The 55,538-nt window shown below is 60.6% G+C and carries 57 protein-coding genes (2 of these 57 cut by a window edge); 27 read left to right on the top strand and 30 right to left on the bottom strand.

Translation table 11 applies throughout. The features are described from left to right. Positions 1-213, bottom strand: the 5' end (the start) of a protein-coding gene (locus tag AC1DM5_RS03710) for a glycosyltransferase (protein ID WP_113181746.1). It extends 699 nt beyond the left edge of the window; only the first 213 of its 912 coding nucleotides appear in the window; it begins with the start codon at positions 211-213; its stop codon lies off the left edge, out of view. Between the two features lie 283 nt (positions 214-496). Between AC1DM5_RS03710 and AC1DM5_RS03715 the strand changes: the two genes are divergently transcribed. Then, positions 497-793 (top strand): hypothetical protein, encoded by a 297-nt coding sequence (locus AC1DM5_RS03715; RefSeq protein ID WP_477821109.1) that lies wholly within the window; start codon positions 497-499, stop codon positions 791-793. A gap of 29 nt (positions 794-822) precedes the next feature. Here AC1DM5_RS03715 and AC1DM5_RS03720 read toward each other — a convergent pair whose 3' ends face one another. The 4 genes from AC1DM5_RS03720 to AC1DM5_RS03735 form a co-directional block, all read right to left on the bottom strand. Beyond that, positions 823-2,274, bottom strand: a complete 1,452-nt coding sequence (locus AC1DM5_RS03720; RefSeq protein ID WP_477821108.1) for a hypothetical protein — start codon at positions 2,272-2,274, stop codon at positions 823-825. Positions 2,275-2,407: 133 nt separating this feature from the next. Continuing rightward, a complete protein-coding gene (locus tag AC1DM5_RS03725) occupies positions 2,408-3,775 on the bottom strand; it encodes a polysaccharide biosynthesis/export family protein (RefSeq protein ID WP_113322670.1) in 1,368 nt (455 codons plus the stop codon). Positions 3,776-3,783: 8 nt separating this feature from the next. Then, positions 3,784-4,734, bottom strand: a complete 951-nt coding sequence (locus tag AC1DM5_RS03730; RefSeq protein ID WP_477821106.1) for a glycosyltransferase family 2 protein — start codon at positions 4,732-4,734, stop codon at positions 3,784-3,786. Next, a complete protein-coding gene (locus AC1DM5_RS03735; RefSeq protein ID WP_477821105.1) occupies positions 4,731-6,359 on the bottom strand; it encodes a sugar transporter in 1,629 nt (542 codons plus the stop codon). The genes AC1DM5_RS03730 and AC1DM5_RS03735 overlap by 4 nt, the downstream gene beginning before the upstream one ends. Between AC1DM5_RS03735 and AC1DM5_RS03740 the strand changes: the two genes are divergently transcribed. Continuing rightward, positions 6,349-6,471: a hypothetical protein gene (locus tag AC1DM5_RS03740; protein WP_310386069.1), complete on the top strand. Its 123-nt coding sequence runs from the start codon at positions 6,349-6,351 to the stop codon at positions 6,469-6,471. The genes AC1DM5_RS03735 and AC1DM5_RS03740 overlap by 11 nt on opposite strands. 99 nt (positions 6,472-6,570) lie before the next feature. On the opposite strand, the gene AC1DM5_RS03745 is transcribed toward AC1DM5_RS03740, so the two are convergent. Next, positions 6,571-7,284 (bottom strand): sugar transferase, encoded by a 714-nt coding sequence (locus tag AC1DM5_RS03745; protein ID WP_477821104.1) that lies wholly within the window; start codon positions 7,282-7,284, stop codon positions 6,571-6,573. A gap of 472 nt (positions 7,285-7,756) precedes the next feature. On the opposite strand from AC1DM5_RS03745, the gene AC1DM5_RS03750 reads away from it, so the two are divergent. From AC1DM5_RS03750 to AC1DM5_RS03770, 5 genes are all read left to right on the top strand, one after another. Next, on the top strand, positions 7,757-8,494 hold the full coding sequence (locus AC1DM5_RS03750) for a Crp/Fnr family transcriptional regulator (protein WP_477821103.1): 738 nt from the start codon (positions 7,757-7,759) through the stop codon (positions 8,492-8,494). A gap of 120 nt (positions 8,495-8,614) precedes the next feature. Continuing rightward, positions 8,615-10,006, top strand: coding sequence for a glycosyltransferase family 4 protein (locus AC1DM5_RS03755; RefSeq protein ID WP_477821102.1), 1,392 nt, complete (start codon positions 8,615-8,617; stop codon positions 10,004-10,006). Further along, complete coding sequence (locus AC1DM5_RS03760) at positions 10,003-11,247, top strand: glycosyltransferase family 4 protein (protein WP_477821101.1); 1,245 nt, start codon at positions 10,003-10,005, stop codon at positions 11,245-11,247. Before AC1DM5_RS03755 ends, AC1DM5_RS03760 begins: the two co-directional genes overlap by 4 nt. A gap of 77 nt (positions 11,248-11,324) precedes the next feature. Next, the gene (locus AC1DM5_RS03765) at positions 11,325-12,806 is read left to right on the top strand and encodes a lipopolysaccharide biosynthesis protein (protein ID WP_477821100.1); all 1,482 of its coding nucleotides are present in this window, start codon (positions 11,325-11,327) and stop codon (positions 12,804-12,806) included. A 50-nt stretch (positions 12,807-12,856) separates the two neighbouring features. Then, a complete protein-coding gene (locus AC1DM5_RS03770; protein ID WP_477821099.1) occupies positions 12,857-13,687 on the top strand; it encodes a glycoside hydrolase family 16 protein in 831 nt (276 codons plus the stop codon). Here AC1DM5_RS03770 and AC1DM5_RS03775 read toward each other — a convergent pair. Continuing rightward, a complete protein-coding gene (locus AC1DM5_RS03775; protein ID WP_477821098.1) occupies positions 13,684-14,565 on the bottom strand; it encodes a LysR family transcriptional regulator in 882 nt (293 codons plus the stop codon). The genes AC1DM5_RS03770 and AC1DM5_RS03775 overlap by 4 nt on opposite strands. Positions 14,566-14,658: 93 nt before the next feature. Between AC1DM5_RS03775 and AC1DM5_RS03780 the strand changes: the two genes are divergently transcribed. The 3 genes from AC1DM5_RS03780 to AC1DM5_RS03790 are packed head-to-tail and all read left to right on the top strand — an operon-like array spanning position 14,659 to position 17,082. After that, complete coding sequence (locus tag AC1DM5_RS03780) at positions 14,659-15,444, top strand: SDR family oxidoreductase (RefSeq protein WP_477821097.1); 786 nt, start codon at positions 14,659-14,661, stop codon at positions 15,442-15,444. Positions 15,445-15,454: 10 nt separating this feature from the next. Continuing rightward, positions 15,455-16,159 (top strand): ribonuclease activity regulator RraA, encoded by a 705-nt coding sequence (locus tag AC1DM5_RS03785; protein WP_477821096.1) that lies wholly within the window; start codon positions 15,455-15,457, stop codon positions 16,157-16,159. Further along, positions 16,156-17,082, top strand: coding sequence for a dihydrodipicolinate synthase family protein (locus tag AC1DM5_RS03790; RefSeq protein ID WP_477821095.1), 927 nt, complete (start codon positions 16,156-16,158; stop codon positions 17,080-17,082). The genes AC1DM5_RS03785 and AC1DM5_RS03790 overlap by 4 nt, the downstream gene beginning before the upstream one ends. Before the next feature lie 110 nt (positions 17,083-17,192). Here AC1DM5_RS03790 and AC1DM5_RS03795 read toward each other — a convergent pair whose 3' ends face one another. The 3 genes from AC1DM5_RS03795 to AC1DM5_RS03805 all read right to left on the bottom strand — a co-directional run bounded on the left by AC1DM5_RS03795 (position 17,193) and on the right by AC1DM5_RS03805 (position 20,420). Then, on the bottom strand, positions 17,193-18,164 hold the full coding sequence (locus tag AC1DM5_RS03795; RefSeq protein ID WP_477821094.1) for a D-2-hydroxyacid dehydrogenase family protein: 972 nt from the start codon (positions 18,162-18,164) through the stop codon (positions 17,193-17,195). Positions 18,165-18,271: 107 nt separating this feature from the next. Next, on the bottom strand, positions 18,272-19,468 hold the full coding sequence (locus tag AC1DM5_RS03800; protein WP_477974614.1) for a LysR family transcriptional regulator: 1,197 nt from the start codon (positions 19,466-19,468) through the stop codon (positions 18,272-18,274). Between the two features lie 31 nt (positions 19,469-19,499). Then, complete coding sequence (locus AC1DM5_RS03805; RefSeq protein WP_477974616.1) at positions 19,500-20,420, bottom strand: methylenetetrahydrofolate reductase; 921 nt, start codon at positions 20,418-20,420, stop codon at positions 19,500-19,502. Between the two features lie 429 nt (positions 20,421-20,849). On the opposite strand from AC1DM5_RS03805, the gene AC1DM5_RS03810 reads away from it, so the two are divergent. The 5 genes from AC1DM5_RS03810 (at position 20,850) to AC1DM5_RS03830 (ending at position 25,196) form a co-directional block, all read left to right on the top strand. Further along, positions 20,850-21,809, top strand: a complete 960-nt coding sequence (locus AC1DM5_RS03810) for a VOC family protein (protein ID WP_477821091.1) — start codon at positions 20,850-20,852, stop codon at positions 21,807-21,809. 3 nt (positions 21,810-21,812) lie between these two features. Next, entirely contained in the window at positions 21,813-22,541 is a 729-nt protein-coding gene (locus AC1DM5_RS03815; RefSeq protein ID WP_477821090.1) for a PIG-L deacetylase family protein, read from the top strand. Beyond that, positions 22,541-23,212 carry a 4-carboxy-4-hydroxy-2-oxoadipate aldolase/oxaloacetate decarboxylase gene (gene ligK / locus AC1DM5_RS03820; RefSeq protein WP_477821089.1) on the top strand — a complete coding sequence of 224 codons (672 nt, stop codon included), beginning with the start codon at positions 22,541-22,543 and terminating at the stop codon, positions 23,210-23,212. Before AC1DM5_RS03815 ends, ligK begins: the two co-directional genes overlap by 1 nt. Beyond that, positions 23,205-24,263: a 4-oxalomesaconate tautomerase gene (locus AC1DM5_RS03825; protein ID WP_477821088.1), complete on the top strand. Its 1,059-nt coding sequence runs from the start codon at positions 23,205-23,207 to the stop codon at positions 24,261-24,263. Before ligK ends, AC1DM5_RS03825 begins: the two co-directional genes overlap by 8 nt. A gap of 66 nt (positions 24,264-24,329) precedes the next feature. Continuing rightward, positions 24,330-25,196 (top strand): NAD(P)-dependent oxidoreductase, encoded by an 867-nt coding sequence (locus tag AC1DM5_RS03830; RefSeq protein WP_477821087.1) that lies wholly within the window; start codon positions 24,330-24,332, stop codon positions 25,194-25,196. A gap of 153 nt (positions 25,197-25,349) precedes the next feature. On the opposite strand, the gene AC1DM5_RS03835 is transcribed toward AC1DM5_RS03830, so the two are convergent. Genes AC1DM5_RS03835 through AC1DM5_RS03850 form a run of 4 tightly spaced genes read right to left on the bottom strand, consistent with a single transcriptional unit; the run spans position 25,350 to position 27,567 of the window. Beyond that, positions 25,350-25,676, bottom strand: coding sequence for a YciI family protein (locus AC1DM5_RS03835; RefSeq protein WP_477974618.1), 327 nt, complete (start codon positions 25,674-25,676; stop codon positions 25,350-25,352). Beyond that, positions 25,676-26,518: a class III extradiol dioxygenase family protein gene (locus tag AC1DM5_RS03840; RefSeq protein WP_477821085.1), complete on the bottom strand. Its 843-nt coding sequence runs from the start codon at positions 26,516-26,518 to the stop codon at positions 25,676-25,678. The genes AC1DM5_RS03835 and AC1DM5_RS03840 overlap by 1 nt, the downstream gene beginning before the upstream one ends. Then, on the bottom strand, positions 26,511-26,864 hold the full coding sequence (locus AC1DM5_RS03845; RefSeq protein ID WP_477974620.1) for an extradiol ring-cleavage dioxygenase: 354 nt from the start codon (positions 26,862-26,864) through the stop codon (positions 26,511-26,513). The genes AC1DM5_RS03840 and AC1DM5_RS03845 overlap by 8 nt, the downstream gene beginning before the upstream one ends. Continuing rightward, positions 26,857-27,567, bottom strand: coding sequence for an alpha/beta fold hydrolase (locus tag AC1DM5_RS03850; protein WP_477821083.1), 711 nt, complete (start codon positions 27,565-27,567; stop codon positions 26,857-26,859). The genes AC1DM5_RS03845 and AC1DM5_RS03850 overlap by 8 nt, the downstream gene beginning before the upstream one ends. 199 nt (positions 27,568-27,766) lie before the next feature. On the opposite strand from AC1DM5_RS03850, the gene AC1DM5_RS03855 reads away from it, so the two are divergent. The 3 genes from AC1DM5_RS03855 (at position 27,767) to murA (ending at position 31,585) form a co-directional block, all read left to right on the top strand. Beyond that, on the top strand, positions 27,767-28,501 hold the full coding sequence (locus tag AC1DM5_RS03855; RefSeq protein ID WP_113319503.1) for a GntR family transcriptional regulator: 735 nt from the start codon (positions 27,767-27,769) through the stop codon (positions 28,499-28,501). Positions 28,502-28,656: 155 nt separating this feature from the next. Further along, positions 28,657-30,069: a vanillate/3-O-methylgallate O-demethylase gene (ligM, locus tag AC1DM5_RS03860; RefSeq protein WP_477821081.1), complete on the top strand. Its 1,413-nt coding sequence runs from the start codon at positions 28,657-28,659 to the stop codon at positions 30,067-30,069. A gap of 193 nt (positions 30,070-30,262) precedes the next feature. Further along, positions 30,263-31,585 (top strand): UDP-N-acetylglucosamine 1-carboxyvinyltransferase, encoded by a 1,323-nt coding sequence (murA, locus tag AC1DM5_RS03865; RefSeq protein WP_477974622.1) that lies wholly within the window; start codon positions 30,263-30,265, stop codon positions 31,583-31,585. Positions 31,586-31,587: 2 nt separating this feature from the next. Here murA and AC1DM5_RS03870 read toward each other — a convergent pair whose 3' ends face one another. From AC1DM5_RS03870 to AC1DM5_RS03890, 5 genes are read right to left on the bottom strand one after another with little or no spacing between them, the layout of a single operon-like run. Beyond that, complete coding sequence (locus tag AC1DM5_RS03870; RefSeq protein WP_477821079.1) at positions 31,588-32,286, bottom strand: ABC transporter ATP-binding protein; 699 nt, start codon at positions 32,284-32,286, stop codon at positions 31,588-31,590. After that, positions 32,286-33,032 (bottom strand): ABC transporter ATP-binding protein, encoded by a 747-nt coding sequence (locus tag AC1DM5_RS03875; protein WP_477974624.1) that lies wholly within the window; start codon positions 33,030-33,032, stop codon positions 32,286-32,288. Before AC1DM5_RS03875 ends, AC1DM5_RS03870 begins: the two co-directional genes overlap by 1 nt. After that, complete coding sequence (locus AC1DM5_RS03880) at positions 33,029-34,063, bottom strand: branched-chain amino acid ABC transporter permease (protein ID WP_477821077.1); 1,035 nt, start codon at positions 34,061-34,063, stop codon at positions 33,029-33,031. Before AC1DM5_RS03880 ends, AC1DM5_RS03875 begins: the two co-directional genes overlap by 4 nt. Then, on the bottom strand, positions 34,060-34,920 hold the full coding sequence (locus AC1DM5_RS03885) for a branched-chain amino acid ABC transporter permease (RefSeq protein ID WP_477821076.1): 861 nt from the start codon (positions 34,918-34,920) through the stop codon (positions 34,060-34,062). Before AC1DM5_RS03885 ends, AC1DM5_RS03880 begins: the two co-directional genes overlap by 4 nt. 54 nt (positions 34,921-34,974) lie before the next feature. Continuing rightward, the gene (locus AC1DM5_RS03890) at positions 34,975-36,150 is read right to left on the bottom strand and encodes an ABC transporter substrate-binding protein (protein WP_439016381.1); all 1,176 of its coding nucleotides are present in this window, start codon (positions 36,148-36,150) and stop codon (positions 34,975-34,977) included. A gap of 333 nt (positions 36,151-36,483) precedes the next feature. Here AC1DM5_RS03890 and ppk2 point away from each other — a divergent pair, with 333 nt between their 5' ends. After that, positions 36,484-37,392, top strand: coding sequence for a polyphosphate kinase 2 (gene ppk2, locus AC1DM5_RS03895; protein ID WP_007820820.1), 909 nt, complete (start codon positions 36,484-36,486; stop codon positions 37,390-37,392). Positions 37,393-37,483: 91 nt separating this feature from the next. Here ppk2 and AC1DM5_RS03900 read toward each other — a convergent pair whose 3' ends face one another. The 4 genes from AC1DM5_RS03900 to AC1DM5_RS03915 form a co-directional block, all read right to left on the bottom strand. Next, positions 37,484-38,326 (bottom strand): ABC transporter permease, encoded by an 843-nt coding sequence (locus tag AC1DM5_RS03900; protein ID WP_018114719.1) that lies wholly within the window; start codon positions 38,324-38,326, stop codon positions 37,484-37,486. A gap of 3 nt (positions 38,327-38,329) precedes the next feature. Then, a complete protein-coding gene (locus AC1DM5_RS03905; protein ID WP_477974626.1) occupies positions 38,330-39,214 on the bottom strand; it encodes an ABC transporter permease in 885 nt (294 codons plus the stop codon). Continuing rightward, positions 39,211-40,314 (bottom strand): ABC transporter ATP-binding protein, encoded by a 1,104-nt coding sequence (locus AC1DM5_RS03910; RefSeq protein ID WP_477821073.1) that lies wholly within the window; start codon positions 40,312-40,314, stop codon positions 39,211-39,213. Before AC1DM5_RS03910 ends, AC1DM5_RS03905 begins: the two co-directional genes overlap by 4 nt. 72 nt (positions 40,315-40,386) lie before the next feature. Further along, the gene (locus AC1DM5_RS03915; RefSeq protein WP_477821072.1) at positions 40,387-41,562 is read right to left on the bottom strand and encodes an extracellular solute-binding protein; all 1,176 of its coding nucleotides are present in this window, start codon (positions 41,560-41,562) and stop codon (positions 40,387-40,389) included. Between the two features lie 237 nt (positions 41,563-41,799). On the opposite strand from AC1DM5_RS03915, the gene AC1DM5_RS03920 reads away from it, so the two are divergent. Then, positions 41,800-42,522, top strand: coding sequence for a GntR family transcriptional regulator (locus tag AC1DM5_RS03920; protein WP_477821071.1), 723 nt, complete (start codon positions 41,800-41,802; stop codon positions 42,520-42,522). Positions 42,523-42,565: 43 nt separating this feature from the next. Continuing rightward, positions 42,566-43,753, top strand: coding sequence for a mannonate dehydratase (gene uxuA / locus AC1DM5_RS03925; protein WP_477974628.1), 1,188 nt, complete (start codon positions 42,566-42,568; stop codon positions 43,751-43,753). 60 nt (positions 43,754-43,813) lie between these two features. Here the strand turns inward: uxuA and AC1DM5_RS03930 are convergent, their stop codons facing one another. The 7 genes from AC1DM5_RS03930 to AC1DM5_RS03960 all read right to left on the bottom strand — a co-directional run bounded on the left by AC1DM5_RS03930 (position 43,814) and on the right by AC1DM5_RS03960 (position 49,080). Next, positions 43,814-44,224 (bottom strand): ACT domain-containing protein, encoded by a 411-nt coding sequence (locus tag AC1DM5_RS03930; protein ID WP_477821069.1) that lies wholly within the window; start codon positions 44,222-44,224, stop codon positions 43,814-43,816. 24 nt (positions 44,225-44,248) lie between these two features. Next, positions 44,249-44,998: a GntR family transcriptional regulator gene (locus tag AC1DM5_RS03935; protein ID WP_477821068.1), complete on the bottom strand. Its 750-nt coding sequence runs from the start codon at positions 44,996-44,998 to the stop codon at positions 44,249-44,251. A 237-nt stretch (positions 44,999-45,235) separates the two neighbouring features. Beyond that, entirely contained in the window at positions 45,236-45,970 is a 735-nt protein-coding gene (locus AC1DM5_RS03940; RefSeq protein WP_477821067.1) for a helix-turn-helix transcriptional regulator, read from the bottom strand. Between the two features lie 67 nt (positions 45,971-46,037). Further along, positions 46,038-46,244, bottom strand: coding sequence for a hypothetical protein (locus tag AC1DM5_RS03945; protein ID WP_477821066.1), 207 nt, complete (start codon positions 46,242-46,244; stop codon positions 46,038-46,040). A gap of 150 nt (positions 46,245-46,394) precedes the next feature. Continuing rightward, positions 46,395-46,763 carry a response regulator transcription factor gene (locus AC1DM5_RS03950; protein ID WP_477821065.1) on the bottom strand — a complete coding sequence of 123 codons (369 nt, stop codon included), beginning with the start codon at positions 46,761-46,763 and terminating at the stop codon, positions 46,395-46,397. Positions 46,764-46,856: 93 nt separating this feature from the next. Beyond that, positions 46,857-47,504 (bottom strand): response regulator transcription factor, encoded by a 648-nt coding sequence (locus AC1DM5_RS03955; protein ID WP_477821064.1) that lies wholly within the window; start codon positions 47,502-47,504, stop codon positions 46,857-46,859. Further along, entirely contained in the window at positions 47,491-49,080 is a 1,590-nt protein-coding gene (locus tag AC1DM5_RS03960) for an ATP-binding protein (RefSeq protein ID WP_477821063.1), read from the bottom strand. Before AC1DM5_RS03960 ends, AC1DM5_RS03955 begins: the two co-directional genes overlap by 14 nt. 564 nt (positions 49,081-49,644) lie before the next feature. On the opposite strand from AC1DM5_RS03960, the gene AC1DM5_RS03965 reads away from it, so the two are divergent. From AC1DM5_RS03965 to AC1DM5_RS03990, 6 genes are all read left to right on the top strand, one after another. Beyond that, positions 49,645-50,631, top strand: coding sequence for an HlyD family secretion protein (locus AC1DM5_RS03965; RefSeq protein ID WP_113181787.1), 987 nt, complete (start codon positions 49,645-49,647; stop codon positions 50,629-50,631). A gap of 1 nt (position 50,632) precedes the next feature. Then, positions 50,633-51,844, top strand: coding sequence for an ABC transporter permease (locus AC1DM5_RS03970; protein ID WP_477974630.1), 1,212 nt, complete (start codon positions 50,633-50,635; stop codon positions 51,842-51,844). Continuing rightward, positions 51,841-53,013, top strand: a complete 1,173-nt coding sequence (locus tag AC1DM5_RS03975) for an ABC transporter permease (RefSeq protein WP_477974632.1) — start codon at positions 51,841-51,843, stop codon at positions 53,011-53,013. Before AC1DM5_RS03970 ends, AC1DM5_RS03975 begins: the two co-directional genes overlap by 4 nt. Positions 53,014-53,118: 105 nt before the next feature. Further along, a complete protein-coding gene (locus tag AC1DM5_RS03980) occupies positions 53,119-54,114 on the top strand; it encodes an aldo/keto reductase (RefSeq protein WP_477821060.1) in 996 nt (331 codons plus the stop codon). A gap of 33 nt (positions 54,115-54,147) precedes the next feature. Next, positions 54,148-54,657 carry a formaldehyde-activating enzyme gene (gene fae / locus AC1DM5_RS03985; RefSeq protein ID WP_477821059.1) on the top strand — a complete coding sequence of 170 codons (510 nt, stop codon included), beginning with the start codon at positions 54,148-54,150 and terminating at the stop codon, positions 54,655-54,657. Positions 54,658-54,659: 2 nt separating this feature from the next. Further along, positions 54,660-55,538, top strand: the 5' portion of a protein-coding gene (locus tag AC1DM5_RS03990) for an NAD-dependent succinate-semialdehyde dehydrogenase (protein ID WP_477974634.1). The gene runs 567 nt beyond the window's last position; 879 of the gene's 1,446 nt are visible here — the first part of the coding sequence; the start codon lies at positions 54,660-54,662; its stop codon lies off the right edge, out of view.

The raw sequence follows: 55,538 nt of genomic DNA on the forward strand, positions 1-55,538 counted from the left end.
GAGGGATTGGTGCAGTGCTTCTGTCGCATCCATCAGCTTGACACCGCTCAACGCCAGCAGGCTCTTCAGCTCCTCAAAATTGTCCAGATGTTCCGACATAAGAACACAGACATCCGTCTCAGGATTTGCAAATTTTCGGGCCTGCAGCGCCGAGAGAATAGTCGGAAAAGAATATTCGACATCCGTAACGTAGGCCACGCACTGATTACTCATGGTACAATCCTTCTCGTAGTTCTTTGTCGGCAGGTGTCTTTATTGAGTCTGTAAAAAATTTCTCTTTGTCGAGTTGCTGTCCTGTACTTGTTACAAGCGGGTAATTTCTCGTCCGGTCGGGAGCCAATCGTGCCTCGTCGGCGTTTTGATCACGGCGGATTGTGAGAAAATTAACCATTGCTATCGCTCCACTACCAAAAGCCGGGTGTTGTGGATTTAGCCCTGTAATGTGAAGATCGGCACGGGGCGCATGTGGGACGATAGAAAGGAATAAGGCATCGCAATGCTGAACGGCACGATCATTGTGATACTGATTTCGCTCGCAGCCGGAGCGGCCATTCGCGCCTGGGCCTTCGCTATTTTCGCGATCGTTGTAGCCCTCGGTTTCGGCATCGTGGCTCATCAAAACGCGTCGCTGCTTGAAGCCGCGCTTTACGGTCTCGCTATCCTCGTGCTGATGCAGGCCTGCTATGTAACGGGTGTCTTCCTGGCAGGGCTTTGGCGCCGCAGCCGCAAGCCGTCCAAGGAGAGTGCGATCGTCGACCCGGCGCCCGTGCCGAGCAAGCAGCAGCAGGGCTGACATCACCGACATGTTTTCTGCCCCGCACATCATCGTGATGGAAATACCGGCGTACTCATCAGAGATGCCGGCGTCCTCTGCAGACGGGCCATGCGGTTCTGCTGCCCGTAGGGGGCGGTCAGGCAACCGCTTGCAAGCCCGGCCGTGATGCTGAAAAGCAGGCCGAGGTCGGTGCTGCTTCCGGAAATCGTCGCCGAGGCAATCTGCGCGACGGAAGCGAAAACGGCAGCCATCCCAATCGCCCGGTTTTCACGGCTCGCCAGTTTGCTGCGAGCAGCAGCCGTCAGGAGGCTGTAAAGGAAGAGCACGAATAGAACCGTCCCGGTGAGCCCGACGTTCGACAGAAGTGCGGCGGCGAAGCTCGATGCGCGCACGGTGCCGAGGCCTGCCCCGAAAGTGGCCGTCTCCACGAAAGAGACTAGCGCCAATGTGTTCCAGGCGGTGCGCTCCTCGCCGGATTGCGATTCTAGCTTGTTAGCTAGGGTGACGTTCGCCAAATCGCCGACGGCGTTCCACGCGCTCGGGACCAGGGCCACAGCCATGATCACGCAGGGCACCATGAGCAGAGTGATAAGAAGGAAGGTCGCATAGGGACGTGTGGCCTGGCCGCTCAAAAGCCGCTTGAGGCTAAACAGGATCGCAACACCGATCATGAAGAGGCCGGCGACATAGGCCGTCGTCGAGGTGCAAAGGATCAGGGTCAGGCCGACCGATACCGTTGCAAAGCCGGTGAAGCGGCTCGGGAAGCGCTCAAGCCAGAGGATGAGGGTGAAGCTGAAAAACACCAGAGCCGCGGCACCATAGGCACTTGCTTCTGGGAAGGAACCGACGATGCGCTTGAAGCCGCCGATGACCTCGGCTGTGTGCATCGTATAGTTGGCGTTGCGCATGAAATCGAGCAGGTCGGGCTGACCTATCGTGAACGTCGCAATATCGAGCAGGGCGAAACCCAGGCAGACGAGCGCCGTGACGATGAGCTGGCGGGCGATGAAGCGCCCGTGCCCGAGCCGGGCAAAACCGCAGACGACAGCGAAGCAGATGAGGTCGCCGAGCAGGTAGACGGACTGCGTGAGATTGGAAGAACCCGGCGCCAGCGGCGATGCCATGATCGACATCAAGCCAGAACTGCTGCGTGCGGATGAATAAACCAGTGTCGCGCCGGCGAAAATGCGGGGCAGGAAGAAGGCCGATACGGCGGAAAACAGAACATAGGCCGCAAACCAGAAGCCGGGGCCGGGATAGGCCAGGCTTGTCAGGGCCGCCTGTTTCTGGCGCGGACGCAGCAACACACCGATCGTGACGAAGAGCAGCAGCAGATGGCTCGGCTGAATGCTGCTGCCGCCGAGTGCGGGAAGCTGGAAGGCTGCGGCTGCGCCGAGCAGCGTGGAGATGCAGAGCGCCGTGATCGCAAAGCGGGATCCATAGTAGACGAGCGCCAGGCCGAGCAGGAAGACGAGGAAGCCGATCGGTTCAATTGTCATGCCGCTACCTCCGAACAGGGTCGAAGATTCTCTGCCGTCACGCCACGCAGACCCTGCGTGCGGCGCAAAAAGACGGCAAATGCAGACATGAACTGAACTCCGACGCTAACAGGCATAATCCTACAGTGGTCTCCTAGTTCGATCCCGTCTGCGATACCCAGTTCGGACGGGGCGCATCGCTTCGGGCTACATTAGGGATGAGGGCGGCGGCGGGCTGCTGCGGCTGCGATGCAGCAGATGAGGCATCGGCAGCTGCCTCGACGCCGATCTCGATGATGTCATGCGGCAACAGGGCGGTGTTTTCATCTGCCACGATATTGGTGTAGCTGCCGTCCTCGTTGCGGCGAATGATCTTGAAGTTCTTCTTCGTCGTGCCGAGGAGCGTCGATTCTGCACCCATGCGGGCGAGTTCGGCGCTGTATCCGGCCTGATCGCCGAGGAGTTGCGCGACCTGCATGTCGATGCCCGCCTTGTTGATGGCGAGGCTGAGCGTGTTCAGCTCCTGCTGGTTTTCGGCGTTCCGCTTGTTGATAATAGTTGCCTTTTCGCGCTGGCTCTCGTTCAGCCCCTGGCGGGACTTGGTCAGCGCGATCTCAAGGTCCAGCAGTTCGCTCTGGGTTTCAGCCAGGCCGCGGTCCACCGAATATTGGCGGGTATTGCTGGTCAGGCCCTTGCTGACGAGGCTGTTGACGTTGTTCAGCTCCTGCTGTGCAAGGTCGATCTGCCGCTTCTGGGAGACGATCTTGGCCTCCAGCGACTGGATTTCCTGCGTATAGAGGCGGCTCAGATCGTCTGCCGCCTCAATCTGGCTGTTGGACTCGACAGCCCGCAGGCGCATCAGGTTCAGTTCCTCCGCCTTGAGCTTGTCGATATCCGGGACGCCTGCGATCTCGGCAGGAATGTCGAAATCCGACTGACCGGCGATCTCGGCGCGCAGGCGGGCTGCGCGCATCAAGAGATCGCGACGATTCAGGAGGGCTGAGCGATAGTCGCCGGCCGACTGGATGCGGTCTCGCTGATAGTAGCTGCTGTCGTCACGCGACCGCATGTAGCCGCCTGCAATGCTGACGGCCTTGATGACGGTCATATTGGCCTCGAAGGGATAGCGTCCCGGCCGCTCGATGCTGCCGTTGACGAAGATCGGCGCGTGCTGGTCGATTTCGACAGCAATGAAGGGCCTTCCAGGAAGGTCGGCCTTGTCGGCCAGTGCGTCTGAAATGGCATCCGACAACTGCTCGGTCGTCTGGCCGGAGGCTCTGATTTGACCGGCGATCGGGATCGAAAGATTGCCCGCATCATCGACGCTGTAGGTTCCATCGAGAGCTTCCCAGCTCGCATATTTGGAATCGGTGGAACGCCATTCCACGACCCGCAGCTTTATCTTGTCCTCGGGGACGAGCGTGTAGCTGTCGGCGTGGGCAGCACTCCACCCCATCGCGCAGGTAAAGACGGCGGCAAGGCCAACGAATGGAAGACGATCAAGGAAAGACATGGGCCACATGGCGTCTGTTACCTCCGTTTTGCCGCGATGGATGGCGAAGGCATCTCGCGATTTGAGGACTGGCTGAGTTCGAGGATGCGCATGGGAGATGCACGTCCCATCAGCAGATCGGACAAAGCCAGGAAATTGCCGTTCAGCCGACCACGACGGTCGACCGCGCGATCATTGAGCAGGGTGCCTCGGGCGTTCGCCAGGATATTGCGGCCGATCTGCGCTAGCGCGCGGGTCAAGGACATGGTGCCCTTGCGCATCAGATGCACGGGATTTGCGACTTGCGAATAGCCGAGCCTCTTACCGGGCTGGCGTCCGGACTTGACGCCGAGATGGACGCCGCAGGCGCCCGAAATACGTACCGATCGTCCGTAACGGGCGATGGACCGGCTGAAATCGACATCTTCGAGCCAGCCGTAGAGCGGCAACTCCTCGTCGAAGGCGAGCCCGTGGCTGACAATTGGCGCTAGCCGAACCGCCATGTTGCATCCATAGGCGTTATAGATTTCGGTCACCTGCTCGCCTCTTTCGCCTGCGGTCTTGATGACATGCATGGCTTCCGACTGGGTCAGCCCCTTGCCGAGAATGCCGTCGGCGAGGACGTCTCCGGTCGCGATGACCACATCCGGATTGTCGGCGAAAACGGCTGCCATGCGCGGAATAAAGCCGGGCGCGGGAATGAAGTCGTCGTCGAGGAAGATCAGCACGTCCATATCCGCGTTTGCGGCCTCAATAATCCGGTTGCGCTGGCAGGTCAGGCCGCGGGGGCCGACCACCAATTCCACGCCCTTTCGGTCGGCGAGCCCGGCAGCGTCGTCCAGGTTGGAGATGCAGATGATGATGCGCTCCGGGTGAGGCTTAAGGCTGTCGATATAGGTTACCGTCTCCAGAAGCGTCGCTGGCCGGCCCGCCGAGGCAATGCCGACGGCGATCTTCAGCTTCGGTGCTTGTGGGATCGGAGCCATCATGTCTGAACACTCGCTGGCGTGTTGTTGATGATCGCGCCGAGGATTTCCGCGCCGACATTGCGCATGCTGTCGACGACGCGAACGGTCTCGTCAATCGAAGTGCGGCCGTAAGAGGTTACGACGAGAACGCCGTCCAATTCCGGAGCGATCGCATTGGCGTCCGGTGACGAGGTGAAGGCGGAGATATCGACGAATATGGCGTCGAATTCCTTCTTCAGGTCGCTGAAGTTGAGCTGGGTGCGGCGCGAGCTCAGACGGACGGCGGGCGTCACGGCGCGGACCTTGCCAAGAGGCAGGAACTTCAGCGTCGGTGTCAGTGACAGGGTGGCGGTGCGGATTGCCTCGATATTGTCGAGCACGTCGATCAGGCCGGCTGAACTATTCGGCGCAATGGACTTGCTCAGGGAAGATTTTGTCGCCGCGGCATCGATCAGCAAGGTACGCGAACCTGATATTGCCGAGAGCACGGCAAGCTCGCAGGCGATGGTGGATGCTCCTCCGCCCGGGTTAACGGCCACGATGCCGATCACCACGCGCCGTCTGCGGCGAAAGCCGGTGACAGTCGCACCAAGTTCGGCCATTCCGGGGATCATTGGATAGGCGACGGTGCCGCTATCATTGGCAGTAGGCAACGCCGCCGCGCGGCCAGCCCTTTTTGCGCGTCCAAGAGGTGTGACGAAAGACAGGCCGGCCGCCTGCGAGAGCTGGTTGGTGCGCATGATGCGCCGGTCGCTGACATGGCGGATCATGGCCAGGCCAAGGCCGGAACCGGCGCCTACGATCAGCGCGAAGGCGAGGATCAGCGAATTGTTCGGCTGCGCCTTGGAGAGCGGTGAGGTGGCCCGCGAAACTATGGTGGCGTCGGAGACAGGATAGGAAATGCGCTGCTTTGCCTCGGTGTACTGCGTAAGGGTGTTTTCGAAGAGGGTGCGGCGCGCGTCGGTCGCGCTCTGCAACTCGGCAAGCTTGAATTGGTCGCGTGGATTCGCCTTGAAGGTCGCAAGCGCACTTGCGGCATCGGCAAGCCCGCGCTGCTGCTCATTGACGAACTGTTCCAGCCATTCGCTGTACTGCTGGGCCGCAGCGGCCTTCATCTGGACATTCTTGCGGATGTATTGCTGGGCAACTGCATCGGCGATCTCGACCGCCCCCTGCGGGTTGGATGCGGATGCGGATATTTCGAGGATTGTCGACTGGCCGATGCGGCGCATCGCGACAATATTGCGCAGCCGTGCGATCGCCCGGTCGGTCCGCTGCGCTTCTTGGCTCGCCGCTGCGGGCTGGGCATTGCCCGAGGTTGCATCCCCCTGTGCCGTCTCCGGCGGGGCGGTGCTGGCAGGGTTGCCCGTCAGCCAGTCCTTGACCTTGTCCTGCAGGGAAAGGGACTGATTGGAGAAGGCCGGATCGTTGGCGAGGTTCAGCGCGCTAGCGGCGCCACCAAGCACGTCGCTGGACTTCGCTATTTCAAGCTGTGCATCGATGAAGGCGTCTTCGGCGAACGCGCGTTGAGCGTCCGAGCCGTTCACCTGCGGGAAGACCATAAGCTGGGTACTGGCCACGTAGGTCGGCTTGGCGATGAGGAGATAGGCAGCGGCAAGTGCCAGGAAGACCAGGATGGTAGACACGATCCAAGGCCAACGCATCCTGACAAAAAAGGACATGTCCCGCAGCGTCAGCGACGAACTACCGCTGGCAGTGGCCGGCAAAGATATCGGGGAGACGCTGCTGAAGACGTGATTTGAGTTCATAGTGTCCTGATCCAAAGGGCGAGAGTGTCTTCTTTGTTGATATCCAGCAGGTGCGCATGGCCCCGGTCGGGCCATGCGCGTTCTTGGATTAGTAGCAGCCGCGCTGCGAGAACAGGGCCGGAACGGTCTTTGCGATGATGATGAAATCGCGCGCGAGCGACCAGTCACGGACATATTGGACATCAAGCGCGACGCGATATTCGTAGCTGACATCGTTGCGGCCGCTGGTCTGCCACTGTCCGGTCAGGCCTGGTCTTGCGGCCATATAGCTTGTGACATGCTCGCCGTAGCGGGCGAGTTCTTCAGCCGTCACCGGCCGCGGGCCTACAACGCTCATTTCGCCGCGCAAGATATTGATGAGCTGCGGAAGCTCATCGATGCTGGACTTCCTCAGGATCTCACCGACAGTGGTGATGCGCGGATCGTTCTTCAGCTTCCGCGTCGTTTCCCACTCGGCCCGCGCTGAGGGATTGGCGCGCAGCAACTCGGCGAGCTGTGCGGCGGCATCGGTCTTCATGGTGCGGAACTTGAGACAGCCGAAGGCGGCGCCCCCATATCCAATACGCGTATGCGAATAGAAGACCGGCCCGGGATCGCTCAACTTTACGATGAGTGCTGCGATCAGCATCAGAGGTGACAGCAGAACCAAAGCGGTGGTTGCCACCACGATATCAACCGCGCGCTTGGATGCCCTTCCGACCACATGAGGCCGTGATACTATGCGACGATCGTTATTCGGCCCGGACTGGTCAACGTTCGGCCAGGATTCACGAACTTCAATACTCTGTGTTTCCCAAGTCATCGACCGACTCCAAAAGTTTCCGGTTAGAACCTTATGAAGTTTGGTGCAGCGCAATGTGCTTGTCTGTGACCGCGGTCATAATGATTAGCAAATTCTTTATGCTAATACTGTAATGCTACGGAGTTCTCTACGAATTCGGCGGCAGGGGATTTCTACATCCTAATTTTATTCGAAAATTTAACTTACATAGCGTCTGAGGCGCACGGCTTGAATAGATGAAGCCGGGCGTTGTAGCTATTTTTTGAACAATTTTGATATGGACCGCCCCAAAAATAGGCAGTTTGGCTTAATACCTCTCCTGAATTCGACGGATACTAGAAAAAATATAATCTATATAACTGGTGGTATTGTCACTATTATTTGAGATGCTCTTGTCATCTTCGATTGTTATTTGACTCTCAAGTTAGGACAATATAAATGATGCAGTGCAGCATCAGCTACGACCAATCTGTTTTGTTGGGGAGTTATGCGCATGGACGGAGCTACACAAACGAGAGACTATAGGGTCGCTGTGGGCAATGCGGCTATTAGCGTTGTTCCGGATACATCTTTGAACAATCGCATCTCAAGTGACGACGACTTCCCGTTCTGCCGCGCGACTATACGAAATTTTCGTCGCGGCGAACTTATTGCAGGCGCTGGAGTCTTTGTAGATATGTTTGCTCGCGTGCAGCGCGGGCTAGTCAGCGCCAGTACGATGCTGCCAGACGGCAGGGAGTTCATTGTCGAGATCATTCCGAGGGGCGGTTTGATCGGTGAGCTCGAAGTATTACGTAAGCAAATACTGAATCTGGAGTATAGAGCCAGTTCGGATTGCGAGCTATACTTTTTCGAAGGCCGGCTGCTGCGGGAGAGGTACGCAACCGATCCGCAGTTCCAGGAGAAGGTTTTTTCGAGAACGCTTGCGCGTGTTTCCGAGTTGGAACGCCGCATCATTTCGAACGCCGGATCCAGCCTTCAGTCGCGGCTGGCGGCAATGCTTCTGCGGCTATCCTCGGTCTACGGAAAGGATACGCCGGCGAACCGGGACGTGCTGATAATTTCCCAGAACGATCTGGCGGCGACGCTTCCGGCTTCTCGTGAAAAAGTCAACCAGTGCTTGCGGCGCCTGCGTGAATGCAAGGTGATCGACGGAGCCCAGGGCAGGATCCGTATCCTCAACCGCAAGGCGCTGGAAGCCTATGCCGACGGTGCGGCGTTGGTAAAATAATGCACTTCGTCACGATCCGGCTGCCGTCCGCAGCCGGTCCGTGACCACTTCACCCTCATGGACGGCTTAGGGGCCTGGCCGTCAAAAAGCATCCATTGTGTCTGTCGTCGGAGAGCTTCTATGAACGACATCGGCCAACTGCGTCCTGATGAGAATGGGCCTGCCGTTTCGACGTTGCGGTGGCCGGCTTCCGGACGCTATGCAAAAATATGGAGGGACGGCATCGCGGCGCGCCCGGTGCTCGACCGTGTGGTCGTCATTGACGACTATTCGACGGCGAGGGGTGGGGCGACCGCCCTAGCGGTCCTGTCGGCGAAGCTCTTCTGCGGACTCGGCATTGCCGTGACCTATATCTGCGGCGACGATGGAGCGAACGAGGAGCTTGCGGCCCTCGGCGTTTCAATCGTCAAGCTGAATAGCCGTGACCTCCTGAGTTCCAATCGAGCCAAGGCCTTCGCGACCGGCATTCATAATCCGGCAGCCGGCAACATGATTTCCGCCTGGGTGCGGGCCAACGATACACCCAAGACAGCCTACCATGTTCATGGCTGGCATCAGATCCTGTCGCCTGCGGTCTTCGACGCGCTTACGCCCGTTGCCGATCGATGCGTCGTTCACGCACATGATTTCTTTACCGGTTGTCCCAATGGGGCCTTTTTCGACTATCAGGCGCAGGAGATCTGCCAGCGGCGTCCGCTCGGGGCAGGCTGCATTACCACCTCCTGCGACAAGCGCAGCTATGCGCAAAAGCTATGGCGTACGGCCCGCGGCGCCAATCTCTTGCGCGCGCTGAGAAGCCGCCCCGCCTTCAGCAGGATCATCCTGCTCCACGAAAAGATGGCCGAGTTCCTGGTAGGCTCCGGCTACCGGCCGGAACGGCTCGTCACCATCCGCAATCCGATCGCGCCACTGACCGCCGAGCGTGTCACGGCCGAGGACAATGATGAGTTCGTCTTCATCGGCCGGCTGGACGAAGAAAAGGGCATCGAAGACGCGCTTGCTGCGGCGCGCAGGGCTGGTGCAAGGCTTTGCGTGATCGGCGACGGGCCGCTGATGCCGAACGTCGTGGCGGCCGGCGATCATGTTAGGGCGATGGGCTGGCAGTCGCATGCGGAGATCGGCCGGATCATTCGCACCGCTAGCGCGCTTGTCATGCCGTCCCGCTATCCGGAGCCGTTCGGCCTTGTGGCGATCGAGGCGGCGCGCAGCGGCCTTCCCGTCATCATGACCAAGGGCGCTTTCCTCACCGAGGAAATGGAGAGGGCCGGAATGGCGATCTCCTGCAACACGATGGACGAGGAAGCCTTCGCCACAACGCTGACGGCTTTCCGCAACATGCCGAAGGAGGATGTTCGCCTCATGAGCGAACGTGCCTTCCGGCTATCGCCCAATCTGGCAACGACACACGAAGAATGGCGCGATGCCCTTCTCGCGCAATACCGCAGTCTGATTCCGACGAATGTAGTGCCCGAGCCGAGGGGCGGGGCGATCGTACAAGGAGCGTTCAGGTGACTGTCAAAGCAGCAAGCTCTCTCCCCGAAGCAATGGCATTCCGCGGTGACGCGCCCGTCGTGGCAAGAAGCCGGGTCGTCGAAGCCGGCAGCCGGGTCGATGCGAAGCAGCCTCGCGTTGCTATCGTCCACTACTGGCTGGTATCGATGCGCGGTGGCGAAAAGGTAGTGGAAGAACTCTGCCGTATGTTCCCTCAGGCAGACATCTTCACGCTGGTGCAYAATCCCGATCGTACCAGCGATTTCCTGAACAGCCGCAACATCCAAACGTCCTTCCTGCAGAAGATCCCGCGTTCTACGCGCCATTACACGAAGATGCTGCCGCTCATGCCCTTCGCGCTCGAGCACTTTGACCTGCAGGATTATGATCTTGTCATTTCAAGTGAATCCGGCCCCGCCAAGGGTGTCATCACCCGGGCGGATGCACTTCACATCTGCTACTGCCATTCGCCGATGCGCTACATCTGGGATCAGTTCCATGTGTACCGGCGCGGTGTTTCATGGATCGGCAAGGCAATGATGTCACTCACGGCTCCGATGCTGCGTGCCTGGGACGTGACGACCGCCTCGCGCGTCGATACCTTCGTTGCGAATTCCAGCTATGTCGCGGGCCGTATCCGCCGCTTCTATGACCGCGACGCCGTTGTTATCTATCCGCCGGTCGCGACCGACGATTTCACCATCGGGCAGGGCAAGGGCGAGTTCTATCTCTATGCGGGCCAGCTCACCGCCTATAAGCGGCCGGATATTGCCGTGAAGGCCTGCACGGAAATGGGCCGCAATCTGGTCGTGATCGGTGAGGGCGAGCAGGAAGCCTATCTGAGGTCAATCGCCGGACCGACGGTGCAGTTTCTCGGCCATCAGCCGTTCCCGGTTCTGCGCGATCATCTGTCGCGCTGCCGCGCGCTGCTGTTCCCCGGCATCGAAGACTTCGGCATTCTGCCGGTGGAGGCGATGGCGTCCGGCCGGCCGGTTCTGGCCTTTGATGCTGGCGGCGCACGCGAGACTGTCTGCGCACCGCATGTCGGCTTCCGCTTCGCCGAGCAGAGTACGGAAGCGCTGATGGAAACGATGGCAGCCTTCGAAGCGGTCGAGGACACGCTCGATCCGGTGGCGATCCATAACCACGCCCTGAAATTCTCCGCAGCGGTGTTCCGCGACCGCCTCGGCTCGCTCATCGATGAGCAACTCGCCAAGCATGGCCATCAGGCCGTAAGCCCTGTCAGGAGGAAAGTAAGCTGACACGCACAAAAACCCCGGAGCGGCGGCACCCGGCGCTCCCCAGAAGAGGTTCGTTGCTCATGGCCAAGGAATAGATCGTGTCAAGCGTATCGCATAGAACGGCGACAGCAAGCATCTGGACAATCAGCGGAAAATTCCTGGCACGACTGCTCGATTTTGTGAGCCTGCTCATTCTTGCAAGACTTTTGAGCACGGCCGATTTCGGGATCGTTGCCATTGCCACGTCGGTTCTTGTCATCGTCGAGGCGATCCTCGATCTGCCGCTCACCCAGGCGTTAGTGCGTGTTCCCTCACCATCCGAGCGGATGTTTGCAACAGCCTTTACATTGAGCCTCATCAGAGGAACGGCGATCAGCCTGTTGATGATCATCATCGCCTGGCCGATGGCTCTCATCTACAACGATCCGCGGCTTTTTCAGCTGGTCGCCGTGGTTTCGATCGCGCCTGCGATGCGTAGCGTCATCAGCCCGCGCATGGTGCTTTTCATGCAGCGCTTCGACTTCCGGCGGGAATTTGCCCTCGACCTCATCGCCAAGGGATCGACCCTGATCTTCGGCGTCGGTGTCGCGCTTGCTACCAACAGTTACTGGGGGCTGGCGATTGGCGCCGTTGCTGGTCCGACGGCGTCGACCATCGTCTCCTATATCTTCGCACCGATGCGGCCGAGGCTCAGCCTTTCGGAATGGAAGCACTTCCAGGACATGATCGGCTGGAACACGATTTCGCAGGTTCTCAACTCACTCAACTGGCAGATGGACCGGCTGCTGCTGCCGCGCTTTACGAGCCTTTCCACTTACGGCGCTTTCAGCGTCGCGGATAATCTTGCCGGTATTCCCTATCAGACATTCGTTGGTCCGCTGATGCGTCCGCTGATGGCCGCCTTTTCCAATGTCAGCGATCGGGGAAAGCAGATTACCGCCTATCTGAAGGCCACCAATGCAATCATGGTCGTGGCGGCTCCCATCCTGTTCGTCATTATTTTCCTGGCCGAACCGATCCTGCGCATCGTCGTCGGCGAGAAGTGGGCCTTTGCGGCGCCGATCTTGCAGTGGCTCTGCGCCGTCAGCCTGATCGGCCTGCCGACGACCATCATGCCGCCGCTCGTCATGGTTCTCGACAAGACCCGCTATGTGGCGCTCAGGATGTTTGCTGAATTCGCAGTGAGGGCACCGGTTACAGTGCTCGGCGTCGTGATGTTCGGGCTTGACGGTGCGCTGGCAGCGCGCGTCATCGCCGCTGTCGTTGCCTATGTCGTCTGCCTTGTCATCACGCAACGGCTGATCGGTGCCTCGATTGGCGCGCAGCTCTACGCGTTTGTCCGGCCGCTTGCGGCCTGCCTGCCGATGATCGGTTTCCTGCTCTGGGTTCAGCCTGTTCTCATTGCCATGCCGCTCGGTATCGAGCTCGTCGTTGGGGTCGGCCTATGCAGCGGTGCTGCGCTTGCGATCTTCTGGGTTTTCTCCCTGCTCCTGTGGCAGGCCGTAGGGCGGCCGGACGGGCTGGAGGCCATTATCGTCAGGAAGATCATGCCCTGGCGAAACGGAGTCGTCGTTTCATGATCGGCTCGCAAAACCCCGCAACAGGGTCAAAATCTCCGGGAGGGAGAAACATGCGTCACGCGAAATTTGCCGGAAGATTTGCGCTTCTGATCGTTATCGGCCTTTTCGGCCCGCCAGGTCCGCGGCCGAGCGAAGCGGAAGAGCCGCTCAATCTCGACGATTTCCAGCTGACCTTTGCCGAAGATTTCAACACTCTCGATGCTTCGGCCTGGGGCGAGAACGGATCGCGCTGGATCGCACATACACCGTGGAATGGCGATTTCGGCGATGCCCAGTTTACCGACCCGATGGACGGTTTCCCTTTTACGGTCAATGACGGCATCTTGCGGATCGAGGCTCGGAAGGATGCGGATGGTAAGTGGCGCTCCGGCCTGCTCGCCTCCACCAATCCGAAGGGCGAAGGCTTCTCCCAGACGTTCGGTTATTTTGAAGCGCGTATGAAGCTGCCGCCCGGCAAGGGCGTCTGGCCGGCTTTCTGGCTGATTGGCCTCGATCGGTCCAAATTCACCTCGGAAATCGACGTAATCGAATATTACGGTCGTGCGCCCGGGGAGTTCAGCATGGGCTATCATGTCTGGCGCCCGAGCAACCAGCACACGACGGACGGCCATCTGACCAATGTGCCCGAAGGGTCGCTCAGCAGCGACTATCACACTTTTGGCGTCGATATCGGCCCGCAGAAATCGACCTACTATCTGGATCGAAACCCTCTCTGGAGCTTCGATACGCCGCCGGAATTCCACATGCCCTTCTATCCGCTGGTCAATCTTGCGCTCGGCTCAGGCTGGCCGATCGATGAAACGCCGAACCCGTCCTATCTGCTGGTCGATTACATCCATGTCTATCAGCGCAAGAACCTGATTTCGGCCAAAAACAATTAGGGCCAGATGGCGGTCTGCGAGCGTTTGAGCGCGTCGAGTACGATGCCGGTCAACCGGCGCGATGGGGAGCTGCGCGGCCAGAGCATCCCGACCTCTCGCGGTGGAAAGGGCACAGGCAGTTCGAGGACAGCGAGGTTGAGGCCTTCTGGCCAGGGTCTTGCCCAGTCCGGCACCAGAGAGACGCCGAGCCCATTGGCGACCATGACCGAGATCGCTTCGAGGGAATCGAGTTCCAGACGTTCAGCCGGCTTCAAACCCTGTCTTTGAAGATACTCGTCGGCAAGGCGGCCGCCCCAGTTGTTCCGGTCGTAGCGGATGAAGGGGCGGTTCTTCAGGAGCGCGTGCGGGTTCTCGCCCCGGCAATCGGCAGGCGCTACGAGAACCAGACGTTCGGCCCGCAGCAGTTCCCATTCCAATGTTTTCGGTATCGAAAAAGGTGGCTTTACGATGATCGCCGCGTCGATATCCCGGTCTATCAGCCGCTGGTAGAGATCGGTCGACGGGCCTGGCAGCAGGAAGACCTCGACCAGCGGCATGCTGGCGAAGACTTCATGCAGGGCTGAGGGCAGCAGCCCGGTCAGCGCAGTCGTGATGGCGCCGAGACGAAGCTCGCCGGAAGGCAGATCGGCATTGGCAAGGCTGCGCAGATCGCGGACCTCTGCGAGGATCCTGCGGCTCTTTTCGATGATGGCGTGGCCGGTATCGGTCGGGCGGACACGGCGGCCAACCCGGGTCAGCAGCGGCACGCCGACATCGTCTTCCAGCGCCTGCATGCGCTGGGCGACCGCGGCCGGCGTGATGCCGAGGCGGCGGGAGGCTTCGGCCAGCGATCCGAGTTCGGCAACCAGCAGGAAGGTATCGAGAAAGCGCGTTTCCATAAGAAAAGTTTTTCTATCTTCTGAAACCAGAAAAAGCGAGATTTTTCTTCTTTTCGTGATCGCCATAATGCTGGCGAAACCGGAGTATCTGCCTTGGATATGCAATTGAATGGAAAGACCGCGCTTGTGTTCGGCGCGGGTGGTGGACTGGGCGGCGCGATTGCCCGCTCACTGGCCTCGGAAGGCGTTCGCGTCGTCGTTGCCGATATCGATGACGCCGCGGCCGGGAAGACGGCGGAAGGCATCGTTTCCGTTGGGGGGAAGGCACTGGCGATCGGCTGGGATATTGCCGATCTCTCTGTCATCGAGGCAAGACTGGCTGTGATCGCCGATACTTTTGGGGCCGTCGATATCCTCGTCAACAATACGGGCGGACCGCCACCGACACCGGCCTCCGGTCAATCGGCGGAAACCTGGTCGAAATATTTCGACATGATGGTGCGTTCGGTGATTGCCGTGACGGATGCCGTATTGCCCGGCATGAAGGCGAGCGGTTGGGGCCGTGTCATCACCTCCACGTCATCAGGCGTCGTGGCGCCGATCCCCAATCTGGGTATCTCCAACAGCCTGCGCCTGGCATTGGTCGGCTGGTCGAAGACGCTCGCCCGTGAGATCGGCCGCGATGGGATTACCGCCAATATCGTGCTGCCGGGTCGCATCGCGACCGGCCGCATTACTTTCCTCGACGAGCAGAAGGCGAAGCGCGAAAACCGGCCGGTGGAAGAGGTGACGGCGGAGAGCACAGCCGCCATTCCTGTCGGGCGTTACGGCCGGCCGGAGGAATATGGCGACACGGTTGCTTTTCTCGCCAGCCCGCGCGCATCCTATATTACCGGCTCCGTCATACGCATCGACGGCGGCCTCATCCAGAGCATATGAGGTACAATCCATGTCTCTAGATCCAGCCGTTATCGAAACTCTGAAGGGCGTCTCCACGGCGACTCTGACAACCGTGCTTCTGAAAAAGGGGCTCAGGAATGTCTGGATGCGCGGCACAAAGCCGGTAAGGCCGGGCCAAGAGCGGGTAGTCGGCCCAGCCTTCACGCTGCGTTTCGTACCGGCGCGGGAGGATCTGGCGACGCCCGAAAGCTGGGCTTCGCCGATCTCCACGCGGGCGGCGATCGAGGATATGCCCGAGGGATGCATCGCCGTGGTCGATGCGATGGGGGTGCAGGATGCCGGTATCTTCGGCGATATTCTCTGCGCCCGGATGATGAAGCGTAAGGTCGCGGCCTTGGTCAGCGATGGTGTGGTGCGCGATCTGGAAGGCGTGCTTGCGAGCGAGTTGCCCGTCTGGTGCGATGGCATGGCTGCGCCGCCCTCCGTCGCCGGGCTGACCTTCGTCGGCTGGCAACAGCCGATCGCCTGCGGTGGTGTTGCGGTTTTCCCCGGTGATATCGTCGTTGCCGACAAGGACGGCGCCGTGCTCATCCCAGCCGCCCTGCTCGATGTGGTGCTTGCCGAAGCACCAGAGCAGGAGCGCATGGAAGGCTGGATCATGACCGAAATCGACCGGGGCGTACCGCTGCCTGGTCTCTATCCCATGAACGCGGAAACCAAGGCACGCTATCAGGCGTGGAAGGATGCACAATGAGCTTCGGAATTGACGCTAAGGGTGTTTATGCGATCGCAACCACGCCATTCCTGCCTGATGGTACTCTCGATGCGCCGTCAATCGACCGGCTGACCGATTTCTATCAGGACAGCGGCGTTACAGGCATGACCATCCTCGGGATTATGGGCGAAGCGCCGAAGCTGGAGCCGGCGGAATCGCGGGCAATCATTCGCCAGGTGGTCGGCCGTTCAAGAGTGCCGGTCGTTGTCGGCGTCTCTGCACCCGGCTTTGCGGCGATGCGTTCGCTCGCCCGTGATGCGATGGACATGGGGGCTGCCGGCGTGATGATCGCGCCGACGCCGGCGCTTCGCACCGATGAGCAGATCGTCCAGTATTTTGCGCAGGCTGTTGAGGCTGTCGGCACGGACGTTCCGTGGGTGCTACAGGATTATCCGCTGACGCTGACGGTCGTCATGTCGGCCAGCGTGGTCGCCAAGATCATCTCCGATCATCCCTCCTGCGTCATGCTCAAGCACGAGGACTGGCCGGGGCTGGAGAAGATCTCAAAGCTGCGCGCCATGCAGAAGGCCGGCGAGCTTCGGCCCTTCTCGATCCTCTGCGGCAATGGCGGCATGTTTCTCGATTTCGAGCCGGAGCGTGGTGCTGACGGCGCCATGACCGGCTACGGTTTCCCGGACATGCTGGTGGAACTGGTCAATCTGTTTGCCGCGGGAAAACGCGATGAGGCGCATGATCTCTTTGATGCGCATCTGCCGCTGATCCGCTACGAGCAGCAGCTCGGCGTCGGCCTTGCCGTCCGCAAGCATGTTCTCATGCGCCGGGGCGTCATCACCTCGGATGCGCAGCGCAAGCCAGGAAGCGCGCTCAGCGCCACGGCGCGGGCTGAGGTTGACTATCTGCTGCGCCGCCTTGCGCGGCACGATCCTCGCGCACCCGTCTGACGAACAAAGGCTCCCCGCGGCAAAGCGGGGAGCCTTTGTTCAAAATGCACTGCCGTTCGCTCGATCGCGGCGCTCGCCTGCGAGGCGATGTGTAAGCAGTCATTCCCACTCTACTTCGGAGAATTCAGAACCCGGATCGGCTTTCCGTCGATCCAGGCGGCGATATCCTCCACGGCGTCGCGATAGAAGATGCGATAGGTTTCCTCCGTCACATAGCCGAGATGCGGGGTCGCCACGACATTAGTGAGTCGCCGGAACGCGTGGTTTACGGGCAGGGGCTCCTCGTCGAAGACATCAAGGCCGGCGCTGCCGAGATGGCCGCTTTCCAGTGCTGTGACCAGTGCCTCCTCGTCGACGAGTGGTCCCCGGGACGTGTTGAGAAGGACGGCGCCCGGTTTCATGCGGTCGAGTTCGCGCTTGCCGATGATGCCCTTTGTTTCAGCATTCAGGGTGAGATGCAGCGTGACGATATCGGCGGCGGACAGCAGTTCATCGAGGGAGGCGGCGTAGCCGATGCCGAGATCGGCACTTTTCTGCGGCGTGTTGGAGCGCGACCAGCCGACGACGTTCATGCCGAAGGCGCGGCCGTAAGTGGCGATCTGCTGGCCGAGCTTGCCGAGACCGACAACGCCGAGTGTCAGCCCCCTGAGGTCGCGCCCGACGGAGAGCTGCCACGGATTTTGCGCTGCGCGGAAATTGGCGACTTCCGAAGGGATATGGCGAACCAGCGCCATCAGCAGCGCCCAGGTGAGTTCAGCGGCCGAGCCGACAAAACCGCGCGTGCCTGCAACCGTGATGCCAAGGCGGGTGGCAGCGGCCATGTCGATCGAGGCATTGGCCATGCCGGTCGTGATCAGCAGTTTCAGCTTCGGCAGCCGGCCGAGGCGTTCGGCGTCGAAAGGGGTGCGTTCCCGCATGGCGATGATGATGTCGTAGTCCGCCAGCCGGCCGGCCAGCGCGTCGGTATCGGCGATATTGTCGTCGAAACGGTTGATCTCGACCTTCGCCTCGATGCCGCTCCAGTCGGCCATGGAGAGGGCGACGTGCTGGTAATCATCGAGAATGGCGCAGCGTAAAGGCATTCGAAGAACTCCATGAAATATCGGTGTTTGGCGCCCCGGTCAGAGAACCATTATCGCATATTCCGAGGATATGGTGGCCGCTCGCGCAATCGTGAGAGAGGCATAGGCTAGTCGAGTTCTGCCGAATGCTCCCTGAGCAAAGCCAGAAACTCCGCCTGAAGGGCTGTCGGCAGCCAGTGGCGGCGCAGCGTGACACCGACGGGGCGGCGCGAAGCCGGCAGCGGATAGTCCATCGCGGCGAGAAAGCCGGCTTCCAGCTCATAGCGGATCTGATGGCGGGAGAGCAGCGCGAGGTGATCGGATTTCAGGAGCACGCCTCTGATGGCATTGAGCGAGCCGGTCTCGACGCTCTGGCGGGCAGGCTTGTCCTTCGGAAAGGTTGCTGCCATGGCGTTGAAGGTTTCGCGCGAGGGCGTGTCTCGGCGGGCGACGACCCAGGGGTAGTCTGCGAGATCGTCAGGGGTGATCTGCCGACGCTGTGTCAGCGGATGGTTGGCCCGTCCGACGATGCTGAGTTCGAAATCGAAGAGCGGTTCCTGATGCAGCGTTTTCGAGACGAGGCTTCTGCGCAGCGCGCCGACGAGGATATCGATGCGGCCGCGCTCGAGATCGTCGATCAGCACCCCGTAGCTGCCCTCCACGATTTCGAAGCGTGCGAGCGGATAGCGGCTGGCGAGAAGGGCGACTACGTCGGGCACCAGGAAGGTTCGGGTCAGTGGCAGGGTGCCGATCGAGATATGGCCGGCATAGTGATTGCGGGCCTCCAGGAGCTCGTCGCGAAGGCTTTCGAATTCAGAAATCGCCAGGCTGAACCAGCGGGCGGCGGAAAGGCCTGCGGCCGTCAGGCGGACATTGCGACCGGAATTTTCGAAAAGGGAAATGCCCGTGACGGCTTCGGCCTCGCGAGCGGCGCGTTGTACGGCCGGTTCCGATTGCTCCAGCATGCGGGCAGCGGCGCTGAAGCTGTTATGTTCGGCAAATGTCGTAATGGCGCGCAGGTGCGGCCATGGGAGGCGCATCTCGATAGTGCCGATTGCCGCTTTTACAACCGGTCCACAGGCCTGATGGATAAGACCAAGAAGGCGATGGAACCGGTGTTGGGTGATCTCGCCTTCCGCCGTCAGCATCATGGCGTCGCGTTCGACCAGGGTCGCGTCCAGAAGCTCTTCCAGCCGCCGCAAGGCTTGGGATGCCGCAGGCTGGGTGATGCCGAGAATGGCTGCGGCTGATGTCAGCGAGCCGGTCTCGGCGCAGGCGACGAACAGCCTGATATGTCTGATATTTGGATGGTTGGGCGTCGGCATGGCTCTTCCTGAGGGCCCTCGAAGGGGCTTCTCAGGGTAGCGCGACCGGTGTTTCGACGGAACGGTGTTTGTTCATCCACTCTGCCGCCACCTGGATGCCGCCGAGCGGGAAGATATGCAGTTGGCTGATAAGGCTTTCAGGTTTTTCTGCTTTGTAGTCGGCAAAGGCAGCTACCAGATCGGTCGGCTCGTAGGGCAAGAGCAGCTTGCTCATGTCCATGGCGCGCTTCTGCAGCACCTTGATCGAGGGGCCAATGCCGCAAGAGATTGCGTATTTGATCAATGTCTGCAGCTTGGCAGGGCCGGCAATGCCGACATGGATGGGCATGGTGACGCCAGCTGACTGGATGCGTTCCGCCCAGTCGATGACAGGCTGAGGGTCGAAGGTGAATTGAGTGGTGAGGGCAAGCTGCGCATCAGTGCGTGAGGCGAAATCCTGCTTCCAGAGCAGTGCCCGGTCGGCCAGGGCAGTTGATCCGTCCGGATCGACGTCACGGCTGCCTTCCGGATGACCGGCAAAATGCAGATGCGTGAAGCCATGATGGTCGAAAAGCCCGGTCTCGATCAATTGTGTGGAACTGTGAAAATCGCCTACAGGCGTGGTCCTGCCGCCCCCGAGCAGGAGGGCCTGGCGGACATCGGCTTCGCCGCGATATCGTTCCAGCCAGTCCGCCAATGTGCTGATATCAGGAATACTGCGGGCCGGGAGATGCGGCATGACTGCAAACCCTTGTCCGCTTAGCCGCCTTGCCGTCGCCACCATATCCTCGATCGGGGTACCGTCGAGGTGAGCAATATAGACGCGGGTCCCGGTCGGCAGGAATGCGCGAAAGTCATCGATCTTAGCGGCCGTGCGTGGCATGACCTCGATCGACCAACCCTCGATCATGTCTGCGAATTCCGGCTCAGGAGTGCGTTCCCTGGATTTGCCGGTAAAATTCAACAACGCCATTTCATCGCTCCCTTCGACACTCCTCCACGCTTCAAAAATGTATACATAATGAAATCTATTTCAATCCAGATGAGTCAATTTCAAGTGAAATTGCGATAAATATGTAAATACCTCGATCTTGGAGTATGCATTTTGCTCGAAAAGAACAGGGGCGTGCCTATCGCCTAGGGCGGCGCATTCGCTCCAGCGGCCTGACGATCAATGGTAATATTGTCGATCAGACCATGCCCTTCGGCGGCCGTCCTTTCAGCCCGCTCCTGCCTCGATCTGTAACCTCAGCTTATGACCCGTCAGCAGAACGAAGTTGCCTGCTTCCTCCAACCTTCCTAGTATTTTCAATGGCAGGCGGACGTGGAGGCGTGCGCCTGCGAGGAGGATTATCATGAGATTTTTGAAAGCCGGTGAGGCCATCGCCTGGGAGCCTGCCGCATGACCGAGCCCTGTTTTGACGTCGCCCATCTCGGTCATGTGGAACTCTACAGCGACCGTTTCGATGAGAGCCTGGATTTCTTCACGCGGGTCTATGGGCTCACACCCAGCCTGATCGAAGATGGCGTCGCCTATCTGCGCGCCTTCGACGATTATGAATTCCATACGCTGAAGCTGGTGCGTCATCACACGACCGGCGTCGGCCATGTCGGCTACCGCACGTCGTCTCCGGAAGCCTTGGAGCGGCGTGTGAAGGTGATCGAGGAAATGGGCTGTGGCCTCGGCTGGGTGGACGGCGATGCGGGACATGGCCGCGCCTATCGCTTCACCGATCCGGACGGTCATATTTTCGAGCTCTATTACGACACGCGTGTCTATGAGGCGCCCGAAGGTGAGCGTCCGGCGCTGAAGAATATCGCCCAGCGCTATCACGGGCGCGGCGCCAGTCCGCGCCGGCTCGACCACCTGAACCTGCTCGCAAGCGATATCAGGGCAATCCGCGACTTCATGACGAAAGCGCTTGGCAGCCGGGTGACGGAGCAGATCCAGCTCGACAATGGCCGGCTTGGAGGCTGCTGGTTCACGGTCAACAACAAGACCTATGACATCGCCTATTCCGAGGATCATACCGGTGCGAAGGGCCGCTTCCATCACGTGACCTATGCCGTCGACCAGCGCGAGGACATTCTGCGCGCGGCCGATATCTTTCTGGAGAATGGCGTCCATATCGAAACCGGGCCGCACAAGCATGCGATCCAGGGCACCTTTTTCCTCTACGTCTGGGAGCCGGCGGGCAACCGTGTCGAGCTCGCCAATGCCGGTGCTCGGCTGATCCTCAGGCCCGATTGGCCGACCGTTACCTGGACGGAGACGGAGCGCAAGAAAGGCCAAGCCTGGGGCCTGAAGACGATCGAGACATTTCACACACATGGAACGCCCCCCGTGGCAAGGAAGGACTAGTTCATGGCAAAGACGGCCTTGGTCATCAGCGCCCATTCGGCGGATTTCGTCTGGCGCTGCGGCGGTGCGATCGCGCTGCATCAGGAAAAGGGCTACGAGGTGACGGTCGTGTGCCTCTCCTACGGCGAGCGTGGCGAGAGCGCCAAGCTCTGGAAGAATGCCGGGATGACCCTGGAAAAGGTGAAGGCAGGGCGGCGTATCGAAGCGGAAAATGCCGCCAAGGCGCTTGGCGTACACGACATCCAGTTCTTCGATCTCGGCGACTATCCGCTGGTCGTCGATCAGGAGGCAAAGTATCGGCTGGTTGATGTGATCCGCGCCGTGCAGCCGGAGTTCATGCTCAGCCACTCCAAATGGGATCCTTACAATACCGACCATATGTACGCGACGCAGGTGGCGCTCGAAGCGCGGATGATCGCGCAGGCCTGGGGACATAATCCCGGCGAAAAGGTCCTCGGTGCGCCGCAGCTCTATCTCTTCGAGCCGCATCAGACCGAGCAGATGGAATGGAAGCCCGACGTCTTCCTCGATATTTCACCGGTCTGGGAGAAGAAATGGGCGGCGATCCAGTGCATGGAGGGGCAGGAGCACCTCTGGCATTACTACAAGAATGTTGCCGAGAACCGCGGCAATCATTTCATGCGCAATTCCGGCGGGCAGTCGAGTGGGCGCAAGGCAACGCACGCCGAGGGCTTCCAGTCGGTGTTCCCGCGAACGGTGGATGAACTCTGATGGGCGTCGTCGTTCAGAACATCGAGAGGGCGGAACAATCCGTCATCGATCGTCTCGCTGCCTGCGGGGTGGCGACCGTGCATGAGGCGCAGGGCCGCAAGGGCCTGCTCGCAAGCTACATGCGACCGATCTATCCGGGTGCGAGGATTGCGGCGAGCGCGGTGACTATTTCCGCCCCTCCGGGTGACAACTGGATGCTCCATGTGGCAATCGAGCAGATCAGAGCGGGTGATATCCTGCTGCTTGCGCCAACCAGCCCCTGCGAGGACGGTTATTTCGGCGATCTTCTGGCGACGTCTGCCATGGCGCGTGGCTGTCGCGGGCTGGTGATCGATGCCGGCGTACGCGATGTTGCCGATCTCAAGACGATGAACTTTCCCGTTTGGTCGAAGGCCATCTCTGCACAGGGGACGGTCAAGGAGACGCTAGGTTCGGTCAATATTCCCGTCGTCTGTGCCGGTGCACTGGTTAATCCAGGTGACGTGATCGTTGCCGACGATGATGGCGTCTGTGTCGTGCGGTGGGAGGAGGCTGCTGACGTTGCCGGCAAGGCCGAGCAGCGGGTCGCGGCGGAAGAGGAGAAGCGCCGGCGGCTTGCCGCAGGTGATCTCGGGCTCGATATCTACAAGATGCGCGAACGGCTGGCGGAGAAGGGGCTGAAATATGTCTAGGGCCGCCGCGCAAGACGGCGTTCGCTGCATGTGGATGCGCGGTGGCACGTCCAAGGGCGGTTATTTCCTGGCTGAGGATCTGCCCGAGGATCGCGATGGATTTCTGCTGCGTGTCATGGGCTCGCCCGATCCGCGACAGATCGATGGCATGGGAGGCGCCGATCCACTGACGTCGAAGGTTGCCGTCGTAAAGCGGTCCGAGCGGTCCGGCGTCGATATCGACTATCTTTTCCTGCAGGTCTTTGTTGATGAGCCCATTGTCACCGATGCGCAGAACTGCGGAAACATCCTTGCCGGTGTCGGGCCCTTCGCCATCGAGCGCGGCCTGATCGAGGCCGGGGACGGGCAGACGGAAGTGCGTATCTTCATGGAAAATACCGGGCAGATCGCCACCGCGAAGATTGCCACGCCGGATCGGCGGGTGACTTATGCGGGGGAGGCCCGCATCGACGGTGTGCCTGGCGCGGCGGCGGCGGTGCCGATCACCTTTGCCGATACGGCGGGTTCGAGTTGTGGAGCACTGCTGCCGAGCGGCCATGCCGTCGATATCATCGAAGGTATCGCATGCACGCTGATCGATAATGGAATGCCCTGTGTCGTCATGCTGGCCAGCGATCTCGGTATCGAGGGGACGGAAACGCCTGACGCGCTCGAAGCCAATGAAGACCTCAAAGCGAAACTGGAGGCGATCCGGCTGAAGGCCGGGCCGATGATGAATCTCGGTGATGTCGCGAAGAAATCCGTGCCGAAGATGACGACGGTTTCGCCGGCAAGAGGTGGCGGGGCGATTTCGACGCGGACCTTCATTCCGCATCGCTGCCATGATGCGATCGGCGTGCTCGGCGCCGTCAGTGTGGCGACGGCTTGCTTGCTGCCGGAAGGGCCGGCGGCAAAACTGGCTGTCGTACCCGATGGCAACGAGAAACTGATCTCGGTCGAGCATCCGACCGGGGAGATGAGTGTGGTCGCGACCGTCAGGGACGGTGTCGTGACCGATGCGGCGGTGCTGCGGACCACCCGTAAGCTTTTCGACGGATATGTCTTTGCGTGAATGCTGCTGCACTTTGTTGCTGATCAACAAGGACGGGCCGTCATATCCGCAAAACAGGAGGCTGAGATGAGGATCGGGTTTCTAGGCTACGGCGAAGCGGCGCGAGCTTTTCACGAGGGCTTGCGCCGGCCGGGCCTGAGCTTCATCGCCTATGATATCCTGCTTGCCTCGGGCGGCGAGGCCGTGCGCGAAGCGATGCGGACCCGCGGCGCCGATATTTCCGAGACCATTGCGGGGCTCTCGGAAGCGGACTGGGTGTTCAGCGCCGTGACTGCCGACCAGAGCCTGCTTGCGGTCGAACCGTTGCTGCCGCATCTGCGTCAGGGGCAGGTGGTGATCGATATCAATTCCGTGTCTCCCGGCCGAAAGCGGGAGACCGCTCTCGCTGTAGAGGCGGCGGGCGGCGATTATCTCGACATGGCGGTCATGGCGCCGGTTCACCCGCGCAAGCACCAGACTCCCGTACTGCTCGCCGGTGCTCCGGCTGAGCGACTGTTGCCGGAGCTTCTGGGTTTCGGCTTTTCGGCAGAGATTGCGGGGCCGGCAGCCGGCGCCGCGACAGCGATCAAGATGGTACGTTCGCTATTTGTGAAAGGGCTGGAGGCGATCACCGTCGAGGCCTTGCTCGCAGCAAAGGCATCCGGCTGTTACGAGGAAATCCTCTCTTCGCTTTCAGGGTCTTTTCCTGGTCTCAACTGGCCACAATTTGCCGAATACCAGATGGAGCGCACGACGCGGCACGGGCGGCGGCGGGCGGCGGAGATGCGCGAAAGCGCTGCGACGCTCGATGCGCTTGGGCTTCGCGGCGGCTTGGCGATGGAGATTGCCGAGGTGCAGGAGCGCATGGGTGCTTGCGGCTTCGGCCAGATTGGCGGGCTGGAAGAAACTGTCGGACGTGTGCTGGAATTGCGGTTGAAGCCTCAGAAGGGATGAGCATCCGAGGTCGGGACCGTACGGCCCGGATGAGGGGGCCGTAGCTCACAAGCGACCGTCCCTCTCGGTTCGATCGTTCCCTCTCTTGCTTTGCCAGCCCCCTCATCTGCCCCTCTCCGGGGCACCCCTCCCGCTCGTGGCGGAACTAAAACTCTATGTCCTCGGTGTCATCGGATCACTGATGCGTCCGGCCTGGAACGTCGCAGGCAATGGCGTGAGTTCGATCTTTGCCACAATGCATGCCCTGTTGAAAGGGTCGCCTTCGGCAAAGGCTCTTGCCTCGGCCATACCAGCCGTTTCCAATATGCCGAAATTGCCGATCGAGGTCCCGCCGTCATCGAGCAGGGCAGAGCCGATCAGCACCGTAGCGAGGCCTTCACCGCCGGATTGCACCCAGGCGCGATGGGCCGGGCGGTGCAGGTCGCGGGCGCTATCCTGCCCGGAATGGTGCAAGCAGCGCATGAGGAAGAAGGCGGGCATCAGGCGGCGTTTTCCAGAACGACCATGCCGGCACCAGTCATGGAGGCCGGGGCATGATAGTGCTTATGGATGAGGTTTACCTGCTCGTTCATGGCGGCACGCATGACCAGCCACATGATGAGCTCGGCGCCTTCCGAACCGAACTGCTCGACATAATCCTCGCGGCTCATAGCGCGATAAGGTTCCGGATTGGCAGCAATGCCGTCCAGCCAGGCGCGATCGGCCGTCTGGTTGATGAAGCCGGCGCGGGCGCCTTGAAGCTGATGCGACAGACCGCCGGTGCCGAGGATGACGACACGTTCGTCGCCCGGCCAGCTTTCGATCGCCTCGCGCAATACCTTGCCCATTTCCCAGCAGCGCTGCGGGGTGGGGATTGGATACTGGATCGTGTTGACCCAGATCGGCAGAACCTTGACCGGCCAACGCTCCGGCCGGCCGAAGAAGAGTTCCATCGGCACCTGCAGGCCGTGATCGACCTCGATCTCGCGGCAGACCAGCGGATCGAAATGGCGCTGGACCAGTCTGTCGACGAAGTGCCAGGAAAAATCGACGGCACCTTCGAAGGCGGGAATGGACCGTGGTCCCCAGCCTTCATCGACCGGCTGATAGGTTTCCGCCACGCCGACGGCAAAGGTCGGCACGCGGTCGAGGAAGAAGCTATTGCCGTGATCGTTGAAGACGACGACGGCGATATCGGGCTTCGCCTCGCGCATCCATTGCTTGCCTGCCTCGTAGCCATCGAAGAAAGGCTTCCAGTCCGGCGTGTCGCGCAGGCCCTTGTCGAGTGCCGCACCGATCGAGGGAACGTGGCTCGTTCCGAGGCCGCCGATGATCTTAGCCATTTCTTTTCTTTCCCAGTCTTTCGTAGAGAAAATCCTCATGCGACATGCCGGCCTGTGCAGCGCCGATCTGAGTGATCGGCGTCGGGTCGACAGCGGCGATCTTCAGGATGAAGAACAGGTTGCCGCCGAGGCGCACCATCTCGTGCCAGTCACGTCTTTTGACGGCGGATTTTTTCTCATCGTCCAGGCCGAAGCGGGCGAGATAGGCATCCTCATCCGCCTTGAAGGCGTCGCGGTTAGCAGGCTGACCAAGCGCCATCGCCATCTTGTTGAGCTGGTAACCACGGATCGATCCGGCCCGATCGAAGAGCGGTGTATCGGGAATGGTCGCGGTATTTTCAGGCATAAATTCCTCCAAATCTGCGCGTCAGCCAGCTGGCGATTGCGGCCGTAACTTCGACTGGCCGCTCTAGGGGTGCGAAGTGGCCGGCATCTTCGATGATGACGAGTTCTGTATCGGATGCCGCGTCCGCGATCTCCTGATGCTGGACGATCGGGCTCCAACTATCGTCGCGCGCTGCAACAAGCAGAATGGGACAGCCGAGTTCGGCTATATAGGCGCTGGCGTTCGGTCGGTTGATCAGCGCGCGGATCTGCCGCTCATGCATATCGGGATCGGCTCGCAGCACCATGGCGCGCAGACTGGCGATGAGTTCCGCATCCGTCAGCCGAGCTGGGCTCAGCATGGGCGGCAGCCACTCGTCCGCCAGTTCTTCCATGCTGCGGTGGCCAAGGTCGATCATCTGCCGGCGTCTGATTTCCTCGCCGTCGCGTTTCGGGTGATGGCCGGTGTTGGCGAGCACCAGGCCGCTGACGCGCTCCGGTGCGATGCGTGCCATTTCCATGGCGACGCGCCCGCCCATGGAGTGGCCAACCACGATCAGATCGCCGTCGGTGGCCGCGAGAATGCTTTCCGCCATGGTTGATATCGAGGAGGTGCGAGAGACGTCGGCTGCATGCACAGCCATGTGCTGCGCGACAGCCTCGGCAAGTGGCGCCCATACAATGCTGTCGGACACGAGCCCTGGAATGAGCGCGAGCGTTGCCATCGATTTTCCTCCCACAAAGCAGACATCATAAATGTATACATTTTGTCAAGTGATCGGTTGATATGGCTATGATGATTGCCGTACTTCGCGGGCAGCGCCTCTCAGTATGCATACAAGTATGTGCTAGAGTGATAGCTTGAGGTGGGGTTTTGTATGCGTTCGCGCTGTTATATACATTTAGCCGGGATTGGAGGCGCCGATGAAGCAGAGTGAAGCCGCAACGCATGGCCGTCGCGCCGTTATCGAGTTGCGGGAAAAGATTTTGAGCGGCGAACTGCAGGGCGGCACGCGCCTCTTCGAAGTACCGTTAGCGGAGGCGCTCGATATTTCACGCACACCAGTGCGTGAGGCGATGTCGCGGTTGACGGAGGAGGGGCTGCTCGATCGTCTGCCAAATGGCGGTTTTGTGGTTCGTCGCTTCGGCTTTGCCGATGTGGTCGATTCCATCGAGGTGCGCGGCGTCATGGAAGGCATGGCGGCAAGGCTCGCTGCCGAACGAGGTGCCACACCTGATGCGCTTGAGGATATCCGGCAGACGGTGCTCAAGCTCGACGCCTGTTTCGGTGAGCAGCTCGACGATGTCGATTTCGACGCCTATTCCGACCTGAACGAAAAATTCCACCATCAGCTTGCAGCGCTTGCCGGTAGCGAGATCATTCGGCGTGAGGTGGAGCGGGCAAGTTCGCTGCCCTTTGCCTCGCCGTCGGCCTTCCTGCCCGACAAGGCTGATATCACCGCCTTCCGCCGTTCGCTGCGCTCCGCACAGGACCAGCACAAGGCGCTCGTCAGTGCGATCGAAGCGCGCGAAGGCAGCCGCGCGGAAGCGATCGCCAGGGAGCACGCACGGACGGCGCGGCGTAATCTTGAATACATTCTGGCGGAGGACCCAACCCTGATCGAGCAGATCAGGGGGCTTGCGCTGATTCACCGGTAATTTCAGATAATTCGCGCTTAACAGGGCGGCCTATGGCCGCCCTTTTTCATTTTTGGAGCATTGAACTGGGTGCTGCCGGGAGAAAATAGGCTTGCAATCTGATCGCATTGGGCATTTCATGTATACATTATCGCATGCCAATGGGAGGATATCAGGTGGCGAGATCGAACCTATCCGAAGTTTTGAAGTCGGCCGGCAATACGGTGGAGTTGCTGCGCAATTCCAAGGTCGGCATGTATGTATACCCGGTCGTGGCGGCCGAGTTTTCCAACTGGCGTTCGGAGCAGGCCGCGTGGCGCAACTCCGCCGTCCTCTTCGATCAGTCGCACCATATGGACGAGCTGACCGTCGAAGGCCCGGATGCGGAGAAGTTCCTCGCCTATCACGGCGTCAACTCCTTCTCGAATTTCGATACGAACCGCGCCAAGCATTTCGTGCCGGTCACGCCTGCCGGTCATGTCATCGGCGACCAGATCATCTTCCGTGAGCGCGAAGACAAGTTCATCCTCGTCGGCCGTTCGCCGACTTCCAACTGGCTGATGTTCTGTGCTGCCTACGGCAAATGGAATGTGCGCCTGAAATATGATCCGCGTTCGCCCTCTCGCCCTGAAGGCGAACGGGTGCTGCGCACGCACTACCGCTACCAGATCCAGGGACCGGATGCCCCGAAGATCTTCGAGAAGATGAATGGCGGGCCGATCCCTGACATCAAGTTCTTCCATGTCGACAAGATCAAGGTCGGCTCGAAGACCGTGAATGCGTTGCGCCACGGCATGTCCGGCGCGCCGGGCCTGGAAATCTGGGGACCTTACGAAGACAAGGCCTATGTCCACTCGGTCATCATGGAATCGGCAAAGGCGGCCGGCGTCGATCTTGTTCGCTGCGGCAGCCGCGCCTATTCCACCAACACGCTGGAGTCCGGCTGGATCCCGTCGCCGCTGCCRGGCATCTATACGGGTGATGGCATGCTGGCGGCCTATCGCGACTGGTTGGGCGCCGACAGCTACGAGGCGACGGGTGCGATCGGCGGCAGCTTTGTTTCCAGCAATATCGAAGACTATTACGTCACGCCGTTCGAACTCGGCTACGACTTCTACATCGGCTGGAAGAAGGACGATTTCGTCGGCAAGTCCGCACTTGAAAAAATGAAGGGCCAGACGAGCCGCAAGAAGGTAACCTTCGAGTGGAACGCCGAAGATGTCGTCAACGTCATCGCCTCGGCCTTCCGTCCGGGCGAGGATCACTTCAAGTGGATCGATTTCCCGCAGCCGAATTACGCCTCGACCAGCGCCGACAAGATCGTGCGGGACGGTAAGATGGTCGGCATGTCGATGTTCAATGGCTATAGCTACAACGAACGCTGCATGCTTTCGCTCGGCATCGTCGATGCGGATGTCGAGATCGGCGACGTACTGACCCTCGTCTGGGGCGAGCCTGACGGTGGCTCCGGCAAGACCTCGGTCGAGCCGCACAAGCAGGCGGAAATCCGTGTGCGCGTTTCGCCCACGCCCTATGCCAGCGAAGCCCGCGAGAATTACGCCGACAGCTGGCGTAGCAAGAAGGGCTGAAATCCGACACCCATCCACGGTGTTAACGACGGCGCCTGGGAGGGCGCCGTTTTTTATGGATTCGTCTTGTCGCCTTGCCTCTAGCCGTCCGCGTACGGCGGCGTTAAAAACAGCCACACTTCCCGATGGGTGATCACTCCGATGTCACAATGACAACGCAGATATGCCCCCTGAAAAATCGAATCGAACAAGGATGACAGCAGTGGCACAGGCCCAGCCGCATGAGCGAATTCAATATATCGTCGAGGGCGGCCATCGCCTTGCCGGCGAGATCCAACCGAGCGGCAACAAGAATGCCGCCCTGCCGATCATTGCCGCCTCGCTGCTGACCGACAAGCTCGTGCATCTGACCAACGTGCCGCGCATCCGCGATGTCGAAGCACTGGTCGAGCTGATCCAATCCGTCGGTGCCAAGGCGCGCTGGCTTGGCCGCAACGAACTCGAGATTGAGGCAAGTGACCTCAAGCCGGCTGATCTCGATCCCGGCCTCTGCGCTCGTATCCGCGCGTCGATCCTGCTTGCCGGTCCGATGCTAGCGCGCTGCGGCGAGATCACGCTGCCGCCGCCGGGCGGCGATGTCATCGGCCGCCGCCGCGTTGACACACACTTTCTCGCACTGGAGCAACTCGGTGCGGAGATCAGCGTCAACGGCTCCTATAGTTTCCGCGCCAGGCACCTGCGCGGTGCGGACGTTTTTCTGGATGAACCCTCCGTCACGGCGACGGAAAATGCGCTCTGCGCGGCAGTCGCTGCAGAAGGCAAGACGATCCTGCGCAATTGCGCCTCCGAGCCGCATGTCCAGGATCTCGCACATTTCCTCATTGCCATGGGTGCGAGGATCGAGGGCATTGGAACCAATACGATGACTATTCACGGCGGCGAGCCGCTCGGCGGCGCGTCGCACCGTATCGGCCCTGACCATAACGAGATCGGCTCGCTGATCGGCCTTGCTGCCGTCACCGGTTCTGAAATCACCATCCGCCGGGCGGGCGTGGAACATCTGCGCTCAACGCTGATGACCTTCGAGCGTCTTGGCATCCGCTGCCGCATCGAAGGCGACGATCTCGTGGTGCCGGCGGGACAGGAGATGAAGATCCAGCCGGATTTCGGCGGGCACATTCCGAAGATCGAGGATCAGCCCTGGCCGGCATTTCCGGCAGACACCATGTCGATTGCCATTGTTACCGCCTCGCAGTGCGATGGCGTGGTGCTGATGTTCGAGAAGATGTTCGAAAGCCGGATGTTCTTCGTCGACAAGCTGATTACCATGGGTGCCCGCATCGTGCTCTGCGATCCGCATCGCGCGATCGTCGCCGGCCCTTCCAAGCTGCGTGCCGCACAGGTGGAGAGCCCGGATATCCGCGCCGGTATGGCGATGCTGATCGCCGCCATGTGCGCCGAAGGAACCAGCGTCATCAACAATGCCCAGCAAATCGAGCGCGGCTATGAGCGGATCGAGGAGCGGCTGAACGCGCTCGGTGCGCGCATCACCCGTGTACCGCCGCGCGAGGCATAACCTCAGACGCTGAGATGTGCGTCGAGGGTCTCGGGTGAGGCGAGAAGTGCCTCGGATGTGTTGCGGTAGGTGACTGCGCCACGTTCAAGCACGATCACCTCATCCGTCAGCGGCAGCACCTTGCGGGCCTTCTGCTCGACGATGATCGCCGACATGCCCTCACCGGTGACGATGCGGCGCAGTGCGGCCAGAAGTTCATCGACGATAATAGGCGCGAGGCCTTCCAGCGGCTCGTCGAGCAGCAGGATCTTCGGATTGAGCATGAGGGCGCGGGCGATCGCGAGCATCTGCTGCTCGCCGCCTGAAAGCTGGTTGCCGAGGTTGCGACGGCGTTCCTGCAGGCGCGGAAACATCTGATAGACGCGGCCGACATTCCATGCGCCGGGGCGGGCGCTCGCCGTCAGGTTTTCCTCCACCGTCAGCGAACGGAAGATATTGCGTTCCTGCGGCACCCAGCCGATGCCGAGTGGCGCGCGCTTTTCCGCCCTGAGCCGGGTGATGTCGCGCTGCTGCAGGTGGATGGAGCCGGCGTGGTGGGTGGTCACGCCGATGATGGTGTTGAGCAGGGTCGTCTTGCCGGCACCGTTGCGGCCGAGCAATGCCAGCGAACGGCCTTCCTCCAGCGAGACATCGACCTTGGCAAGCACCCGCGCTTCGCCATAACCGGCGACGAGGCGTTCGATCCGCAGCAATTCGGCCATCAGGCATCCTCCCCGAGATAGATGGCCTTCACCTGCGGGTCTTTCGAGATCTCGGCGACGGTTCCCTCGGCAAAGAGCGCTCCGGCGGCGAGTACCGAGATACGGTCTGCGAAGGAGAAGACGAGATCCATATCATGTTCGATCAGCACGACGGTGACATTGGCCGGCAGCTCGCGGACGATGCCGAGAACCTCGTGCCGCTCCTCTTCGGGAACGCCGGCGGCGGGCTCATCGAGCAGCAGCACCTTCGGCTGCATGGCAATCGCAAGGGCGATCTCCAGCAGGCGCTGCTTGCCATAGGGCAGGAGTGTCGTCGGCGTGCCCATGACATCGACCAAACGAAAGCGCTCCAGCAGTGCGGCGGCTTCATTGGCTACTTCGCGGTCGGCCGAGAGCGGCCGCCAGGCGAAGCGGCCATGCCCCCGGCGTTCGCTGATCGCCAGCATGACGGAATCGAGCGGCGTGAAATCGCCGAAGAGCTGATTGATCTGAAAGGTACGGGCAAGACCCTTGCCGACGCGACGATAGGAAGAGATGCCGGTAATGTCTTCACCAGCGAGCAGGATCTCGCCGCTGTTCGGTGTCAGTACGCCGGTCAGCAGGTTGATGATGGTGGTCTTGCCGGCGCCGTTCGGGCCGATCAGGGCATGACGGGCACCCTGGCGGATCTGCAGCGAGACATCGTTGGTGGCGATGAAGCCGCCGAAGCGCTTGACGAGATGACGGGTTTCGAGGGCGAGCGTCATTTGCTTTCCTCCGCGACGGCTTGTTGCATGCCGGCTTCGCGCTTGCGGGCTGAGCCTGGTAGCAGAGTCTGCCAGCGTGTCAGGCGCTCGCGGCCGACCAGAACGATGATGATAAGCACGAGGCCGATCCAGAACATCCAGTATTGCGGCGTGATGACCGACAGCCAGTTGCGCAGGATGGAGAAGATCACCGCGCCGAAGACGCCGCCATAGAGATAGCCGACACCGCCGATGACCAGCACCAGCAGCACTTCGGCTGAACGGTGGAAAGCGAGCACGTCTGGCGAGACGAAGCTTGTCGTCTGGGTCAGCAGCGCGCCTGCGATACCGGCATAGGCCGCCGAGATCGTATAGATCGCGACGATGCGGCGGGTAGGCGAGATGCCGAGCATGGAGGCGCGGCGCTGGTTGCGCTTGATCGCCTTCAGCGACAGGCCGAAGGGCGAATTGACGATGCGACGGGCGATGTAGGTCAGAGCGACAAGCACGATAAGGCAGTAGACATAGCCGGTACGACCCCAGAGATCGAATTCGAAATAGCCGAGGATCGGGTTGATGATGATACCGCTTAGCCCGTCAGCGCCGCCGGTAAGCCAGGCCGCCTGATTAACCGCTTCGGCAAGCAGCATGGCGACGCCAAAGGTGGTCATCAGGCGGGTGAGATCGGAACCGCGCAACACAAGGAAACTCGTCAGGAAGCCGAAGAGGCTGCTGACAAGGCCAGCCGCCAGCAGGCCGATAATCGGTTCGCCGGAGACGTGGACGGCAAAGAGACCAGCCGTGTAAGCGCCGAGGCCGAAGACGGCGGTGTGGCCGAGCGAGACGATGCCGGCATAACCGAGGATGAGATCAAGCGAGACGGCAAAGAGCGCCAGAATGGCGATCTCCGTCAGGATCAGCATCTGCGATGGCAGGACGAAGATCGCGGCGATGGCCACCAGCCACAGCGCGAATTCCCAGATCTGCCAGCGGCCGGCGCGCCTCAGGAGCCCCATGGCCTGCGTGGAGGCGTTGTTGCGTTCGCCGCTCATCGGCCGCCCTCCCGGGAGAAGAGGCCATGGGGCCGGAGGATCAGCACTAGGATCATGACGGCATAGATGATGAAGGCGCCGAGTTGCGGCACGTAATATTTGCCGGCGACGTCGGCGACGCCGAGCAGAAGTGCTGCGATGAACGGGCCGGTGATGGACGAGGTGCCGCCGACGGTGACGACGATCATGAAATAGATAAGGTATTTCAGCGGAAAGTTCGGATCGAGGCCGAGCAGTTCGGTGCCGAGTGCGCCACCAAGGCCGGCGAGACCGGAGCCGAGCGCGAAGGTCAGCGCGAAGATGACCGAGACATTGATGCCCATGCCGCGGGCGACGCGTCCGTCATCGACGGCCGCACGTAGCTGGCTGCCGAAGCGGGTTCGGGTGAGCGCCAGTTGCAGCGCGACCGTCAGCACCGCGCAGATGACGATGATGAAAAGCCGGTAGCGGCCGATATCGATACCGAGGAAGTCGAAGCGGCCGCTGAGTTCAGGTGGCAGGTTGATGAGTTGCTGCTGCCCGCCCATGAAATAATCGATTGCCGCGATCGCCATGAAGACGAGGCCGATCGAAAACAGCACCTGATCGAGATGCGAGGCCGAATAGAGGCGGCGGTAGAGCAGCCGTTCCAACACAACGCCGGCAAGCGCCGTGACGATGAAGGCGGCAGGCAGGCACCAATAGAAGGAGATGCCGTAGCTATTCATCATGATGACGGTGACGTAACCGCCTGCCATGGCAAAGGCGCCATGCGCCAAATTGACGAAATTCATCAGGCCCAGCGTGACCGACAATCCGCAGGCGAGAACAAAGAGAAGCATGCCATAGGCGATGCCGTCGAACAGGATTGTCAGCATGAGACCTCACCGCATCCAGGCGGCGGAATTGCTTCCGCCGCCTGTTCCAAAGGCTTACTTGGCAGCCGTATTCGGATCGTGGATCTTCGGGTAAGTCGCGAACTCGACATTGTAGAGCTCGCCATTCTTCTCCTTGACCTCGCGCATATAGATGTCCTGCACGATGTCGCGGGTATCAGGATCGATGGTGATAGGCCCGCGCGGGCTGACGAATTCCATGCCCTTCATGGCGTCGACAAGCTTCGTGCCATCAGTATCGCCGCCGGTCTTTTCGAGCGCTGCATAGGCGACATGCATCGCGTCATAACCGCCGACGGACATGAAGTTCGGGCGCATATTTTTGTTGGCCTTGCGAACTTCGGCAACGAAGGCCTTGTTTTCCGGGCTGTCGTGATCGGTCGAATAGAAGTGGCCGGTGATGACGCCCTTGGCGGCCGGTCCCATGCCGTTCAGGAGATCGTCATCGGTGACGTCGCCGGTGGCGATCAGCTTGATGCCGGCATCGGCCAGGCCGCGATCGATGAACTGCTTCATGAAGATCGCGCCGACGCCCGAGGGTACGAAGACGAAGAGGGCGTCCGGCTTGGCATCGCGCACACGCTGAAGGAAGGGCGCAAAATCAGGGTTCTGCAGGGGAACGCGGAGTGCTTCAACAACCGTGCCCCCTTCTTTCTTGAACTGGTCGGTAAAGCCCTTTTCGATGTCGATGCCCGGACCGTAATCGGTCACCAGCGTGACGACCCGCTTCAGATTGTTCTGGACGGCCCAGGTGGCAACCGGAACGGCGGATTGTGGACCGCCCATAGAGGTGCGCACGAAATAGGGCGACTGCTTCATGATGGCCGAGGTCGTGGCCGAGGTGATGATCGCCGGAACCTTCGCCTGGTTGAGAACCGGGGCGACACCCATGGCAAGCGGTGTCAGGCCGAAACCGACCAGCATCTTGACGCCATCATTGACGACGAGTTCCTGGGCGATGCGGCGGGTCTGGTCGGCAGTGCCGGCATCATCACGCAGGACGAGCTCGACCTTCTTGCCTGCAACCGTATCGCCGTTGATTGCCATGTATGCGCGAGCGCCGGCCTCGACCTGGCGTCCGGTTGAGGCGAAAGGGCCGGTCATCGGCAGGATCACGCCGATCTTGACTGTTTCCTGTGCAAATGCAGGCGCTCCGGCGAGTGTGGCGAGCGCAGCGCCAGCTACGAATAGTCTTCTTGAAAACGAAACCATGTATACTCCTCCCAATGTTGTGCACCATATCTCTCTCCCGGAGATATGCCCGCGACCTGAGCGTTTTCCCTCGCTCCTCCGAAGAAAACGCCGCCGTCGCGAAAATTGCTCAGCAAGTCCAATGTATACATAAAACTTGACATGGCACAAGCCGCGGCCATCTGTAGAACCAGTCGATCGCGACCGCCGGGACGACCATGAAAGGCGGGGCAAGCCGGTGTTTCGGCCTTATAATTTTGCGTTTTGCCAAAGCAAATTTTCGATCGTCGCAACTCTGTCATATAGCTATGGCGAGAACGTGCTTTATCGAGCGAATTGAACAGGGAGCGTGCCATGATCGAAAACACTGAGCTCGACCGTATCAAGAACGAGATTGCAGACAGCTTCGATGAAGAGCTGGAAATGCAGATGGAGGAGGACCGGCTCGACGAGCTGGTCGCCGAGGGCATGTCCGGTCCGGCCGAACAGACGCTCGAACGCAAGCTCTATTTCCGAGAGCTTTTCCGCCTGCAGCATGAACTTGTCCGCCTTCAGGACTGGGTCCACTACAAGAAGCTCAAGGTCGTCGTGCTCTTCGAAGGCCGCGATTCCGCCGGCAAGGGCGGCGCGATCAAGCGCGTGACCCAGCGCCTCAACCCGCGCGTCTGCCGCGTCGTGGCACTTCCGGCGCCGACCGAGCGCGAGCGGAACCAGTGGTATTTCCAGCGCTATACTCCGCATCTGCCGTCGGCAGGCGAAATGGTGCTCTTCGACCGCAGCTGGTACAACCGCGCCGGTGTCGAGCGCGTCATGGGCTTCTGCACCAAGGATGAACTGGAAGAGTTTTTCCGCTCTGTGCCTGAGTTCGAACGCATGTTGGTGCGTTCCGGCATCATCCTCATCAAATACTGGTTCTCCATCACTGACGAGGAGCAGGAATTCCGCTTCAACATGCGTATCCACGATCCGCTGAAGCAGTGGAAGCTTTCGCCCATGGACCTGCAGAGCCGCGTCCACTGGGAGGAATATACCAAGGCCAAGGAAGAGATGCTGGACCGTACGCATATCGATGAAGCGCCGTGGTGGGTCGTTCAGGCCGTGGACAAGAAGCGGGCGCGTCTGAACTGCATCGCGCATCTGCTGAGCCAGATCCCCTACGAGGACGTACCGAAGGAAGAGATCGTACTTCCCGAGCGCGTGCGTCACGAAGATTATCAGCGTATCCCGGTTCCGCCGGAACTCTACGTTCCCGAAGTCTACTGATTTCTTGGAGCCGCTGCAGGTTCTGCCGGCAGCGGCTCTTTTTTGGCATGTCGTTATCGCAAAACCGCTTCACACTTTTGCGCGACATGCTTCAATGCGCCGATTGCTGCTTGGCGCGCGCGACGATCTGCGTCGGATTGACGAATTGCAGCGCGATGATGAGCCAGAACAGCGTCGTCACCATATAGATCACCGCCATCGCATCGATCGACTGGCTGGCTCGTACGCCGGAAGCAAAGACCGCGTAATAAAGAGAGACGACAAGCGTCTGGGTCTGCGGTCCGGCGATGAGGAAGGTCAGCTCGAACATGGCAAGCGTGCGCACCAGAACGAGCAGCAACGCGGCCAGCATGCCGGGCAGCAAGAGCGGCAGCAGAATACGGATGAAGAGGCTGGTCGTACCGGCGCCGAAGACGCGGGCGGCTGCCTCGATGCGCGGATCGATCTGCTCGATGAAGGGGATCATGACGAGCACGACGAAGGGGAAGGACGGCACGAGGTTGATCAGAACCACGCCCCAGAAGGTGCCGCCGAGCCCGAGCTGGTAGAGCACGGTTGCCAGCGGAATGCCGTAGGTCAGCGGTGGGATCAACAGCGGCAGCAGGAACAAGAGGATGATGGCGCGCTTGCCCGGGAAATCGCGCCGCGCCAGTGCATAGGCCGTCAATACGCCCAGAATGCCCGAGATGATGACGACGACAAAGGCCATCTCGAAGGTGACGATGACGACGCTGGAAAGCTGGAACTCGCTCCAGGCGCTGAAATACCAACGATCCGTCCAGCCGCGTGGCAGCCATGTGCCGAGCCAGCGTGTGGCGAAAGAGTTGACGATCACGGCCGCGATGACCGCAAGCAGGTTGAGGACAAAGAGGGTCGCGAGCGCCCAGACGGCGATGCGCCAGATCTTCGAGGTAAGGCCCTGGTCACGGATCATGGCTCAGCCTTTCGTGCCGCCGGCCGGGCCGCGGTAGAAGAACGAACGCGCGCCGAGGATGGCGACGACAACAATGAGCTCGACGCCACCCATGATCAGGGCGATCGCCGTGCCGTAGGAATGGTCATACTGCTCGAAAGCAGCCTGATAGGCTGCAATCGAGATGACGCGTGTCGGACCGGCCGGCGCGCCGAGCAGGACGGCCGATGGGAAAACGGCGAAAGCCTGCACGAAGGAAAGGCAGAAGGTCACGGCAAGGCCAGGCACCAGGAGCGGCAGGAAGACGCGCGTAAAGCGCTGGCGCGCATTGGCGCCGAGCGTGGCGGCGGCCTGCTCGATCGCCGGGTCGATACCGGTGATATAGGACAGCGTCAGCAGGAAGGCGAAGGGGAAGCCGGTGATCAGCAGCGAGGCGAAGACGCCCCAGTAGTTGTTGGTGAGCTTGACCGGCGAATCCAGGATGCCGAACAGGATGAGCGTCTCGTTGAACCAGCCGCGCGGGCCGAGAAAAGTCAGCAGACCATCAGCGACGAAGACGGTGCCGAGCGTGATCGGCAGCACGAGGATCGTCGTCAGCAGACGTTGCCGGCGCATCAGCCGGACGCGAAAGGCAACGGGGACTGCGAAGGCGAGGTTCACGATGGTGACAGGCAAGGCCAGCCACATGGTGTTGGCGATCGTGCCGTACTGGAACTGGTCCGAGAAGAACTTCGCGTAATTTTCATACCAGACACCGCCATCCTTCGGCATCAGCGAATCCGCGACGCCGTAGACGAAGGGATAAATGAAGAGCGCGATCATGAAGAAGAGGCCCGGCAGAACGAGCAGCGTCGTGCCGTCGAGGCCTTGTGCGGCAAGCCGGGTTTTCAGCGAGGGGGCGCCGTTCATGCCGGTGAGCCTTTGAAGAGCAGAGAACGGCCTGCGACCGGCTGCAGGGTGGTGGCAGAGCCACGCGGCAAGGCATCGTCGGAGCGGAAATAGAGCTCCGATCCGTCGGCCGAGCGGGCCATGCCGAAGAAGGCGCGGCCGCGATACTCGGTGCTCGCGACGATGACGGGAATGCCGTCGGCGGTGGCAACGAGATCTTCCGGGCGCACTGAGAGTACAGCGGCATCGCCGACTTTCAACGTGTCGCGCATGGTGCCGGTCAGCCGTGCGCCGGCGGCTTCGATTTCCGCCTCAGTGCCGGACACGGAGACGACGCGACCGGGAATGCGGGTGCGGAAGCCCATGAAATCGGCAACATTGAGATTGACCGGTCGCTGGTAGAGATCCTGCGGCGTGCCGATCTGCTGAATATGGCCCTGGCTCATGACGACGATACGGTCGGCAAGCGAAAGTGCCTCATCCTGGTCGTGTGTGACATAGATGGTGGTCGAGCCGATCTGATCGTGGATGCCGCGAATTTCGGCCCGCATTTCCAAACGCAGCTTGGCGTCGAGGTTGGACAGCGGCTCATCCATCAGGACGATCGGCGGGCGAATGACGATAGCGCGGGCGATCGCGACGCGCTGCTGCTGGCCGCCAGAGAGCTGGCCAGGCAGCTTGTCCGCCTGGCTTTCGAGGCGCACCAGCGCCAGCGCATCGATGACGCGCTTGTCGGCCTCGGCGCCGCGAATGCCTTGCATGGCAAGGCCGAAGCCGACATTCTTGCGCACGCTCATATGCGGGAAGAGGGCGTAGCTCTGGAAGACCATGCCGAAGCCGCGCTTTTCCGGCTCCAATTGGTCGATGCGGTTGCCGCCGAGGCGGATCTCGCCGCCGGTAAGGCCAAGCAGGCCGGCAATGCAGTTCAGCGCCGTGGATTTGCCGCAGCCGGAGGGTCCGAGAAGTGCGATGAATTCGCCGGGTTCAATCGTGAGATCGATGCCATCGAGGGCGTTATAGGCGCCGAAGGATCGCTTGATGCCATCAAGCTCAAGGCGCGCATTCTTCCGCGAAGACAGCGTTGCTGCGTTTTGAACCGGCAAAGTCAATGCAATCTCCATTTATCGGCAATCATAGCCGTTAGAAATCCGGCGTCAGGATGCCCGGCGCCGGTTCATTTCTGTCAAAAAGGATCAGCCCTTCTTGGCGCCGATCTTTTCGTCCCAGATGCGGAAGGCCTGGACGAGCTGCTTGGGTTCCAGCGGCACTTCCAGAGGGCTGCCGGCGATCCAGTCGGCATATTCCGGCCGGCCGAATTCCTTGATGGTTTCCTGGCTTTCTGCCGGCGCCATCTCGAGCGTGACATCCTTCACCGCCGGGCCGGGATAGAAGTAGCCGGCGTCATAGGCGATCGCCTGCTGTTGCGGCTGATAGATGAAGTTCAGCACATCGAGCAGAACGCCGATCTTTTCGTCGGAAACGCCTTTCGGAATCGCCGCATAGTGAGCGTCGGTGACCCAGTGGAAGCCTTCGAGCTTACCAACCTTGGCTTCCTCGGGAACGATGCCGAGCGCGCGCGGGTTGATGTCCCAACCGGTGGTCGTGGCGACGATGTCGCGCGTGCCTTCGCCGAGTTCCTTGAAGACCACTGCGGTGCCGGTCGGGTAGTATTCGATGTTTTCGCCGAGAGCGGCCAGATATTCCCAGGTCTTGGCCCAGCCGTTGACCGGGTCGCGCGGATTGCTGTCACCGAGCAAGTAGGGCAGGCCCATCAGCAGCGTGCGGCCCGGGCCGGAGTTTGCCGGGCGGGCATAGAGGAACTTGTTCTTGTTCTGCTTCGTCCAGTCGAGCAGTTCCTGCGCCGTCTTCGGCGGGGTCGCCACCTTGTCCGGCATGTATTCGATCAGCGGGCCGGACGGATAATAGGTGATGACGACGCCCTGGTCCTTGGCGAGCGCCTGCATCTTGAAGGCCTGTGGCTGCAGGATGCTTTCAAGATTGGGCAGTGCCGACTTGTGGCTGGACAGGTCGACCCAGAGACCCTGGTCGACGCCGGCCGAGAGCGCGTCCGTGCCGGTCAGCACGAGATCGATATCGACCTTGCCGGCAGCCTGCTGGGCCTGGATCTTGGCCGGTAGTTCCGGAGCAGGGGCCTTGGTGAAGGAAAAGCTGGAAACAAATTCCGGCTTGGCCTTGGCGTAGTTTTGGAACATGCCCTGCGTCAGCGCCAGATTGCCGGCGACGTCGACGACGGTGATGGTAACAGGGCTTGCCGGTGCCTTTGCCTGGGCGAAAGCGCGCAGCGGCAACATTCCGGCCGCGGCGACGCCGGCAGCTCCGCCGACGAAGGTTCTGCGTGTGATCTTCATTCTGTCCTCCTCCTTTGCGGCGGTGCCGGCCTTTGCCCCGAGCGCCGCTCGTTTGCATCGCAATGCACGTCTCATGCCTCGATGAGCCGGTTTTCCGGCGGCATCAAATGCTCGCAGCTTGAAGCTTTTCCTCCAGGTGCAATGCCATGCCGCTGTTCTCCTCCGCGGCATGTCTTGGCAACAGAATTCAATTGATATACTAGTATGCACGAAAGTGTCAACGTCCCGAGACCATGCATGCGGCAGGCTTCCGACCCTGAAATCCTCGCCTTTCCGGCGCCACGCGACGCCGGCGGAAAGATCCGTCGCGTAACGACGGCTGCCGCGATCCATGAGCGGCTGCATGCCGATATCGTCTCTCTCAGGATCCCGCCGGGCACGGCGCTGCAGGAAAAGCGCATTGCCGAGGATTTTGGTGTGAGCCGAACGCCGGTGCGCGAGGCGCTGCTGAGGCTCTCGGAGGGCGGTCTCGTCGATATCTACCCGCAATCGGGCACGGTGGTTTCGCGAGTGCCGGTCTCGGCCATTCCGGAAGCGGTCATTGTGCGCAAGGCGCTTGAGGGGACGACGGTCGAGATGGCCGCTGGTATTGCGACGGAGACCGATATCGCGCGGCTGGATGCGATCATCGCCCGGCAGAAGACGCATGCCGCACTCGGCAATGCTTCGAGCTTTCACGAAGAAGACGAGGCCTTCCACGAGGCGATCGCACAGATTGCCGGCTATCCCGGCATCTGGACGATTCTGAAGACAGTGAAGGTGCAGATCGACCGGGCACGGCGTCTGACGCTGCCGGTACTCGGGCGCATGGACAATGTCGTGCGCGAGCATATGGTGATCCGCGACGCCATTGCTGCGCATGATATCGCGGCGGCGCGCGAGGCGATGATTCATCACTTAAGCGCCGTTATACCCGACGTGGCGGAGCTGCGCTCGCAGTTCCCCGACTATTTCTGCTGACGGCGGAACCACAAACACAGGATACCAAGGAGAGAAAGACGAGATGCGGCAAGGTTGGAGATGGTTCGGGCCGGAGGCACTGGTCACGCTGGACGAGGTGCGCCAGACGGGTGCAACGAACATCGTTTCGTCGCTACATCAGGTGCCGATCGGCCGCGCCTGGACCGAGGCGGAAGTGCGCGAGCGTCAGTCGCTGATTGAAACGACACCGGTCGGCCGCTCGCAATTGACCTGGAGTGTCGTCGAAAGCATCCCGATCCCCGATGCCGTCAAGCGCAAGGGCGGGCAGGCCAAGGCCGAGATCGAAGCCTGGATCGCCAGTCTCGAGGCGGTCGCTGCCTGCGGTATTCCGATCGTGTGCTACAACTTCATGCCCGTTGTCGACTGGACGCGCACCGATCTCGATTATGTGACGCCGACCGGCGCTACCGCTATGCGCTTCGATCATGAGCGCTTTGCCGCCTTCGAGTTGTTCGTGCTGGAGCGTCCGGGCGCTGCCGAAGAATATTCTGAAGAAGATAGGGCAAGGGCCAAGGCCGTCTATGAAAGCATGACGGAAGCGGAGATTGCCGAAATCACCCACATCATCACGTCGGCTCTGCCCGGTTCGACGACCGAGCCGCTGACCATTCCGGCTTTCCGCGAAAAGCTTGTTGCCTATCAGGGCATCGATGCGAAGAAGCTTCGCCAGCATCTCGTCGAATTCCTCGAGGCCGTCGTGCCGGTTGCGGAAGCGCGCGGGGTGAAGCTGACGCTGCATCCCGACGATCCGCCGCGCTCGCTCTTCGGCCTGCCGCGCATCGCGTCGACGGCAGAGGATTATGCAGCGCTTTTCGATGCCGTGCCGGCGGCCGCCAACGGCATGTGTTATTGCACCGGCAGCCTCGGCGTGCGCGCCGACAACGACCTGCCGGCGATTGCGCGGCGTTTCGCCTCGCGCATCTATTTCGCACATCTTCGCGCCACGACCCGCGAGGGCGGCGGCCACACTTTCCATGAAAGCGCGCATCTCGAAGGTGACGTGAACATGGTTGCCGTGCTGAAGGAGCTGGTTGCTGAGGATCGCCGCCGCAGCGCCGACCAGTCGATCGTCTTCCGCTCGGATCATGGCCATCGGATGCTCGATGACCTGCAGAAGACTGTCACGCCTGGCTATCCCGCAATCGGTCGTCTTCGCGGTCTTGCGGAGCTGCGCGGCATTCTGCACGCGCTCGACGCGCCGCCGACCTGATTTTTTTGTTTTCACGCAATTCCGAACGCAAAACCGCTGCACACTTTTGCTGGAATTGCTTTAGCTCCGGCTTGCTGCCGAAAGCTGCCGCAGCGCTTCGACGGCCCGTTCGGCATCGATGGCAGGCACGAAAATGTGGTCGTGGTAATAGGCCGCGACCACATTGGCGCTGATGCCGGCTTCCGTTAACGCGTGGGAGAAGGCGGCGGTCAGGCCTACGGCTTCAAGCGATGAATGTACTTTTAGCGTGATCTGCCGCAGGGGTGCGCTCGCCTGCAGGCCGGCTTTGTTTGCCGTATCCTGGGGCAGAATGAGCGTCAGGCCTTCCGTTTCGTGAAAGAGGGCGAGCGGGCGAAGATGGAGATAGTCTTCCAGTTGCGAGGCCGGCACGGTGCAATAGACGAATTCGCCCGCCACCAATTCCGGCTCCATCGTCGCGAGAAGAACTGAGAGGTCGGTAGTGCCTGTCATGTCATCTTTCCCTGAAGTCCCGTCCTATGAATAGATGGTCTCCAGCACCGAAAGACCGGTGATATGGTTGGAGCGGATGAGCGCTGCTGCGAGCGTCGGATCGCGATCCGCATAGGCGCGGCATAACCGTTCGTGATCCTCGTAGGATTTCTGCAGGCGGCCAGGCTGGGACAGGCCGATACGGCGCAATCGAAGCGTTCTCAGAAGCAGGGAATCGATGATCTTCTTGACCGTCCGATTGCCGGCGAGTTCGGTATTGCGTTCGTGAAAGTCGACATTTGCCCAGAAATAGACGTTCACGTCACCGGCCTTGCTCGCGTTTTCCATGACCTGCATGATTGGCTGGAGGGTGCGGATATCGTCAAGCGACACGTCCCGCGCAATGTCGCCGGCGATCAGTTCCAGCAGATTGGCGCGGACGCGGTAGATATCGCGGATCTCCTTGATCGAGAGGCTAGCGACACGTGGGCGACGGCGCGGCGGGATTTCGACGAGCCCCTCCCTTTCCAGAAGCATCAGAGCTTCGCGGATCGGCGTCCGACTGGTCTTGTAGCGCCGTGCAAGTTCGACGGAGTTCAGGTCATCGCCCGGTTTGCGAATGTCTTCGATGATCTCGGCTGCCACTTCGCGGGCGATGGTGGAAACCAGCGACGGCCTGTCATGCTGTTCAGTGACGAGACGCGCGGCAACCGCCTCGGCGCGTTGGCGCGAGTCGATATTCGGCAGATTGCCGGAGGCGTGGGCCATATCGGCTGACGTGTATTCGGCGGACAAGAGAACTCCTGAGAAATGTCCCTCCCGCTAGGAACTTAGCATGTTCTGTCGACAACGGGAACAATAGCACGAGTATTTGTCCTGCATGCGCAGGTTGAGGCGCTTCGCGCGTGGTTTGAGGGGAGTTGTCGCATTTTCTTGACGCTGAGTTCAGCCGAAATTCCGCAGATATCTCATCAGCGGCCGCGCGGCATAGCTTGCGACGGCCTGAAACCGGGGGGTAAGTCCTCCGGACCTTCAGATGAGGCGGAAACGATAGGCTCTCGCCACGGCCTGCATCCGGTTGACAGCATCGAGTTTGCGCATCGCCGTCTTCAGATAACCGTTCACCGTATGGGCGGAGATATGCAGGATGATGGCGATTTCCTCGCTGCTCTTTCCGGAAGCTGACCAGCGCAGGCATTCGATTTCGCGAACGGTCAGGCGCTCGTAATCGGCAAGCGGTGGCTCGGTCGCCAGGCTGTAGCTGTCCAGCGCCTTCAGTACGGCAAAGACCATGCGCGCGCATTCCTGCTCGTCGAGCGGGCTGCGCTGACCGGAGAACATGATGACATAGTGCCTCAGAATGGCGTCATGCAGCGTGAAGCTGACGGTGCTGTGAAGGCCGAGATCCTCGAAACGACGGGAGAGTTCTTCCGAACTGCTTTCGCTGCCGGGCTGGGCGAAGATGCCGGTGCCGGAATAGATCGGCATGATGGTCTTCTTCAAACCATCGATCAGCCGGCTGCGCCAAAAGAGATCTGAAGCGTCGTAGCGGTCGATCAGTTCCTGTGGCCAGTTGCTGGCGATGATGTTGGCCCGAAAGCCGAGCTTATCAGCTTGCGGAAAGCTGGTGGCGAGAAAGAAACGAAAACCATGCACCTGCATGACTTCCTGCAGGGCAACAGAGAAACTTGTCGTGGGATCGGCCTGTACAGAGGCGCTGGTTGCATCCCCCTGCCAGGGGGATTTTACCGTATTCTTGAGGGTCATGGATCATCTGTCGGCAAATGCACTGACCGGCCGGGAGGAAACCGGTCAGCGCCAGAAGGGGGGAGGATCAGAAATGCGTCCGGCTGATTTCGTCCGCGCGGCGATGCGTGGCAATGCGGACCGGCTGATATTCGTAGATCGGATTTTCCGGTTCCAGGCGCAGCAGCGCACAATGGAACTTGTAATTCGCACCGGTTACGATGTTGGAGAAGATCACATCCATCAGAATGTTCTTCCCGACGCTGACAAATATCGGGCGCTTGAGCTTTATCATGGCGTTCACCTCGTTTTTTCTATCCATTTTACTGGAAAATACGAGATTAACTATAGTCTTTATTGCTTCCATCTTAAATTATACATAGGTGTATAATTCGAACTGATCTGATGGCGGAAGCAATACCCGGGAACCCGACACAGTGGAGCCTCACGGCCTCAAAGCTATTTCCAGATAGTTGATGAGGGAATCGAATTCGACCGGCTTGCCCAGAAAGGCCAACGCACCGCCTTCCATGGCGGCCGTACGGGTTCTCTCGTCGCGATAGGATGTCATGAAGATCATCGGCGGCTTTTCAGGTTCGCCGTTGAGGATTTGCTGCAGTTCGATGCCGCTGAGTCCGGGCATCTTGACGTCGACCAGCATGCAGTCGATCGTCGCCCTGTCGTCAAAGGCCAGGAACTCTTCCGCCGAAGCGAAAAGCTTGCTCTGGTAGCCGCAGGACTGGATCAGATCGTCAAGCGCCTCCCGGATAGCCTGGTCGTCATCGACGACAGCGATTGTGGATGTATGTGACACGAGATTGGTAGCCTTGCTTATTCTTACATTACGTTAGGCTATATTATGAGGATCGGGGCCGTGTCGCGGTACCATACAAGGGTCTAGGTTTCACTATCTGGCTTCCAGCATTTCGGCCTTGCGCACCAGATCGGCCACCGAGCGGACCTGCATTTTGCGCATGACATTGCCACGATGCAGCTTCACGGTGATTTCGCTGATGCCGAGGTCATAGGCGATCTGCTTGTTCATTAGCCCCTTGACGACGGCCGCCATCACCTCCCGCTCGCGGGGCGTTAGTGTATCGACCAGTAAGGCGACCGCATCGCTTGCCGCCATTTCCCGCCGGCGGGCCATATCCTTTTCGATCGCGATGCCGACGGCATCGAGAATATCCTGGTCTCGGAAGGGCTTGGTGAGGAAGTCGACAGCGCCGGCCTTCATGGCGCGCACGCTCATCGGAATATCGCCGAAGCCGGTCATGAAGACGATCGGCATCCTGCTGCCGATCCGTTCGAGATGAAGCTGGAAATCCAGTCCGCTCAGGCCTGGCAGGCGCACGTCGAGGAGAATGCAGCCCGGCCGGCGCAGGTCGGCGGTATCGAGAAAGGTAGTGGTGGTGGCAAAGGAGACGGCATCCATCTGGACCGACCGGAAGAGATCGACAAGCGACTCGCGAATGGATTCGTCGTCATCGACGACATAGACGATCGGTGATGCGGACTGCGAGGCTGCCTTCGATGCGGCGCTAGTGTCGGTCATGGTCGTCCTCAATCGGTATGATCATTTCGAAGATGGCGCCGCCTTCAGGATGATTGCCGGCGATCAGCTGGCCGCCTCTGGCTTCCAGCGTGCTGCGGCAGATGGAGAGCCCCATGCCCATTCCGGAGGGCTTGGTCGTGAAGAAGGGCGTGAAGAGCTTCGCCATGGCCTCCTCGCTGATGCCGGGGCCGAAATCCCTGACGGAGAGGGTGACGAATATATCATCCTTCCTGGCGAGCGAGACCAGAATCTTGCGCTGGTCAATTGCCGTTTCGCGCATGGCCTGCACGGCATTGGTGACGAGGTTGATGAGCACCTGCTGCAGCTCGATACGAATCGCCTTCACCGTGATCGGCTGTTCGGGTGGGGTCACATCGAAATCGACCATGTCGCGCTGGAAGTCGTGCTCCATCAGGGCGCGTGTTTCCTCGATCAGCGTTTCGAGATCGACCTGCTCGGGCGTGCGGTCGCCTTGAGTCAGCATGGAGCGGGTATTGTGGATGATTTCGCTCGCCCGCTGGCTGTCGCGAATGATGCGCTCGGCCGAACGGCGCACGGCCGCGAGATCCGGCGGCTCGCGGTTCAGCCATCTGAGGAGCGTCTGGGCGTTGACGACGATAGCGCCGAGCGGCTGGTTGAGCTCGTGGGCAAGCGAGGCGGAAAGTGTGCCGACGGTCGCGGCGCGCGAGGCGCGGGCAAGCTCATCCTGAGCCTCGCGAATGGTCTTCTGCATCATTTCCCGCTGGGTGATATCCACCATGCCGACGACCACGCGATTGAAGGCGGCGGGATCTTCCGGAAAGCTCATGCTCATGATGACAAGCCTGGTCTCGCCATTCTCTGCGACTAGATTGCCCTTGCCCTCGAAATGCCGTTCGCCGCAGAAGATGGCATTCATCAGGTCCAGGAAGGTATCGTCATCAGGAGCGATGTAGTGGCGCATCGTGTGTGAGGGCAGGCCGCCGGCCACATGGCCGAGCAGTTCCATTGCTGCGTCGTTGGAGGCGATGGTGCGAATGAGGCCTGTGCAGGTGGCGATGACGCTGGGGTTTGTTCGGTAGTAGTCCTTGAGGTCACTCACACCTTCCGCCTTCAAAGACATCAGGAAGGCTCGCACTGCGGAATAATCGCGCTCCCAGAGTGCGATGCGGCTGTGCTCGAAGATGTAGCGATAGCGGGTTTCGCTGTCGCGAAGATGCAAGTTGGCTTCGATGAGGCCGGCACGTGCGGTTTCGTTCCTGAGGATAAGGGCGCAGGTGATCGTGATGGCGGCGAGAGAAACCGCCAACCGCAACTGGGTTGGGACATTTTCTCCGAGGCCGTGAGAATAGAAATAGGCGAAAAGAGTAAGGGCGACGCAGACAACCGTGAGGAGGGTGGTGCCTATCCTCGTCAGCATTTCTGCCGATAGCAGCAGCACGATAACATAGAGGACGGCGATGGCGCTTTCGATCTCGGTAAAGGCATCGACGTAGAACACGGTGGCGCCGAGCACCAGTGCGATCAGGCCGAGCGTGATCTCATGCGAGAGCGTTCCTCGCCGGTTGGTGAGTTTCGATACAATGAATGATCCCATACCCCCTCGCTGTTGGTTCCGGTCTTCTACCCATACCGGCTAGTGCGCGGTTACCTTAATGGCGTGTTTATCGGCGCAAAACTATACCAAAGTGTTGGAAGCATGGGCCGAATTGTCTCTACGCTTGAAAAAGAAAGACCGCCCCGGGCGGCGGGACGGTCTCTGGCGGATGGGAGGATCCGCAGGGCTTCGGCGGAGGGGGACGCCTGCCCTAGAGGTGGCAAGGGGCGGTGCCACCAGCTTGGAACCGTGAATGGTCAGGTCGGTTCCGAGCTACGAGTACAAGTTAAATCCAAGCGTCCTGAGACATAACTATACTTAGGTTTTGGTCCGGCCATACGAAGCGGCAGGTCGGTTTCCCTGGTGAATGGCTTTGAAATTTGTTTCGACGACTTCCGCTATCGCAATAATGACGCTGCAGATGGCAAGCAGAACGGTAAAAATTCCTCGGACACGATCACGACTTTATGGCGTGCCAAGGAGTCGCAGCACGCTTGTCATATTGCCAGAGGGATAATCCTGAGACACAGTCAGCCGGAACACTCCATCTGAACGAGGGCACCGATGAAGGCAGCAGGAATGGTTCGGGCAGGTGTGGGAATTGCAGCCCTTGTCGTTCTTGGTGTTCTCTTGTGGTTTGCGACGCGACCGCCGCCGCTGGTGGTGCAGGGCGAGGTTTCCGCCAATCGCGTCGATATCAGCCCGCGTGTTGCCGGCCGCATTCTCAAACTCAATGCCGATGTCGGCGACAATGTCGAGAAGGGCACCGTTATTGCCGAACTGGAAAGCCCGCAATTGACAGCGGCGCTGCATTTGGCTGAAGCGGCAGTCGGCGTTTCAGAGGCCGACCTCACTCGTGTCAACAGCACGCGTCCCGAAACTATCGATGCGGCCAATGCCGAGCTTGCCGCAGCAAGCGCCGATGTCACGCTTTATCAGGAAGAGTCCGCTCGTCAGGCGCGGTTGATCACGACAGGCGCTTCGACGCAGGCGCAGGTCGATCAGACTGCCCGTAACCTGGAGGCCGCGATCCGCAAGCAGGAATCCGCAGCCGCCAATGCACGGCTTGCGACGGCCGGTTCCAGCAAGGAAGAAAAGGCGCTTGCCGCCGCTCAGGTGGAGCAGGCACGTGCGTCCCTCAACCAGCGGCAAGTGGACGTTTCAGAACTGGTCATTCATGCGCCGATCTCCGGTCAGGTGACGACGCGCGTCGCCGAGCTCGGCGAAAATTTCAGCGCCGGTTCGCCGCTGTTTTCGATCATAGACCTGCAGAATCCCTGGTTCACGTTCAATCTTCGCGAGGACCTGCTGAAGGGACTCAAGGTCGGCGACGGTTTTGACGTCACCGTTCCTGCGCTTGCCGGCAGTCCGATCCCGGTCAAGGTGACGATGATCAACGCGCAGGGCCAATATGCGACCTGGCGCGCGACACGCGCGACCGGCGATTTCGACCTGCGCACCTTCGAGGTACGCGCCGTTCCGGCCAATCCGGTAGAGGGGCTCCGGCCAGGCATGAGCGTCATCGCCTCCTGGCCGCCGGCGGGGCGTTGAGATGAAGCCGCCTGGCGGGCTTCGTCCCGGCTTCCTCCTGGTGTTCCGGCGGGAGTTCGACTGGTTCTATCGCCGGCCGTTTCTGCTTTTCCTGACGACGCTCTTGCCGCTGCTTTTGATGGGCGTGCTTGCCGTCGTCTTCAGCGCGGGACTGGCAACACGGCTGCCGATCGCCGTGCTCGATCTCGACGGCAGCGATCTTTCGCGAACGATTATTCGCGCCGTCGATGCGACGCCGGATACCGCTGTCGCAGTCAATGTCAGCGACCTCACGGAAGGCCGTGCGCTGATCCTGTCCGGCAAGGTTCACGGACTGCTGATGCTGCCGCGCAATCTGGAGCGCGATGTTTTCGCCGGCCGGCGTCCCGAGGTGGTGTTCTTTTACAATACGCAGACGCTGACAACAGGTAATCTTACGCTCAGGGGCGTCAGTGCTGCCGTGCCGACTGTGGCCGCCGGCATCCGACTGTCGCTGCGTACGGCGCAGGGGCAGCCGGTCGATATTGCGCAGGCCGATCTTTCGCCGATCCCCGTGCAGGTCAATCCGCTCTTCAATCCGACGCTGAACTATGCGCATTTTCTGCTCGCAGCGCTGATGCCCGCCTTGCTGCAGGTGGTGATCGTTACCACTATGGCCTACACGATTGGCATGGATGCCGAAACAACGCACCGTCTTGCCATTCTGCGGCGGCTTGGCGGCGGTCTGTGGCCGGCAATGGCTGGCAAGATACTGCCCTACACCCTGATCTTCCTTGTGGTTCTCGGTCTTTCAGACGCCATTCTTTTCGGAGTGCTCGACATGCCACTCCGGGGTGAGCGCTGGATCCTCGTCGTGGCCGGATTGCTCTTCATCCTCGCGAACCAGTTCATCGGTGTGCTGTTGGCGCTTTTCCTGCGGCCGGTCGCAAGCGCTATCAGCATCGGCACGCTGATGTTCGCGCCATCCTTCGGTTATATGGGTATCGRCTTTCCGCGGTTGGCGATGAACGACTTCTCCTATTGGTGGGGCGAGCTCATTCCCGGCACCTGGTATCTGACGGCTAGGATCGATCAGACGATCCGTGGCACGCCGGCCGATCTGTCGCTGAAGCCTTTGATGGTGCTTGGCATATTCGTTCTGGTTCTGGCGATCGTGAYGGCGCTGCGGCTGGAAGTGTTCCGCATTCGCCGGCAGCGACAGGCGGCGCAGAAGCTGCGGGAGGTCACGCCATGAGGGCCTTGCTGGCGATCTTCCGCATCGAGCTGATCCGCATCCTGACTCTGCGCCCGGCACTCGCGGTACTGGTCTTCGGGCCGCTAATCTATGCCCTCTATTACCCACAGCCCTATGCAAACGAGGCGCTGCGCGACGTGCCGATCGCCGTCGTCGATCTCGACGATACGACGAGCAGCCGTGAGCTGGTGCGCCGTATCGATGCGTCGAGCGATGTCGCAGTGGCCGCGATGCTGCCGGATCAGGTCAGTGCCGAGCGGGCGGTGCAAGGACGCCAGCTTTACGGCATTCTGGTCATCCCGCAATATTTCGAACGTGATCTGCTGCATGGGCGGCAATCGCCGGTCGCGCTTTATGGGGATGCCAGTTATTTCCTGATCTATCAGCGCATTTCCGGCGCCGTCGTTGCCGTTGCGAGGACCATGGGCGCGGAAATCGAGACGGCGCGGCTGATTGCGGCCAATATCGACCCAGTGCTGGCTRCAGCTGCCCCCGATCCCATGCCGTTGACAACGGTCGCTTTGTTCAATCCGCAGGGCGGCTATGCGACCTATATCCTGCCCGCAGCCTTTGTTCTTATCCTGCAGCAAACGCTGCTGATCGGCGTCGGCCTGCTTGGGACGATCGACAATGATGCGGCGGCGCGGGATCTTGCCGCCTCGGCGGCCGGCCCCTTTGCCCGCGTCGGCGGCAGGCTGCTTGCCTATCTCGTTATCGAGGCGATCGTATTGCCATTCTATCTGATCGTGCTGCCTTACCTTTACGGCATTCCGCGGTTGGGTGGTTTGCTGACGATATTTGCTTTCTGCCTGCCATTCGTTCTGGCAGTTGCCACGCTCGGGATGGTGATTGCCCGCCTGTTCCGCAAGCCGCTCGCTGTTCAGCTCGTCTGCGCCACGCTCGGGTTGCCTTTCATGTTCCTTGCCGGTTTTTCGTGGCCGAGCGAAGCCATACCCGAGCCGCTGCGGGCGCTGACCGTTCTGCTGCCAAGCACCAGCGCCATCAACGGCATCGTCGAGGTGTCGCAGCTCGGCGCTCCGCTTCAGGCGGTCAGGGAACCGTTCCTTACGCTGTGGATACTTGCCGCGGTTTACGGGCTTGTCGCGGTGCTGCTGGACATCAGGTCCGCAAGGGAAAAGCCTGCGGCACAGGCCCCTGCGGGCGGTTGATGGCGCTATCTCATTTTGAGATAGCCGCATCGAATAAACCTATTTGTCACAATAGTGTCGCCACGGCATAGTCTTAGGAGGGAGAAACACTTTTAGGACATTGCTGTGGAATATGTGCGCTTTGGCCAGACCGGCCTGAAGGTTTCGTCGCTTTGCCTTGGTACCATGGGTATCGGGACATCCAAGTGGAAGGGCTGGGTGTTGGACGAAGAAAAGTCGGTGCCAATCCTGAAGAAGGCGCTCGATGTCGGTATCAATTTCTTCGACATGGCGGACTGGTATTCGACCGGCATCAACGAGCAGGTCGTAGGCCGTACGTTGCTGTCGCTGACGGAGCGCGAAAAGCTGGTGCTTGCCACCAAGGCCTTCTATCCGATGAGCGACGATCCGAACGACAAGGGCCTGTCGCGTAAGCACCTGATGGCCTCGATCGACAAGTCGCTGAAGCAGATGGGCACCGACTATGTCGACCTCTACGTCATCCACGCCTTTGATCCGGAAACGCCGATCGAAGAAACGATGAGCGCGCTGCATGACATCGTGAAATCAGGCAAGGCGCGTTATATCGGCGCTTCCACCATGTATTCCTGGCAGTTTGCCAAGATGAACCATGTCGCCGACAGGAACGGCTGGACACGGTTCGTCAACATGCAGTGCCAATATTCGCTGCTTTATCGTGAAGAAGAGCGCGAAATGATGCCTTATTGCCAGGACGAAGGCATTGCTGTGACGACCTTCTCGCCGCTCGCCCGCGGCTATCTCGCCGGCGGCGGTTCGGCACCGCGTATCGCCCATGACCTCTATCTCGACTGGTTCGGTGACGAGATCGACCAGGAAATCGCCAAACGCGTCAACGAGCTCGCTGCCAAGCGCGGCAAGACGGCCAGCCAGATCGCCCAGTCCTGGGTCATCGGCTCGGGCAACAGCACGGTTCCGATCGTCGGCACGGAGAGCCCGGAGCATGTCATCGCCGCCATCGAAGCAGCTGCAATAGAGCTGACGGCAGAAGAGCGCGCCTTCCTGGAAGAGCCCTACCGCCCGCGCGATATGATCAACGATTACAACACGGTCCGTCGCCCCCGAGCCCTTTCGAAGGCATAATGGGTTCGACTAGCATCGCTACTGGAGATTTCAATGCTTTATATCGGTGAAGGCTTCGAGGGTTCTGGCCCGAACGCTGCTCATATCAACCTCTATCTCGGCCCGAAGAATGGCCCGATTTCCGGCGCGCTCGCCGGTGCGGCCGCAAGCCCCGGTCGCGGCCACCTGCCATTCCAGGCGGTGCTGAAGCCGAACCTGCCGGCAAAGCCGGTGACGCTTTTCATCGCCAAGGCGGTGATGGAATCAGGCTCGTCGCACGAGCTTATGACCTGGGGCCCGGCACAGGCCGGTGTTGCTGCCGGCATTACCGCAGCACTGCTCGACGGCTCGCTGCCGGCCGAGGCCGAGGATGACTGGGTTGCGATCGCTGCCGTCTGGGTCAATCCATCGGCAAACGATGCCGAAGAGGTGTATCATAACAACAAGGCTGCAACGCATCTTGCCGCCAAGCGCGCATTGCTGAAGGGCTGGCCGTCGCGTGCCGAGCTTGCCGAAGGCGTGGCAACGGTCGGCAATCCGTTCTTCACGCCGAAGGTCGCCTGATTATGAAACTTGTCGAAGACAATGCGCTGATCGGTGGAGGCTGGGGGAGTGCTGCTGACAGCAAGCGCTTCGCCGTGCTCAATCCCGCCGATGGCAGCGAGCTTGCGACCGTGCCGGATTGCGGCGCGGCGGAAGCGCAGCAGGCGATCGATGCTGCCGCCAAGGCTTTCAAGACCTGGCGCAAGACGCTCGCCTCGGAGCGCTCCGCCGTGCTGCGCCGCTGGGCGGAGCTGATGCTTGCCAATCAGGAAGATCTTGCGCGGCTGCTGACGGCCGAGCAGGGCAAGCCGCTCGCCGAAGCGAGTGGCGAAGTCGCCTATGCGGCCGGGTTCCTGACCTGGTTTGCCGAGGAAGGCCGCCGCTCGCATGGTGGCGTCGTGCCGTCACACAAGGCCGATGCGCGCATTGTCGTGATGAAGGAGCCGGTCGGTGTGGTTGCGGCGGTGACGCCATGGAACTTCCCGTTGGCGATGATTACCCGCAAGGTTGGTCCTGCATTGGCTGCAGGCTGCACCATCATCATCAAGCCGGCCGAGGATACGCCGCTTTCGGCGTTGGCGCTTGCCCGCCTTGGTGAGCAGGCCGGCGTTCCCGCCGGTGTGGTCAGCGTGGTGACGACGAAGTCGCCGGCCGATGTTGTCGGCGTCTGGATGAAGAGCCCTGTCGTGCGCAAATTCTCGTTCACGGGATCGACGGCGACCGGCAAGCTGCTCATGCGCCAGAGCGCCGATACGGTGAAGCGCATCAGCCTCGAACTCGGCGGCAACGCGCCGCTTATCGTTTTCGACGATGCCGATATCGACCAGGCCGTGCGCGGCACGATCGCCTCCAAGTTCCGCAATACCGGGCAGACCTGTGTCTGCGCCAACCGTATCCTCGTC

The sequence above is a fragment of the Rhizobium sp. 01T437 genome (assembly GCF_056398505.1).

Bases quoted from the DNA above. Each gene is read 5' to 3' on its own strand.
- AC1DM5_RS03715 (WP_477821109.1), top strand. From the start codon at position 497: ATGCTGAACGGCACGATCATTGTGATACTGATTTCGCTCGCAGCCGGA.
- AC1DM5_RS03720 (WP_477821108.1), bottom strand. From the start codon at position 2,274: ATGACAATTGAACCGATCGGCTTCCTCGTCTTCCTGCTCGGCCTGGCG.
- AC1DM5_RS03725 (WP_113322670.1), bottom strand. From the start codon at position 3,775: ATGTGGCCCATGTCTTTCCTTGATCGTCTTCCATTCGTTGGCCTTGCC.
- AC1DM5_RS03730 (WP_477821106.1), bottom strand. From the start codon at position 4,734: ATGATGGCTCCGATCCCACAAGCACCGAAGCTGAAGATCGCCGTCGGC.
- AC1DM5_RS03740 (WP_310386069.1), top strand. From the start codon at position 6,349: ATGGTAGACACGATCCAAGGCCAACGCATCCTGACAAAAAAGGACATG.
- AC1DM5_RS03745 (WP_477821104.1), bottom strand. From the start codon at position 7,284: ATGACTTGGGAAACACAGAGTATTGAAGTTCGTGAATCCTGGCCGAAC.
- AC1DM5_RS03750 (WP_477821103.1), top strand. From the start codon at position 7,757: ATGGACGGAGCTACACAAACGAGAGACTATAGGGTCGCTGTGGGCAAT.
- AC1DM5_RS03755 (WP_477821102.1), top strand. From the start codon at position 8,615: ATGAACGACATCGGCCAACTGCGTCCTGATGAGAATGGGCCTGCCGTT.
- AC1DM5_RS03770 (WP_477821099.1), top strand. From the start codon at position 12,857: ATGCGTCACGCGAAATTTGCCGGAAGATTTGCGCTTCTGATCGTTATC.
- AC1DM5_RS03775 (WP_477821098.1), bottom strand. From the start codon at position 14,565: ATGGAAACGCGCTTTCTCGATACCTTCCTGCTGGTTGCCGAACTCGGA.
- AC1DM5_RS03785 (WP_477821096.1), top strand. From the start codon at position 15,455: ATGTCTCTAGATCCAGCCGTTATCGAAACTCTGAAGGGCGTCTCCACG.
- AC1DM5_RS03790 (WP_477821095.1), top strand. From the start codon at position 16,156: ATGAGCTTCGGAATTGACGCTAAGGGTGTTTATGCGATCGCAACCACG.
- AC1DM5_RS03795 (WP_477821094.1), bottom strand. From the start codon at position 18,164: ATGCCTTTACGCTGCGCCATTCTCGATGATTACCAGCACGTCGCCCTC.
- AC1DM5_RS03800 (WP_477974614.1), bottom strand. From the start codon at position 19,468: ATGCCGACGCCCAACCATCCAAATATCAGACATATCAGGCTGTTCGTC.
- AC1DM5_RS03805 (WP_477974616.1), bottom strand. From the start codon at position 20,420: ATGGCGTTGTTGAATTTTACCGGCAAATCCAGGGAACGCACTCCTGAG.
- AC1DM5_RS03810 (WP_477821091.1), top strand. From the start codon at position 20,850: ATGACCGAGCCCTGTTTTGACGTCGCCCATCTCGGTCATGTGGAACTC.
- AC1DM5_RS03815 (WP_477821090.1), top strand. From the start codon at position 21,813: ATGGCAAAGACGGCCTTGGTCATCAGCGCCCATTCGGCGGATTTCGTC.
- ligK (WP_477821089.1), top strand. From the start codon at position 22,541: ATGGGCGTCGTCGTTCAGAACATCGAGAGGGCGGAACAATCCGTCATC.
- AC1DM5_RS03825 (WP_477821088.1), top strand. From the start codon at position 23,205: ATGTCTAGGGCCGCCGCGCAAGACGGCGTTCGCTGCATGTGGATGCGC.
- AC1DM5_RS03830 (WP_477821087.1), top strand. From the start codon at position 24,330: ATGAGGATCGGGTTTCTAGGCTACGGCGAAGCGGCGCGAGCTTTTCAC.
- AC1DM5_RS03835 (WP_477974618.1), bottom strand. From the start codon at position 25,676: ATGCCCGCCTTCTTCCTCATGCGCTGCTTGCACCATTCCGGGCAGGAT.
- AC1DM5_RS03840 (WP_477821085.1), bottom strand. From the start codon at position 26,518: ATGGCTAAGATCATCGGCGGCCTCGGAACGAGCCACGTTCCCTCGATC.
- AC1DM5_RS03845 (WP_477974620.1), bottom strand. From the start codon at position 26,864: ATGCCTGAAAATACCGCGACCATTCCCGATACACCGCTCTTCGATCGG.
- AC1DM5_RS03850 (WP_477821083.1), bottom strand. From the start codon at position 27,567: ATGGCAACGCTCGCGCTCATTCCAGGGCTCGTGTCCGACAGCATTGTA.
- AC1DM5_RS03855 (WP_113319503.1), top strand. From the start codon at position 27,767: ATGAAGCAGAGTGAAGCCGCAACGCATGGCCGTCGCGCCGTTATCGAG.
- murA (WP_477974622.1), top strand. From the start codon at position 30,263: ATGACAGCAGTGGCACAGGCCCAGCCGCATGAGCGAATTCAATATATC.
- AC1DM5_RS03870 (WP_477821079.1), bottom strand. From the start codon at position 32,286: ATGGCCGAATTGCTGCGGATCGAACGCCTCGTCGCCGGTTATGGCGAA.
- AC1DM5_RS03875 (WP_477974624.1), bottom strand. From the start codon at position 33,032: ATGACGCTCGCCCTCGAAACCCGTCATCTCGTCAAGCGCTTCGGCGGC.
- AC1DM5_RS03880 (WP_477821077.1), bottom strand. From the start codon at position 34,063: ATGAGCGGCGAACGCAACAACGCCTCCACGCAGGCCATGGGGCTCCTG.
- AC1DM5_RS03885 (WP_477821076.1), bottom strand. From the start codon at position 34,920: ATGCTGACAATCCTGTTCGACGGCATCGCCTATGGCATGCTTCTCTTT.
- AC1DM5_RS03890 (WP_439016381.1), bottom strand. From the start codon at position 36,150: ATGGTTTCGTTTTCAAGAAGACTATTCGTAGCTGGCGCTGCGCTCGCC.
- ppk2 (WP_007820820.1), top strand. From the start codon at position 36,484: ATGATCGAAAACACTGAGCTCGACCGTATCAAGAACGAGATTGCAGAC.
- AC1DM5_RS03900 (WP_018114719.1), bottom strand. From the start codon at position 38,326: ATGATCCGTGACCAGGGCCTTACCTCGAAGATCTGGCGCATCGCCGTC.
- AC1DM5_RS03905 (WP_477974626.1), bottom strand. From the start codon at position 39,214: ATGAACGGCGCCCCCTCGCTGAAAACCCGGCTTGCCGCACAAGGCCTC.
- AC1DM5_RS03910 (WP_477821073.1), bottom strand. From the start codon at position 40,314: ATGGAGATTGCATTGACTTTGCCGGTTCAAAACGCAGCAACGCTGTCT.
- AC1DM5_RS03915 (WP_477821072.1), bottom strand. From the start codon at position 41,562: ATGAAGATCACACGCAGAACCTTCGTCGGCGGAGCTGCCGGCGTCGCC.
- AC1DM5_RS03920 (WP_477821071.1), top strand. From the start codon at position 41,800: ATGCGGCAGGCTTCCGACCCTGAAATCCTCGCCTTTCCGGCGCCACGC.
- uxuA (WP_477974628.1), top strand. From the start codon at position 42,566: ATGCGGCAAGGTTGGAGATGGTTCGGGCCGGAGGCACTGGTCACGCTG.
- AC1DM5_RS03930 (WP_477821069.1), bottom strand. From the start codon at position 44,224: ATGACAGGCACTACCGACCTCTCAGTTCTTCTCGCGACGATGGAGCCG.
- AC1DM5_RS03940 (WP_477821067.1), bottom strand. From the start codon at position 45,970: ATGACCCTCAAGAATACGGTAAAATCCCCCTGGCAGGGGGATGCAACC.
- AC1DM5_RS03945 (WP_477821066.1), bottom strand. From the start codon at position 46,244: ATGATAAAGCTCAAGCGCCCGATATTTGTCAGCGTCGGGAAGAACATT.
- AC1DM5_RS03955 (WP_477821064.1), bottom strand. From the start codon at position 47,504: ATGACCGACACTAGCGCCGCATCGAAGGCAGCCTCGCAGTCCGCATCA.
- AC1DM5_RS03960 (WP_477821063.1), bottom strand. From the start codon at position 49,080: ATGGGATCATTCATTGTATCGAAACTCACCAACCGGCGAGGAACGCTC.
- AC1DM5_RS03965 (WP_113181787.1), top strand. From the start codon at position 49,645: ATGAAGGCAGCAGGAATGGTTCGGGCAGGTGTGGGAATTGCAGCCCTT.
- fae (WP_477821059.1), top strand. From the start codon at position 54,148: ATGCTTTATATCGGTGAAGGCTTCGAGGGTTCTGGCCCGAACGCTGCT.